We start from the raw sequence: 57,671 nt of genomic DNA on the forward strand, positions 1-57,671 counted from the left end.
CCTCAAATATCAGGTCCTCCGGCACTTCCAGCAGCGTATCGTCCTCCGATTCAGCAGAACCGTCTACAAATTCTATATCATCAAACGAGATTAAGCTATCTTGCTGTGCAAATGACGAATGACATAGGGAAAACGCTAAAAGTTGTAGGACTATAAAATGCTTAAATAATGAACGCATAGCTTATTAGATAAGTCGCTAAAATAAAAAAAAGGCAGTAAACTTACCGCCTTATCATTCCTTGTTCCAAGAATACTACTTAATTGTGACGGTAAAGGCATGCTCATCCGGAGGTAAACATCTTTCTGAATCACAAACCATAAATTCCACTACGCCTTTTACGACGGGTTGGCCATTCTTTAACTTCACTTTCTGTTGGAAAACAACTTCTTTGGTGTAATATGGGACGTCCATACCGAAGTCTTTTTCGAATTTTGATTTTGGCGCCGGAGCCGCAACTTTGCCGTTCAAGCTGTAGTTATTCGAAGGCGAAAATGTAAACGCTGTTGAAATGGGTCCACCATCAGGAACCTGCAGACCATATATATGCCAACCGTTGTCGATATTTGCCTTGATAAACACAACAGCTTCTTTGTCATTGAGTTTTTTCGAAGCAACGCTCCACTTCACTGGGTTCAATATCTGAGCGTCAACGTTAGCCATGATAAACAACATGGCGACAATTAATAAACTTAATTTTTTCATTCTAATAAGTTACTTTTTAGTGCTAATTATAAGACTCCTTCCATCCTGTAAGGTTTAATTTTACCCGATGCGAACGAAAATATGCCCAAATATAGGCAGCGTATAAGCGATATACAAGTAAATTATATGTTATAATTAGGTGTTATTGCTTGAAGCTAACTTCTTTAAGATCAAACAGTCGCTCCTGACCATCGAACAATATGCGTAATTTACCGTTGCTGTCGACACCTTGGAGGATGCCTAAAAGGGTGTCTCCGGCAATTTCATAATATGCGGGAACTCCCTTTCTAAATAGACAGCTGTTGTAAGCAGTCAATAACTGCTGTGTATCATTTAGATCGGTATTTTCATATAAGGTCATTATTGCCAAAAGAAGAGATAATGCATAATCTTCAAGCGATTGTAGCGGCACCTCCGGTTTCTCGATGTACAACGAGGTCGCTTTATGTTGGATCGCTATGGGGAAAGCATGTTGTTTTATGTTTACACCGATGCCGATTACGCTCGAATGAATACGCGGACCAGATAACTGGTTTTCGATTAATACACCGCATAGCTTTTTGCCGCCGACATAAATATCATTGGGCCATTTAATTTGTGCATTGGGAAGCAATGTTGATAGCCAACGTTGGATGCCCAGACAAACAAGCATATTTAAATTAAACGATTGATGTATAAAGAAGTCTTTTGGATGTAAGGAAAAACTCAAGTTTAATGTCTCCGCAGGTTTACTAAACCAGGAATTCCCCCGTTGGCCTTTTCCTGCTACCTGATGGATTGCCATAATGGCAGTTGCTTCGGGAAGTGGCTTAATATTTGACAAAAGTTCCTTTAAATAATCGTTGGTAGACGTTACCTCTTCTAATACAATTAAATTTTGTCTAAGGTAAAGTCGGGAAAATGTATTATTTTGCAAGGGAAAAATATTTAAACACATAAATATCGTTCAAAACTAGTGTTTTTTAATGAATAAAGATAAAAAAAAGGATTTGTCAGGAAAACTTGCCGAAGTGGTTATACACGGGATGCAAGAGAAAAAAGGCAATGATATTGTGCGGATGGATATGAGAAACGTAAATGCCACCCTATCCGATTATTTCGTTATCTGCCACGCGGATTCCGCAACACAAATCAATGCGATAGCAAACAGCGTAGAAGAGGAGGTTTACAAGACCTTCGGGCAAGAACCTTGGCGAAAGGAAGGTCATAATAACGGTGAATGGATTTTGTTGGATTTTGTAGATGTCGTCGTCCATGTTTTTAAAACGGAAAAAAGAAGCCATTATGGCATAGAGGATTTATGGGGGGATGCTCAGGTAGAATCCTATCAAAGTGCGTAAAGATTTAGAAATAAAGAGAAATAGATATAATAGATTGTAATGAAGAAAATTCCAAGTAAAAAAGTAACTCCTGTTCCACCCAAATTTAACATGATGTGGTTATGGATATTGATTATCCTCGGATTCTTTGGGTTGCAGTACTTTTTTAGTAGCGATAGTACCGAAGAAATTACCTATTCAAAGTTTGAAAAAGAGATATTGTTAGCTGGCGATGTCGAAAAGCTGGTTGCCGTTAAGAGCAATGATTTGGTGGAGGTTGAAGTATATATTAAAAAAGATAAACTTAAAGAGGATAAGTATAAAGACGTAGCTCCTAGTCCCAATGCGCTGTTGTTGTCGCCAGAAGTAGGACCTCAATATACGTTTACGGAGCCGTCTGATGTGATTCTGAATGAGAAGTTGAAAAATTCACAGGCAGGATTACCAGAAGATCAAGCTCGTATCGAGCCTCATTACGAAAATAGATCTAATCCGTGGGCGGGTTGGTTCGTCTCGTTTATGCTTCCGTTATTAATTATTGTTGCGATATGGATGTTGTTGATGCGTCGTATGGGAGGTGGTGCTGGTGCCGGCGGTGGTGCAATTTTCAATATTGGAAAATCTAAAGCCCAACTTTTTGATAAAGAATCCCAAATAAACATCACGTTCAACGATGTTGCCGGGCTTGAAGAGGCAAAGACGGAGGTCATGGAAATTGTGGATTTCCTTAAGAATCCAAAAAAATATACAGATTTAGGAGGTAAGATCCCAAAGGGAGCTTTACTTGTAGGCCCTCCTGGTACGGGTAAAACGTTGTTAGCAAAAGCTGTGGCTGGAGAGGCTCAAGTACCGTTCTTCTCCTTGTCGGGATCGGACTTTGTGGAAATGTTCGTAGGTGTAGGGGCGTCTCGTGTACGGGATTTATTCAAACAGGCTAAAGAGAAAGCACCTTGTATTATATTTATCGACGAAATTGACGCAATAGGGCGCGCCCGTGGCAAAAATTCGGTTATGGGTGGGAATGACGAGCGAGAAAACACATTAAACCAATTGTTGGTAGAAATGGACGGTTTCGGTACGAATTTAGGGGTTATTTTATTAGCTGCTACGAACCGGTTAGATGTATTGGATCAGGCGTTGTTGCGCCCGGGACGGTTTGACCGCCAGATTTCTATCGACAAACCGGATTTGATTGGTCGTGAACATATATTTAACGTACACTTAAAACCCTTGAAGCTTTCGGAGGAAGTGGACGCTAAAAAACTTTCAGCGCAAACACCTGGTTTTGCGGGAGCAGAGATTGCGAACGTATGTAATGAAGCAGCATTGATTGCTGCGCGAAAAAATAAAGCCTCTATTTCGATGCAGGATTTCCAAGATGCAATTGATAGGGTTATCGGAGGACTTGAAAAGAAAAACAAGATTATATCTCCTGAAGAGAAGAAAATCGTAGCTTACCACGAAGCAGGGCATGCGATTACTGGCTGGTTCTTGGAGTTTGCTGATCCCTTGGTTAAGGTTTCAATCGTTCCGCGTGGTGTGGCTGCGTTAGGATACGCACAATACCTGCCTAAAGAGCAATTTTTATATACTACAGAGCAGTTGCTAGATAGCATGTGTATGACAATGGGGGGACGAGTAGCAGAAGATATTACTTTCGGTCGAATCAGCACCGGTGCACAAAATGATTTGGAAAGGATCACAAAACTTGCTTATGCGATGGTGTCCGTGTATGGTATGAACAACAAAGTGGGCAATGTGTCTTTTCGCGATAGTTCTGGTGAAGCACAGTTCCAGAAGCCATATTCTGATCAAACGGCAGAGTTAATTGATCAGGAGGTAAGGAATTTAATCGCTGCGGTATACGAGCGGACTAAACAGCTTTTATTAGAGAAGCAAGAGGGTCTTGTTAAAATCGCAGAGAAGCTGTTGGAGAAAGAAATTCTGTTTCAGAGTGATTTGGAACAAATTTTGGGAAAACGTCCGTTTGAAAACCGTACTACTTATGACGAATTTGTAAATGGTGGAGCTGACGGAGGTGGCGTTCCCCAAACTGATTTACCGTTGGAACTGCCGCAGGACAGCAATAACAACGACACAAAGTCAGAAGGGTAAGGGCGCATCGCTTGTCCCAGTAATGAGTGAAGCCTGAAAATCTTAAGCTTCACTCGTAAGGGTTATATACATGAACATTCGAAATACCACAGCTAAAGAGCGAATGCTAAAAAAGATTCGTCAGGCTTTGCTGCAGAAACGAGAGAATCCACATATTGACTTTGAGGACTCCCCGCTTTATAAAGATGAGGAGGAGTCCTTGGATGTCACATTTGCACGGGAATTTACACAAGTTGCCGGTAATTTTGTGTATTGTGATGGCGAAATTTCGCTTATTGAAAACTTGATACTCTTAGCCGAAAAGCTACAGATCAAAAAGATTTTGGCTTGGGAACTTGAGATACAAGAGTTGTTAGGGCAGTATGGCTTCCCAATTTATACTTCCGATCAACAACTTGATGTCGCGGATGCAGGAATTACTACTTGCGAAGCCCTTATTGCCCGTAATGGAAGCATCATGGTATCCAACGGAAATGAAGCTGGCCGCCGCCTGAGCATCTATCCCCCCATTCACATTGTGATAGCAAAAACCTCTCAATTGGTGATGGATATTAAACATGGATTAAGACGCATGAGCGAGAAATATGGAGATAAGCTTCCTTCCATGATTTCAACGATTACCGGGCCTAGCCGAACAGCCGATATCGAGAAAATGTTGGTGCTGGGTGCACACGGCCCCAAAGAATTATACGTCTTTTTGATAGAAGACAGATTTTAACCCACAAATTTTTATGCTATATTACCTTTATGCAACTCCTGTTGCTTCCGTAATTTTCGTTTTGACGATAGGATTGAGTTTATATGTTTTTTCTAATCCCCAATGGTATACGAAATTGATGCTCCATCCGTATACATTGCATAGAGATAAGTCAAAATGGTACATGGTTTTTACGAGCGGCTTGATTCACAAAGATTGGATGCATCTTATTTTTAATATGATGACGTTCTATTATTTTGGGTTTGGTCTCGAGAATATGTTTGTCCAGTTCAGTGGCGTACTTGGTCACGTGCTTTTCGCGGCCCTGTATGTTGTTAGTTTAATTCTTAGCGATATACCGACCTTGATTCGACAGAAAAATAATCCGAGTTATTATAGTTTGGGTGCATCGGGCGCTATTTGCGCCGTCCTTTTTAGTTTTATCATGTTTCAACCCAAAGCGATGCTTGGACTCTTCATGGTGATTCCCATACCGGCGTACTTGTTTGCTTTTCTTTTTCTGGGGTATTGTATCTGGGCGTCAAAAAAAGCATACGATAATATCAATCACGATGCTCATTTATTTGGAGCGCTTGCAGGGCTAGGGCTGACGATTTTGCTTTACCCTTGGTCTATTAGTCATCTTCTCAGCCAATTTTTGTAGATCGCTCTAGCCCGTCCAGTTTTCTCGATCCAAACTTCTAAAATGAATAGCCTCCGCTAAATGGTGGTTTTCAATTTGTTTGGAACCCTCCATATCCGCTATAGTGCGCGATACCTTTAATATGCGGTCATACGCTCGAGCAGAGAGTCCAAGACGGTCCATAGCCGCCTGTAAAAGCTGTTTACCCGAGCTACTGATCAGGCAGACTTGGCGTACGACACGGGTATTCATCTGCGCATTGTTGTGGATATCAGGAAAATCTGCAAAGCGTTTCGTTTGGACATCACGTGCCTGTATAACCCGCCCCCGTATGACTTCACTTTTCTCGGTGTTTTTCGCAGCGGAAAGTTTGTTAAATTCAACGGGTGTAACCTCCACATGTAGATCTATACGATCCAGTAGCGGGCCGGAAATTTTGCTAAGGTAACGATGTACGGTAGGGCTTCCGCAAATACATTCCTTTTCTGGATGGTTATAATAACCACAAGGGCACGGATTCATAGCCGCTATCAACATAAAACTCGCGGGGTAATCAACGGAAAACTTCGCTCGCGAAATCGTGATATTGCGAGACTCTAACGGTTGCCGCATTACTTCTAGCACAGACCTTTTAAATTCTGGAAGCTCGTCCAAAAACAATACCCCGTTGTGGGCAAGGGAAACTTCTCCAGGCTGTGGCGACGAGCCACCCCCAACGAGAGCGACGTCGGAAGTTGTATGGTGAGGAGCTCGGAAAGGACGAACCGTCATAAGTGAAGAAAGCGCACGGAGTTGACCGGCCACGGAGTGGATTTTGGTAGTTTCAAGCGATTCATCTAAATGAAGTGGAGGAAGAATGGTCGGAAGGCGTTTGGCAAGCATCGTTTTGCCGGCTCCCGGGGGACCGATCAAGATGACGTTGTGTCCCCCTGCGGCAGCAATTTCTAGCGCCCTTTTTATATTCTCCTGTCCTTTTACATCCGCAAAATCTACGTCATAGTTATTTATATGATGCATAAATTCATGTCCGATATCCATTCGGATGCGTTCTAGTGTTTGCTGTTTGTTAAAGAAGTAAATAAGGTCCTGCAAGTTATTCGCGGCCAAGACCTCCATATCTTGAACTGCGGCGGCCTCCAGAGCATTGGCTGATGGCAGTATAATGCCTCTGAATCCATCTTGTTTAGCCTGTAGGGTAACGGGCAAGGCTCCCTTGATGGGCTGGACCTTACCATCCAGCGACAGCTCTCCCAACATGATATAATCCTTTAAGGAGGATGCCTGTATTTGATCTGACGCTGCCAGGATACCTAATGCAATAGATAAGTCATAGCCGGAGCCTTCTTTACGTATAGCTGCCGGTGCCAAATTGACGACTATTTTTTGACGAGGCATACGGTATCCCGAAGCTGTAATTGCGCTTTCGATACGGTGGAGACTTTCTTTAATCGCACTATCCGGCAACCCTACAATATGATAATGCATGCCAGGACAAACAAGTGTTTCTACAGTTACAGTGGTTGCGTTTATGCCGTATACGGCACTACTAAAGGTTTTGACGAGCATAGCTAATGTTAAAATGGTTACCCTAAAATACGAAAAAAATCGATAAATAATATAAAATAGTCGGAGATATGTTACTTTTTAGCAAGATTTACGTTTTCTTTTTTGAAAGGCAGCCGAAGCCCAAAATACTTTTGTATTTTTAAAACGATTAGAAAGATTATTTGTTAATTGTATAACTTAATTAAATCTTCAACCCGATAAATGGAGAATTATTTAAAAGGCAAAAATATGAATGAGAATAGTAAAGTAGTAGCTGCATTATTAGCAGGGTTAGCAGCGGGAGCAGTCGTAGGATTATTATTTGCTCCTGATAAAGGATCAGAGACAAGAGATAAGATTAATGAGTCATTATCTGATTTGGGTGACGCCATCAAAGAGCGTGCGGAGGAACAATTTGACCAGCTTAGCGAGCTTAAAGATAAAGTACTAGGTTTGGTAAAATCCAAAGTTTCTGAAGCTGAAGCCATGGTGGATGACGAAATAATAGAACACGCCTAATATGGTGCAGTGGAGACACAATATCCTAAAGTCTCTGCTGCGTACTTAAAAAAATACACATTCGATGGAAGAGGAAAAATTTTCGCTAAGTGGTACCTTTCAAAAAGGGAAAGAATATGTAGATACGCAAATTAAGCTATTGCAACTGAAAGGTTTAGCTAAAGGGTCGCGGATAGCCGGCTCCTTGGCGCTAGATGTCGTAAAGATTGTATTTAGTTTGTTCATCGTTTTTTTCTGCTCCTTGGCGTTAGGTTTTTATCTTGGCGAAGTATTGGATAGCAATGCACTCGGGTTTTTGTTAACGGGCGTTATCTTTTTTGTGCTGGTATTGCTCATTCGTGCGTTTGAACCGGGGTTGGAAAGAATATTTATGAATTTTACTATTCGTAAGGTGGCAGACAAATGGCAAGGAGAAGAGGATGAAGACACCATTGAAGAGAAAATCAAATCAAACGTAAATGAAGAATTCACAGAAAATAAATAATTTACATGATTTACGAGCAGAAATTACTCGGCTTAACTTAAGACGGCGGGAACAAGAGGCGTACTTGACGGATCAATATGCGCTGTTAAAGGTAAAAGTGGGTACCCCTTTTCGGTTTTTTAGACAGATAACTTCTCAGATTCCGGGCGTAGGCATGTTAAAAGATTTTACTTCAGGGGTGGGTAAAGCTGTGCAACGTAAAGATGCCGATTGGTTGACAAGGACCTTGCAATTGGCCGCACCGATTGTGCTAAATTCGACTTTTCTTCGAAAAGCTGGCTGGTTTAAAAAGGCTTTGGTCTTGCTGGCTTCGGAAACAGCTGCGGGGCAGGTTAATCAGGATAAGATAAGTGGATTGATTAATAAGGTTACCTCCTTTATAAAGCCCAAAAAGAAGAAAAAGAAAGAAAAGTTAGAAGAAGATACAATAGAAAAAATAGCCGTTATGGAACAGCAAGTTGCTATTCTAGAAGACGAACGTTTTACGGATAAAATTTAATAATTAAAATTTCTTTTTTTGAAAATCTTCATAAGCCAAGACTATTCCCTCGCGCAAGGATGTCTTGTGTCGCCATCCTAATGTGTGTAATTTACTGACATCCATTAATTTGCGAGGAGTGCCATCGGGTTTGCTTGTATCGAATCGGAGTTCGCCATTGTATCCTACAATTTCGCGTATGAGATAAGCAAGATCGTGGATGCTGATATCCTCACCTACGCCGACATTGATAAATTGTTCCTCGTCATAGTTTTGCATTAAAAAAACACAGGCCTCGCCTAAGTCGTCTGCGTATAGAAATTCCCGAAGTGGCGAGCCAGTCCCCCAGATACGCACTTCGCTCAGTCCTGCTATCTTCGCTTCGTGGAAACGGCGGATTAGCGCGGGTAATACATGAGAGTTTTGCGGATGGTAGTTGTCATTAACGCCATATAGATTAGTAGGCATTGCCGAGATGAAATTACATCCATATTGTGAACGGTACGCTTCACACATTTTAATTCCAGCGATCTTTGCAATGGCATAAGGCTCGTTGGTAGGTTCCAATGTACCCGTCAGTAAATAATCCTCTTGGAGAGGCTGTGGAGCAAGTTTCGGATAAATACAGCTAGAGCCTAGGAACAACAGTTTTTTGACCTTCTGAATATAAGCTTGATGAATCACATTTGTTTGGATCATGAGATTCTCGTAAAGAAAATCGGCGCGATAGGTGTTGTTTGCTACAATGCCGCCGACTTTTGCAGCCGCCAGGAATACGTATTCCGGTTGTTCTTCGGCGAAAAAATCCGCGACCTCCGATTGATTACGCAAATCAAGTTCTTTTGAGGTGCGTTTGACAAGGTGCCGGTACCCTTCTTTTTCTAATGCCCTGACAATCGCCGAGCCCACCATTCCACGATGACCTGCAACAAATATTTTAGCTTCTTTTTCCATTGATTCCTACAAATATAAGATTATTTTTGCGGACAAATTTTTCAGAATGGGTAAAGATAAGTTACGGAAATTTGCCGAAGTGGCTACCTTTAAAAACGTTGTGCAGTTAGATGCCGGAAAGGACTATAAGGGAGAATGGGCGGCTAAGTTCTTTGGGAATAATAATCCTGTTGTATTGGAGCTCGCCTGTGGTAAGGGAGAATATACTGTCAACCTGGCGAAAATGTTTCCTCATATCAATTTTATCGGCGTCGACTACAAAGGAAACCGAATATGGCGAGGAGCAAAAACAGCTTTGGAAGAAGGGATTGACAACGTTGGGTTTTTGCGGATTCAGATTGAAACTGTATTGGAGCATTTTGCAGAAAATGAAGTGACGGAGATTTGGATTACTTTTCCTGATCCTCAGCCGCAAGAGAGTCGGGAGAAGAAACGGCTGACTAACCCCAAGTTTCTAGAAAAATATAAAACGATTCTGAACGACAATGGCGTCATGCATCTAAAGACAGATAACGACGGCTTTTATGCCTATACATTGGAACAGATTGCACTGTTGAAGCTTCCGAAAATAAAAGAAACCACGGATTTGTACCACTCTAATTTAGTTGACGATGTACTTTCCATCAAAACGTATTATGAGCGGAAGTACCTTGCAGACAATAAAAATATCAATTATGTACAGTGGCGGTTTTAAGTGTTATCGGTCCCTAAACGTATAATAATAGTCCTTAATGACAACCTCAATAAACTCTTCAGGACGCATTTGAGGTTTCACGTCTAGCAGCTCTACTAGTTTATTGCTTAACGCCAAAATGATATTGTAATCTTTACGTTCGTATCCCTTTTTGTATATATCTTTAATGGTATTGGCATCTTTGTCTGATAACCGCATTACCTGAGGGAAGGTCACCGTATATTCTTGTGTAATCTCGGCAAATAAAGTTTGTTGCAGTACCATGTTTTGTTTCGTGCTGATGACGCTCGTGTCGGCTGCGATATCACCGATCCGTTGCGCATGTTTGGTGGCGATGATGCTGCTAATCCCAAGGGCCCCTGCGCATAAAAAGATATCCACGATAGAACATACCCAGCGGATAAAATATTGGTATACCGATGCGCGTGTGCCGTCTATTTTCACGACTTTAATACGCATAATCATTTTTCCGATGGTTTGTCCGTTAAAGAATGTCTCCATAAGAAAAGGGTAAAAAAATGCAGGTAGCAAAATAAGCATATAGACACCGGCAGTCAACCAAGGATCGTTTGTGCTAAAAAGACCGAAGCGAGATACGGTGTAATAGACCATTATAGCATAACACATAATTATGAAATAGTCGATCGCAAAGGCAATGATACGGGAACCGAGCGAAGCTAAATTATATTCGAATTTGACATTTTGAGGCGTATTTATAAATAGTTTATGCATATTTCCTATATTAGCTTCGAGTAGACGCTACGTTTTAGTTTCTCCTCATTACTTTGTTTATTTTACTTAAAGATAGAGAATTAGAAAGACATAATGAGAGAAGCATCCTTTATTGAACGAAATAAAGAAAAATGGATCTTAATTGAAAATAATTTGAGAAATAAAATCAATGTAGATCCCGATGTCCTGGCTTCCGATTATATCGAATTGACGAACGACTTGGCGTATGCACAGACATTTTATCCGCGGTCAAAGACAAAAGATTATTTGAATGAACTGGCCATATTGGCCCATCAGCAGTTGTATCGTGATCAAAAATCATCAGAAAACCAGTTCAAGCGTTTTGTACAACAGGAGATTCCAGAGGCAATATGGCAACTGCGCCGTCCAATGCTTTATTCCTTACTCATTTTCTGCCTAGCGATAGCCATTGGATTTATTTCAGCTCATTACGATTTGGATTTCGTACGTTTAATCTTAGGCGATTATTACGTAGACATGAGCATAGCTAACATCGAGGAGGGAAACCCAGCTGGTGTTTATCAGGGAGGAAGTGAGATCGGTTCCGCCTTGGCCATTACGATTAACAATGTCAGGGTCGCTTTCCTGGCATTTGTACTAGGCGTATTTTACAGCATAGGGACAGGCTATATCTTATTCAGCAACGGTATCATGGTAGCCGCTTTTCACCATCTGTTTTTTCGGTATGGCGTCATGGAGGAAGCCATGTCCGCTATTTGGATTCATGGAGCTATTGAATTATCAGTAATTGTCATTGCCGGGGGCTGTGGACTCGCTATTGGAAATAGTCTACTGTTCCCAAAATCCTATACAAGACTCGAATCGTTCAAACGGGCGATGAAAACTGCCTCCAAGGTGTTAATAAGCACTATTCCGTTCTTTATTGTAGCGGGTTTTCTGGAGGGGTTTGTGACAAGACATTATCAAATTTCAATTTGGTTGTGTATTAGTATTATTCTAGCCTCATTTATGGCTATTATCTATTTCTATATAATCAGACCTTATCAACTGGCAAGAATTAACGGATGGAAATAGATTTTGAATTTCGGAAAGAACGCAAACTAGGTGAAATTGTCCAAGATTTCATCAACCTCTTGCGGCTGGTGCTCGGGCATTTCTTTCAAACGATTTTGAAACTTGCTATTATTCCGTTATGCATCATGTTGATTCTCATCTATTACGGGACGACTAAAATAAATTTAACAGCAAGCCAAAGTTGGACAGAATCACTGGATCTTATATTCGTAGCATTTGCTACGTTATTTTCGCTGCTGGTCGTGAGTATGGTATTCTTTGGGCTAGCCATTGAATATTTTGTCTTGCTAAAGAACAAGAGGGGAACTGATTTTGATTCCAATGATGTTTGGCAGGCTTTTGTAGCGAATCTAGGCAAATATTTTAAATTTTTGATAGTAAGTATCTTGGCTTTCGTTATTTTATTTATTCCTGTTATGTTCGCTATGATTGTTCTGATGTTTATTCCGCTGGTAGGAAGTTTTGCGGTCGGAATTTTGGGAGCGTTTATAGGTGTTTGGTTCTTCTGTGCGTTCTTGTTCTATCGGGAGGGATATATGCCAGCCAGTAATGCCATGCAACAAAGCTTTTCCATCTTAAAGAAAAAAATCATCGATTATAGTGTCTCCGCGTATGTGGTCAGCTTGGTGTTCCAGACACTTCTGGTTATGCTCACCTTAATACCGTCTCTTATTATCGGTATTATCGCTTATAATACCATTGGTTTTGACACTACATTTTTTGATAGTATTGCCGGACGCCTGTTTACATCTATCGGTGCTACTTTATTGGTTTTACTCTATATCGTGTATTATATGTTTACGGTTTTGGTGTCTGGGATTATTTATGAGACAGCGAAAGAAGTAACCTATGGTGAAGACGTGTACGAAAAGATACAGCATCTGGGAAAGGAGGAAGATGGGTTGTAGATTATTTCTTGTTATGTTCGTACTAGGGTTCTTATCTGTTTCATACGCGCAAGTTGAGGACACGATAGAATCCTTATCTCCTCCCTTGACCGAAGACAGTATATCCATGAAAGCACCGGAACATGCGCCGCAGGATTGGATAGATTATATGCAGGATGGTTATTACGACACTGTTCCACGTATGAATCAAATTCCGCAGGTGGATACAGCGACATATACTAAATTGATCGAGCGTTATCAGGATGAGGAATTTGATTATGATAAGAATAGTCCAAACCGTATTGGTCTATTCAAGAAAATACTGGATAGGCTAGGACGGATGTTGAACAATCTTTTTCCGTCGAGGGAGTATTTCCAGTTTGCTGATGTAGTGTATAAATTACTAGCTGTTGCAGCTTTGGTCCTTTTTGTATGGATTATCTATCGGGTATTATTTTCAAGTAAGCGTTTATTGATAAAAGATAAGGATGATGACGATGCATCCGACGAGGTAAAATTTGTAGAGAAAAATCTCTTGGAGATCGATCTCGCAGACTATATTGATAAAGCCCAAAAAGAGCATGATTTTGCTTTGGCTATTCGTTATCTCAACCTGCTGAATATACAATTATTGGCGAAGCGGGAACTGATTCATTGGAAATATACCAAAACACATGTAGAGCTTATAGAAGAGATAGAGCACGAAGAATTGAAACGTGATTTTACGCGAAATGTAAATATATATAATCGCGTGTGGTATGGGAACATGCCTGTAGATCAAGCTAAATACGAGGAATTTGCCTCTTATTTCTTAACTTTTCAATCAAAATGGCGATGAAGAACTCGGGTAAATTTGGTCTTATGTTGCTCGGTATCACGGTATTGATTATTGCGTTTATTGATTTAGCAAGCGATAAGCAGATCGATTGGTCAAAAACTTATGACCAACGGGACAAAATTCCTTATGGTTTATATGTAACCCGGGAAGAATTGCCCGAAATTATGGAAAATCAGGTACAGGTAGAAGACTTCACCTCTACAAACTATGATTTTCTGAAGGCATTTTTATCGGAGAAAGAACAAAGTAGTTTGGTTTATATCGTAAACGGATTCTACGAAGGAAAGGAGGTAACGGGCGAGCTACTGAAATTTGTAGAAAGGGGAGGAGAAGTTTTTATTTCTGCTAATGGCTTTCCACTTTATTTACTTGATACGCTGGGGATAAAGCAACAATATCATTATCCCCACAATTTTAATGAGGTCATTAATGTGGAGGATCGTCCCTACTCATTGGCGGATGGTAAGACAGCCCATTATAAGGATTTGGACTATCCCGGGTTGTTCTGCGATTTGGATACGGTTAATACGCGTATAATCGGTCATTATGCGGTAGAAGATAGGGAGATACCTAATTTTATCGAGTTAAGAAGAGGAAAAGGCCGCTTTTTATTGCATCTGGAACCGCTGATGTTTACCAATTACTACATGTTAAAGGAGGAGAACTTTATATACGGAGCGGCTGTGTTGAAATTACTTTCCAATAAGGAGATATACTGGTTCGATAGTACATTTAAAGGAACACAGGAGGCAAAGACACCCCTGCGTGTATTGTTGCAAAATGATGGATTGCGCCAGGCCTGGTATATTTTACTTTTTGGGCTTATCCTATTTTTATTGTTTAAAAGTAAGCGGGAACAACGGGCGGTTCATGTCGTGGACCCAGAACCAAATCTATCTAAGGAATTTGCGCGTACGATAGCCACTTTATATTATGAGAGCGGAAATCCGGGCAACCTTATACAAAAGAAAGTAGAATACTTTTTGTATGAGATCCGAACGCATTTTCAATTGGATATTCTGCAATTGGAAGATGAGCTTTTTGCGAGACAATTGTCGCTGAAAACCGGTGTTCCGTTGGACGAGTGTAAAAACTTGGTCGAGCTCCTTCTAAGATATCGAAAAGTGCGTACGGCTACCGATGCCGAATTGGTAGCGCTAAATAAAAGAATAGAAGATTTTAAACATAAAGCACACATGCTATGAGCGAACTAGGAAATAAATATGAACCCACTTTTGAGAACAGAATAGACCTAACCGAGCTGAAAGATAAGATGGGGGCGGTGAAGCAGGAGGTTAAAAAGGTCATTATAGGTCAAGACGAAGTCGTTCATAAACTGTTGATTGCTATACTGGCCACAGGCCATTCGTTGATAGAAGGGATGCCAGGTGTGGCGAAAACATTGACAGCAAAGTTGCTAGCCAAAGCGGTCAAAGGTCAATTTAAACGCATACAGTTTACACCTGATTTGATGCCTTCGGATGTAACAGGATCGTCGGTGCTAGACCTGAAGACCAATGAGTTTGAATTTAAGAAGGGACCGATTTTCGGTCATATTGTCTTGATAGACGAAATAAACCGCGCCCCGGCAAAAACGCAATCATCGTTGTTCGAGTGTATGTCTGAAAGGCAGGTGACGGTGGACGGCATCACCTATCCCGTGCCAACGCCGTTTGTGGTTTTTGCTACGCAGAATCCGATAGAGCACGAAGGAACCTATCGTTTGCCCGAAGCGCAATTGGACCGTTTCCTGTTCAAAATTAATATTGATTATCCGACGATAGAGCAAGAGTTGGATATCTTGCGTGAGCATCACGCGCAAAAAGCGAACAATAAGGAAGATTTGGTACAGCCCGTGTTAGCTATCGACGAATTGATCGGTTTTCAACAGTTGATAAAATCTGTATATGTACACGAAGATGTCTTGACTTACATTGCACAGGTGGTCTATCATACGCGTTCTAATCCAAATCTCACACTCGGAGCCTCGCCACGCGCTTCGATCGCGCTGTTGGAGGCCTCAAAAGCTGGTGCAGCGCTCCAAGGAAGGGACTTTATTACGCCGGACGATGTCAAGTATGTAGCACCCGCTATACTAGGACATCGCGTGCTACTGACTCCAGAAAAGGAGATGGAAGGGTTTACAAGTGATTATATCATCAAACAGATTGTAGACAGTATCGAAATCCCGAGGTAATGCGTTTTATCCGTAGTCTGTATGTACGCAACAAGTTCTTCTATGCGCTACTTCTATTAGCGACATGCTTTGTTTTGTCTTTTTTTATCAAATTGTTTTTTCCTTTCGTAATTGCACTCCTTTGGTTATTTGTGGCGGCGTGTATATGGGATATCATGTTTCTCTACTATGGAAAGAATAAGGTCATTATACAGCGAAATTATCCAGAGAAACTATCAAACGGGGATGAGAATGACATGGAGATTCAGTTGACCAGTAATTATCCGGCCAAGGTTTATATTCGTCTATTGGAAGAATTTCCAACACAGCTGCAACTACGAAACGTGGAATTGACGTCAGCGATTTTGCCGCGGGAAATCAAATCGATCCACTATCAGATCCGTCCGACTTCTCGGGGTATTCATGCGTTCGGAAGATGCCATGCCTTAGTGCACAGGCTCGGTTTATTTACAAGAAAGTTTACATTGACTGAGCCCCTCGAACTAGCCTGCTACCCCTCGTTTATCCAGATGCGGAAATATCAATTATTAGCAACTACAGATAGATTAGTGGACTTGGGAATTAAGCGTATCCGAAAAATTGGTGCTACGTTGGAATTTGACCATATACGGGAATATGTTAGAGGTGATGAATATCGTCATCTCAACTGGAAAGCAACAGCCAAGCATAAAAAATTATTGGTTAATCAATATCAAGAAGAGAAATCACAACCCATCTATGCGCTCATTGACACTGGTCGGGTCATGCGCATGCCTTTCAACGGGTTGACGCTCCTCGATTATGCCATTAACTCGACCTTGGTGTTGACGAATGCAGCTATCCTGAAACAAGACCGCGCTGGCATGCTAACCTTTTCCAAAACGGTGTTCAACCACATTCCTGCGGAGAAACGCAATAATCAAATGCAACTGATCTCCGAGAAACTCTACAATATCACAACCGCTTTCGAAGAATCCGAGTTTGGTAATCTGTATGCTTTCTGTAACAAACACATCAATAAACGGTCGTTCCTGATGTTGTATACTAATTTTGAAACGATAGACGCTTTGTCACGACAAATGGCTTATTTACGTATGTTATCCAGGACGCATATTGTAGTCGTAGTCGTGTTCAAGAATACGGAGTTGATCGATATGGCAAAAGAAGAAGGAAAAAAAACGATTGATGTGTATAACCAAATCATTGCACAGAAATTTGTACACGAAAAACAGCTTGTTATTCAGGAATTACATAGACAGGGAATCCAAACCATCTATACGTCTCCCGAGAACTTAACCATCAACGCCATCAACAAATATCTGGAAATTAAAGCGCGAGGGCTGTTGTAAGCTATAAGCTATATGTCGCAGAGCATTTAGCTGTTTCTTCTATTTTGCAGGAAACCAACCGAACGGGATAATCTTTTAATTGTTGCGGGCCGATATGTTCTACCAAATATTTTGCGATGTTTTCGGCTGTGGGATTGAAAGGAACAATCACAAGGCTTTCGCCGGAAACTTCCTGCAATTGAGGCAATAACTCATCTTTCTCCCAGACTAAAAATTTATGATCAAAATGGTCTTCCAACCACTGGCAAAGAGCCGTTTTGATAACAGAGAAATCAACAACCCGACCTATTTCATCTAATTGATCGGCCGTCACTGTAAAATGTATACGATAGTTGTGACCGTGTAACAGCCGGCATTTTCCTTCATGTCCAACGACACGGTGTCCACAGGATATGTCATGGTATCTTTCTACAAGCATCATCATACAAAGATAATATTTACAACAACTCCATTTGGAATAAATCAGCAATATGGACTTTGAGCTTGCTTTTCACTTCTTCCATATCCAGTTTGCGGCCGAGCTCGCGTTCCAATGAAGTTACGTCTTTATCGTCTATGCCACAAGGAATTATATTTGCGAAATAGCTGAGGTCTGCGTTCACGTTGAAAGCAAATCCATGCATGGTTACCCACCGGGAGGCGCGGACACCCATCGCACAGATTTTACGCGCTTTGTCATTGTCGGCATCTATCCATACACCGGTAAATCCTTCATAGCGACCGGCCTCAATACCGTATTCCGCACAGGTTCGGATAATGGCTTCTTCCAATGTACGCAGATATAAATGTATATCGGTGAAAAAGTTATCTAAATCCAGAATAGGGTAGCCGACAATTTGTCCAGGACCATGGTAAGTGATATCTCCGCCGCGATTAATTTTATAAAAAGTTGCGTTTTTCTCTTTCAGTCCGGCTTCATCCAGCAGTAAATATTCCTCGTGACCGCTCTTGCCCAAAGTATATACATGGGGGTGCTCCGTGAAGATGAGGTGGTTGGGCGTGGAGCCGGTGGTACCATTTATGCGGTTCTCGTTCTTGACAGCTACCGTTCTGGTAAATATCTCTTCTTGGCGATCCCATGCGTCCTGATAATCGACCAGCCCCCAATCCAAAAATTGAACCTGTTTGTTCATGGTTAATACAGCAAATTATTATACGGGTAGCGTGCCGTATGCATTTTGGATATGATTTCGTATAACTTCTGTTTGAATTCCTCGACATTGGTTTTCTCCGTAGCAGACAGAAAAATCGCTGGATCGGAGTTTTTTGCCATCCAAGAGTTTCGGAAATCTTCAAGCGTTACCTTAATTTCTTCGCCGTCCTCGTCGACCTCTACGGGCGCTTTATAAGCATCGATCTTATTGAAGACCGTAATAACGGGTTTGTCCAGGGCGTCGATATCCTTTAGCGTTTCATTTACTGCGGCGATATGGTCTTCAAAGTTAGGGTGCGAAATATCCACTACATGGATAAGTACATCCGCTTCGCGAACCTCGTCCAACGTAGATTTAAAAGATTCTACTAAGTGGTGTGGCAGTTTGCGTATAAATCCTACCGTATCCGAAAGCAGGAAAGGCAGGTTGTCAATTACCACTTTCCGTACCGTTGTGTCCAGTGTTGCAAAAAGCTTATTTTCCATCAATACGTCTGATTTGGAAATCATATTCAGTATGGTGGATTTTCCGACATTGGTATAGCCCACAAGCGCTACACGTATGAGCTCACCCCGATTCTTACGTTGAGTTTCATTTTGTTTATCGATTACCTTTAGCCGCTCTTTTAGTAGCGATATTTTGTTGAGGATAATCCGTCTATCTGTTTCAATCTGGGACTCACCCGGACCACGCATTCCAATACCCCCGCGCTGACGCTCTAAGTGGGTCCACATACGGGTTAGCCGTGGCAACAAATATTGCAGTTGCGCCAATTCTACCTGTGTTTTTGCCTGTGCGGTTTGCGCATGCTTGGCGAAGATATCCAGGATGAGGTTAGAGCGGTCCAAGATTTTACGTTTGAGCTCGCGTTCTATGTTGCGGAGTTGTGAAGGCGACAGTTCATCGTCAAACACAATCATATCAATCTCTTCTGCATCTGCATACTGTCGGATTTCTTCCAGCTTACCTGATCCTACAAATGTGGCATGTTCCGGATTTGTTAATTTTTGCGTGAATACACCTTGTACCTCGCCCCCAGCTGTTTGTACGAGAAACTCCAATTCTTGAAGGTAATCCTTTGCGTTTTGTTCCGAAATGTCAGGTGTTATCACCGAAACGAGTAAAGCTCTTTCTGGCTTAAGTGCGGTATCGTATATTTTTGTTTTTCCCATGTATTATCAATTCTCTATTAGCTTGTGTATAAAGAACAAGCTTACAAAGATAATGGTTTTTGTTCTAACGTAAGGGGCTACCCTTCGATACGGATGAGCTCTTCGTAATTATCATGGAGTTTATGGATCAACCGGCGGTACAGGATTCGATAATAATGTTTCATCAAATAAGTAGTTATTAAAATAATAGGAGTGGAAACAATAATAACCAGTAAGGTCACCAGAATGCCTTCTCCTATCGATTTGTGGGCAAAGGCTCTAATAATATGTTGCAATCCTGACCATAGGGTATAACCGATAACAAAGTAGATGTTGAATTTGATATAATAATCTACCGCTTGACGGGTTTTCAAGATTGTTTCCAAAAGTGTTCTAGTGTTCGTGTTATTTCTTATCTTTCTATAATGCTTGAAGAAAATGTAGATAAAGAAAAAGATAGTAGCCCTAAAAATAATACCCAGTAGCAGCGAGGTGTATTGTTCGAAAGAAGACGTCTGCTTTTCCTCTATAGGCAATAAAAAAGCCAGTCCTACGCCAACGGACAGCTCAAGAATGCTGATGACAAAAATCCATTTGATAATGGAAGAAGATCGTCGGTGAATCATCTGCTGTAATTCCATTTTGTTAAGTTTTGGGAAACTGTCGTTCCTGTTCCAATGCTGTTTTAATAAATCCAATCCGTCCATTATAACCCTCCTTGTCTATTTAGTATGTTTTTTAGTTTTGTTTTTATCCGGTTCATTTTTACCCGCGCATTTCCTTCGCTGATGCCGAGGGTGATCGCGATTTCCTCATAATCCTTGTTCTCCAGGTACATATATACAAGCGCCTTTTCAATATCATTGAGCTGTCGGACAGAAGTGTAGAGTACCTTGAGGCGCTCTTCATGTTCTGGATTGTACTCTTCCTGACGTAGCTGATACAGGGAGGTGTCCCATTCTACAGTGACTATGTTTTTCTTGTTGTGTCGGTATAAGGAGATAGCGGTATTCAAACAGACCCGATAGGCCCAGGTCGAAAATTTAGAATCGCCTTTGAACTTCGGAAAAGATTGCCATAACTGGATGGTCATTTCTTGGAAAAGATCCTTATGTGTTTCATTGTCCTCCGTGTAGAGGGAGCATATTTTATGGAGTATATTCTGGTGTTCCTCCAAGAGACTGACAAAACAGTGTTCCAATTTTTCGGTCATGATATCTTATATGTCGAAAATGCGAGGAATATGTTACAGAAATACGACGATTTTTTGAGAACATCATATCGCTTGACTGCTTTCACAATGGCGAAAGCGACCGTGACCAGCGGGGAAGGTATGCAATAGGTATCTTTCGTTACTTATTTTTTAGCGTCTGGAGCTCACTTTCCAAAATAGTCAGTTGCTTTTCAAGCGAAGATATCGTTTTTTCCTGTGATGATATGACGAGTTTAAGCGCATCGATCAGCGTATATTCAATTTCGTTCACGATCACCGGTTCATTATATATTTCTTCCGCGTCGCGAAGTAAGGAGCCATCATTGCGATACATGGTACCTTCTCCGACAATTAGCCAAGTTGGATTGATGTCTGGATATTTAGATAAAATAGTAACCACGGTATCCGAATTTAACCCCGTGTTCTTTTGTGCGCCTTTGAAATTGGCATAAGAAAGCCCTAAATTCTTGAAAAAGTCTGTTTTTCTGATCTTTTTGCTCTCTGCTATCTGCAATACCCGCTCTTTAATATTAGACATTTTTTTGGCTAAGATTTTTAAAAAGACAATTTATTGTCTTATATTTGATTCGTTAAGTATATAAAAGTATCTGAAACACCTTTTGTAAACTGATTTATGATGAAAAATACGCAAAAGAAACTAAAAGCCAAACATTTTCGCTACTTAAGCGAGGAGTACGTAAAGAACCCCGACCGTTTTCTGAGAGAAATTGTCCATCAATGGGGATTGAATTGGTCTGGTAATTTCAATTATCTGATCAATAGTTCCCTTTATCCACCCATGCGAACAAGTACCACTTTTGAATATGGATTTATGTTTAATCACCTTGCACAGATGATTGAAGTTGGGTTTGTTATTTTGAGAAAATATATGCTAAAACCTATGGCGAAAGCGGATGTATTTCAATACAATTGTCAAGAAGTATTTGACGCTGAAATAGAAGACAGTAGCGCTTTTCCTGCAAAGTCTCTGTGTGCGTTTTATGGGTTTAAATCATGCAAAGAATGGTTTGCTGTGCTAGACGATCTTCTTCAACGTCGGGATTCTACCGAAGATAATATGAAAGAACTCCCTTTAGATTACGATTACATCGCCATTCGGGAGTTTCTTGTCAAGTTACCCTTAGTATTAGGTGAGATATACAAGAGAGGAGGGTTGTAATTTTGTTCAATCGATACTAAAGTCCGGCAGGAGTACCGCGCCAGATTTCAAATTTCAGTACCCTGCGGACTTTAGTACTCTGTTTTCAAAATTGTAGTGTCAACCTGGTGCGTTATTGGTTCTTCATGACGTCCTCGATGCGGTTCTCAAGAACAGCTCTATGCCATTCATCCATTATCTGTCTCGCGACCTGGTCTTTGTTCTCCATATCATTCAATACAGCTTCCGTAATTCGGTCGAAAAAAGACGAATATCGCTCCAATAATTCTTCGCTTTCCAGTCGAGGCAGAATACACTCCACCATAAAGGTATTCGCCCAACGGTCGGGATTCATCGGGTTGGCAATGAAATACGGAATACATACATTATCTATAAATTTTTGCAGTACGTCGTGCGGCTCCAGGTCAAATATTTCACAGGCTTGTAGGAAATCGGGTTTGAAATCCAATTTACTTGTCTTATTCTCCATCATAGTATTGGTTTATTTTTTCTTCAAAAATTTCTTCTAATCTTGTGCGGTAAACAGCTCTCCTTCGATCTAAATCTTGGATAAAAAAATAGCGGACATCAAACTCCTGCAAGTCTAAGATAAAATCTTTGAAACCTAATGTATTGATATGGTCTCTATCTATTAACTTACCGTAACCGTGCTGTACCCGTATATAAAATCCGAGTGCAGCGTTATATACTATTTTATCCAGGTGTTGGCGAGCATATAGGTCCGCCAGCGAAATGCACCGCATTAAAGCATTAACATAGACCGTAGGTGAAAATTGATGGAGCATGCATACCAATAAGAAGTCTTTCGTGAGCGTCAGCTTTGTCTCTTCATCTAGATACAAGTGAGGCTTGTACTTGATGTGGGGAGAACAGACTCGATAGAGTTTATCTGTTATTTTTCTGCCCTTGTCGCGTTTCATCGATTTGCTGTAGCTTCTGTTCATCGAGAGTTTTACCAAGCTCTGAATGTGGGGGACGGCAGCATTCGCGTGTTGTCCCAACTTTTGTTTACCTTTTAAATCCGGTTGCGCTTTTGCTATTTTATTGTCTGACTGCACAAACGCTTTCGTGGCGAGATCATATTCGCTCTCATCATGCATAAACAGATGTGCAAACGTAACGTGGCGCATAATAAGCTGTAAGAAGTCTGCAACCCGAATGCCAAAAGCTTCACATGCAATCCGGAAATCCATAGGTACATCCAGAAATTCGGTTTCAATTTTATTCATAGCGTATTAAATTGTTGTTTGGTAAAGGTGATTGCATCCGCTATAGATACACCGGGATGCAGTACATATTTATATCCATAGCTTCTTCTTTTCGTCCTTTTAATTGGCGCCTTTCCTTTTCTTCCCCAAAGCTTATCGAGTTCTGCTTGGAGATAACGCGGTTTTATACGCATCTGTAAGATGGATTCTACATGATTGTGCAGATCGCTTGGCAGGATTGGTTTGTTAAATATTCCTTCTTTTATCAGCAAGCGTAGCACTTCCCGGCAGCCTTCTATCTCCATATTAACCGAATTGGTAAATTGATCGGCGTAGCCAGAATGCTCTTCTACCAGTTGAAAAACCGTCACGGTTTCTCGTTCATTGACATATCGCTCCATACGGTGGTATATCGCCGTTTCGTCCTGCCAGGTACACATCTCATGTTCAATCTCTTCGCGAACCTGCCCTTCATGTAGCAGAAAGTTCGGGTGTCGAAACACTTGACGTAAACTTCCGTAGAGATCCATACTGAAATCTATGGATGTAAGGGATTCTATATTCGAAATAAAATGATCATCTTGCCCTATAAGAAATGTGAGCTCGTCGCTGGTATAGCCGCGGCTGATACGGTTCAGCATCATACAGTAGATGAATCCGCAGTATAGTGGAGAGCAAGTTATACGCGTCTTTCGAACACCATTCGCATCATGTAATTCTTCCATTTTTTTAGGATTTTAAAAAGCATACCTGCCTAGGCACCTTGGGCTTCGAAGGATCTGCCCAGCAGGTAGCTTTCTGTTTGTTCAGTTTTTTAATAAAGTCCAACAGGAATACCGTACCAGGTACCGCGAGAATATAGCCTCCTGTGGACTTTTTTTGAATAGCTTTTTAACTATTCTCCTGTGCAACTTCTATCGCCGAAGGTGACACCGAATCCCTCTCGGTTACGCTGATGGCTTGCTTTTTAATTTTTTCAATAGCACCACAGCAGAGCCGATCAAACAGATCAGCCAATTTCTCCGCCTGCAGGCGACAAAGGTCTGGTGTTACTTCTTCCAAAGAATCCAGTATATCTGGATTCCACCAAAGTGTTTTAGGATGAAGTATGAGGTGCAACATTTGGCCTTGAATCTCACTTTTATCCAACAAATAATCCGATAGCTGTCCGCCAACTACACGTGTCCAATCCAGCAGCTCGATAAGGCTCTGCGTTTTGGGTATATGCCCGACGGCTATCCGTAAAAAGCTATGTGCGCCGATTTCCAAGAGATTGCGTAACATCAAAAGGCCCGTGTCAGCAAAGAGCGGATGTGCATTCTTTGTCGTGCAGACCAAGTTATCTATCACTAATTTCCCCTGTTTCCAAGTTTTCTCCGCGCGTTCCCATTCCTGTTGCCAATCGATATTCCCTAATGCAAAAGTAGGATCAAAAGTCGATTTCCTCCGCAGGACGTGCCCCTTTGTCCATGCCGCGTGCATAAATCTGTTTCCTTCAGCCAAGCCTTTTTCCACATACTTGAGATCCAGGAAGACCAGCATCGCGCTCGCTACGCCCACTTGCATGGTTTTAAAGGTAAAAGGCCCCGTATTCTTCATCAGCACGACCATATAAAGCTCCACCTTCACGCCCGCTCGCTCCTCGCCGCCTTCCAAGCGGAATGGGCTACTCCAAGAAAAACCACCGGTATGGTAATTCAATAGACTGATCTGTTCGGGGTTGTGGTTGCTACGAATCTTATCCAACAGCGCATGGACGTCGTCCTTGTATTGTTGTAACCAGGGGAAGCCCGAAAAATCCTCGCATCTTATGTGTGTCGTACCACCGGCATCTGCCATTACAGGTTTTACGTTCTTCTTTTCCGCGGCTAATTGCCCCTGCTGTTCTACCTGTTCCAAACGAGTTTGCTGTTCGGCCTTCAACGCATCCAAGAAGAACTGATAGAGCATCTCTATTGCTTTCGAGATTTCACAGCACTTGTCATATAGATAAGAAGCATCGAAAGCGGTTATCTCCAAATCTCTATTTTGCTTCACGGCGTGATAGCCCTTATCAAGCAGCCGAAAGGTTTCCATCTCGATAAAAGCTTCGCTCAACAAGACCTCTTTGAATGCAGGTATATGAGGACTCAGTGTTCTCATTCTATTCTCCAGGTTGTGCTGATTATTAGCATTGCCCTGTATCATAGCCTGTGGTAAACGCAGAAAAGATTCTAAGCTCTGATGCACCATAAAGGTAGCTTTCAAATAATTGCCATGCTCAGCAAACTTCAATGCTCCATCCCGAAATTCCTCCCCTTCCTTTTTCATCTTCATCTGCCACTGACCAGCCAATTCAATAACGCCACCAATCTCATGAACAGTAAGCGATTTTGTGGCCTTACGAGGTGAACGGTAAATTTCATGCTGTGGCAGCGAAGCGTAAGCATAGTAAAGTCCTCCATGGCGAACTTTGTTACGCCATTCACCAAACGGAATCAGTTCAAAAGATAATCCCTCCATATCGATAAGGCAAAGCTCAATGACGGGTTTCATCACCTTCGGAGAAACACCATCCTCCGGTTTCATGACTAAAATCAGGTGCTGTTGTTCTTTGCCCAAAAAGGAGTAAGAGAAAAGAAAAATTCGATCCAGATCTATCCGTTGGATCAGCCGTTCTACTAAAAGCTGTTTATCTATTGCCATAATTTGATTTATAAAAATTACTAATTGTATAGTTTGTCTATACAAATGTATGAATTAACTTTCAATAATAAAATTATTTGTACATTTTTTCTATACGTTCAGTAGTTTTAGGCAAACCATTTGATAGATATCATGACAGCGTTAGGAGAATTTTTAGCAAAGCGATCCGTAAATAAATCGATGGTAGCCAGGCGGACAGGGCTGAGTAAAGCCCGTATAAATGAACTTTCATTAAATACCTCGTCACATTTAAGGGCAGAAGAATTATATCTTATTGCAAAAGCAATTGACGCGGAACCTTGTGAGGTTCTCAATAAGTTATATGGTCACCTACAACTTGTCAGCGAAGAAGAATAATGTATCAAGAAATCTTATCCCACGAAATGCCGGGCGATCGCTGATTAATATAATGTGTCAGTAGCATGTTTTTTTCAGCGGACAGAGAGGGATCTTCCTTGAAGATCTCGATAACACTATTACGCGCCTCCATGAGAATAGCCTGATCGGATGCAAGATTCGCAATTTTCATTTCAAGCACTCCGGACTGCTGCGTGCCGGAGATATCACCGGGTCCACGGAGCTGTAAGTCGACCTCTGCTATTTCAAAACCGTCTGAAGTGCGTACCATCGTCTCTAACCTCGTCTTCCCTTCTTTGCTCAGCTTATGCGTTGTCAACAAGATACAGAACGATTGCTCGGCACCCCGACCTACACGTCCGCGAAGCTGATGCAGCTGCGATAATCCGAAACGTTCTGCGTTTTCAATGATCATCACGGAGGCATTAGGCACGTTGACACCGACCTCAATAACAGTCGTAGCAACCATAATTTGTGTTTCACCTTTTACAAAACGCTGCATTTCAAAATCCTTGTCCTTGACGGGCATCTTACCATGCACAATGCTGATTTTGTACTGTGGCAAGGGAAACTCGCGCTGCAGGTTCTCCAAACCTGCTTCGAGATATAGCAGATCCATCTTTTCACTTTCCTTGATTAACGGATACACCACATAAATCTGTCGGCCTTTGGCAATTTCGTCGCGCATAAAGCCGAAGACCCGTAAGCGTTGATTCTCGTAAAAATGTACGGTTTTTATAGGTTTACGACCCGCGGGAAGCTCGTCGATAACAGAGATATCAAGATCGCCATACATGGTCATGGCCAGCGTTCGGGGGATAGGCGTTGCGGTCATAACCAACATGTGCGGCGGTATAACATTCTTACGCCATAACTTTGCCCGTTGTTCTACGCCGAAGCGGTGTTGTTCGTCGATGACCACAAAACCGATGTTCTTAAACTTCACCTTATCTTCAATGAGCGCGTGTGTTCCGATGAGGATGTCCAACGTTCCGTCTTCCAATTGTTGATGTATCAATCGTCTCTCCCGGATTGGCGTTGAGCCCGTTAACAGCTTAACCGTACAAAGCTCGTCACCGAGCAATGCATGGATTCCAGCGAAATGCTGTTGTGCGAGAATCTCGGTCGGTGCCATCATACAAGCCTGATAGCCGTTGTCGATGGCTATTAGCATGGACATTAATGCCACCACCGTTTTACCTGACCCTACATCTCCCTGTACAAGCCGGTTCATTTGTGCGCCCGTGTTTGTGTCTTGCCGAATTTCCTTAATGACCCGTTTTTGGGCACTGGTTAGCGGAAAAGGGAGCCGTTCATTAAAAAAAATATTGAACTTATCGCCCACCTTGTCAAACCGATGGCCTTTATATTTCTGCGTATTTAACTGCTTGTTGCGTAATAACCGGAGTTGAATAAAAAACAATTCTTCAAATTTCAGTCGTCGGATGGCAGCGTTTAAATCTGGTGTGTTTTGCGGAAAATGAATGGATAGCATCGCCTTGGCATAATCCACTAATTGATGCTTTTCCAGCAAATAAGAAGGAAGCGGTTCTTGCAATGTGCTGAAAACCGTCTCTAAAGCTGCTTGTTGCAATCGCTGTATGCCTCTGGTATCAAGATTAAATTTTTTGAGTTTTTCGGTGGACGAATATACCGGCTGCATGGTTAGGTTACCAATTTTCTTTTCCTGTGCATTAAACAATTCCATCTCCGGATGTGTGATGGAAATCTGCCCGTTAAATTCGGAGGGTTTGCCATAAATGATGTAGGCCGATCCTACTTTCAAGCTTTTTTTAAGCCAAGTGATGCTTTGAAACCACACGAGTTCGATGCTTCCGGTCTCGTCTCGGAACTGGCCGACCAGCCTTCTCGCTCTTTTTTCTCCAACCTCCTGCATCGAGATAAGACGTCCCAAAACCTGTGCACCGATCATATCGGGGTGCAATTGGCGGATCTTGTGAAATTGCGTGCGGTCGATATACCGAAAGGGGTAATAGGATAGTAAATCACCAATAGTAAAAATCTGTAGCTCTTTTTTGAGCACATCCGCCTTTTGCGGACCTACACCTTTTAGGTATTCTATCGGGGTTATTGCAGATAAATTAGCCATTCCTAAGAACGGCTAATTTACGAAATATTATTTATTCAGTTACCACTGATGGGGTCGTCTCCATATGGAAAAACTCGGGCTTACCGTCTACACAGCGGACGCCTGTGGGAGATGTCACATACATACAGTCGGAAATAGCACTATATTTCTTATTGTATTCAGCTTCCAGTTGCGTATATTCTTTAATTAGATCAAGCAGTTCGCCTGATTCGTCAGCGGCCTCCGGATAAGGGACATATTCCTGTGGTCCGCCACAAGCTTTGCTCCCCAGTGCCTGTGGACGCCAATCTTCCGCATTTTCACAAGGTACCGCATTTATCAGGTCTAATATTTCCTGTCGCATTTCGGCCAGTCTTTCTCGGTCAGCGTCCTGATTGCTGGTTTCAGACTTTTCGCAAGCTATTACAATCCCGAGCGTCATCAATATCATTAAAAATCTTTTCATAGCATGAAACATATTTAGTTTATCACATTATAAAAAAGAACGTACATTTTATAGAATATGCTACGTTCTTGTTCTCTTGATTAAAAGATAAAAACAATTTTTATACCATAGCGGATTGTTGTAGTAGCAGTTTTACCGCACTTTCGTTATAAACTTATTTAATGTACCCCAATTAAAAAGAACAATGGCAAATAGAATGAAGATATAGGCTAGGTATTTATGTGGTGCGACTGTCTCTTGGAAATAGGTAACTGCTAAAGTGAATGCAATTAATGGATTCACATAGAGGAGAACCCCTGTAGTAGAGGACGATATGCGTGTTAGCGCATACATGCTGAAAAATAATGGGATAATAGTGAAAACAACGGCTATTGTCAGTATGCTGAACCAAAAAAAAGGATCTTTAGGAAAAGTATGTTGATTCATAAAAAGCTTCGGAATAACGAATATAGAACAGAGGGTTAGTTGAACGGCTAACATATTCAGCTTGTCGAACCCCTGCGACGCGCGTTGAACAATTAAATACAGGGCGTATAACGAAGCAATACTCATCGACCAAAGTACATCGATAAACGAACCGGTCGCTAGCGTAACTGCACTAATCAACGCTATACCAAGAGCGATCCTTTTTAACGAGCTTAGCTGTTCTTTTAGGATAAAGAAAGCAGCAATGGCGGTAATAAGCGGGCAGACGAGATAGGCAAATGCCGCAGATTGTACACTGATATGGTTGACGGCATATATGTACGTGAACCAGTTGCCAAAAATCAATGCCGAAGCCAATATACTGAGTCCAATCGTTTGGTTCTGCCGCCGGCGCGGCAATTTTTTAAAGACTACCGTGTCTCGTCTTAAAAACTTCCTTCGGAAGAGAAAGATAAATAACCATAATATGATGAGCGCAACCAGAATACGATAATATAAAATATCTTCCGCGGAATATTCCTTTACCCATCGTACCGAAATGGCCATGAACCCCCATATTAAAGGAGCGAAAAAAGCCGCAAGAAAATATTTCTTACGACTTTCCGTCTTCTCTGATTGTTGTTCCACGTGCTAAGCTTTCCAGGCAATAACGGATATTTCTACGTTAACGTTTTTAGGAAGTGTCTTAACTGCTACAGTTTCCCGTGCAGGCTGACTTTCCGTAAAATATTGTGCATATACCTCGTTGATGGTAGCGAAATCATCCATACTAGAAATGAAGATGCTAGCTTTTACGACATCGTTTAGTGTATACCCAGCATGCGTCAAGATCGCTTGCACGTTTTTCAGCACCTGATGGGTCTCATCGGCTACACCACTATCGATTAATTCCATCGTTTCGGGAATCAGCGGGATTTGTCCGGAAACGTATAATGTATTGCCGGCTTGAATCGCTTGGTTGTAAGGGCCGATTGCTGCAGGAGCATTCTCCGTATTAAGTATCTGTTTTTGTGACATGGTACGTTATTTTGAAAAAAATATTTTATAGATAATGGCCAAGATAAAAACCGAAATAGCAATGATATTCATGATGCGCATAGCTTTCCTGTTAAATCGGGAGGATTTAGAAAGCTGCGGTTTTGTTTCTTTTAGCTGCATAACAGGGCTAATTTACAATGGAAAATCTAGAAAATCAAAAGTGGGCGTATTAATCCATTTTAAACTTTGTGTAAGTTTACATCTTCGATACCTTAGCATCAAAGATATTCAAATGGAAAAAAAAGAAATTGCATTGGTGAACGGGCATATTTTCAACGGAGAGCATGATTTTTCGAATCATGCCCTGGTTATGCGAGGAGCTGAAATCGTCGGAATATGTCCGATATCCACCGTGCCAGTAGAAGCAGAGCGAATCGACGTACAAGGCGCAAACATCTGTCCAGGTCTTGTTGACTTACAGATATATGGTGCCGGGGATGATCTTTTTTCAGCCGAATTGACAACAGAAAGTATCGCTCGGATTGAACGCCGACTCCTTGCGCAGGGATGTACTTCTTTTGTGTTGGCATTAGCGACGAATACCATGGAGGTATTTAAAGACGCGATACGCGTATTTAATAGTTATCAACCTCTATCTGCTTTAGGGTTGCATCTGGAAGGCCCATTTCTCAGTCCGCTAAAAAGAGGCGCGCATCCTGCGGAACTCATCGTATCGCCATCTGTCGAGATGATAGCGGATTTGCTGGAGGCTGATGGAGGAGCGGTCATCATGATGACGATTGCCCCGGAGCAATTTGATGCAGAAAGTATAGACTTGCTTCTTCAACGGTCGATACTGCTGAGTGCGGGACATAGTGCCGCCAGTTTTGAGCAGGGCATAAAAGGCTTTGATAACGGTATAAAAGCGGCAACCCATCTTTGGAATGCGATGTCGCCCTTCCATCATCGCGACATCGGTCTCCCCGGAGCTGTCTTTCGACGTCCCGAAGTTTTGGCGTCGATTATCGTAGATGGTGTACACGTGGATTTTCAAGCTGTTAAAATCGCGAAAGAATTGATGGGTAAACGCTTGTTTTTGATTACAGATGCGGTAGCCGCCTGTAACAAGGGGATTTATCAGCACGTCCTCGACGGTAATCATTATACCTTGCCGGACGGGACACTTAGCGGGTCTGCCCTTTCCCTACTCGGTGCCATACGTAATTGTGTACAGCATGTCGGCATACCATTGGAAGAGGCCATTCGTATGGCAACCTGTTATCCGGCAAATTTAATTGGACGATCCGATATAGGTAATCTTGATGCGGGATCATTAGCAAACGTTTTGGTGTTTGATACTGATTTTGATATTCATTCCGTGTATTGCAAAGGTGAAAAGGTTGTGGTTTAACATTTACATATATATAAAAACATTAGTTTTGTACCGTATGAAATGGAGACCTATAAAAAATACAGCAATAGTCACGTTGATTTTGTCCACCGTACTGTTTTCTTGTGCTTCCCGCAAGAACAAGGGCGCCACGAAGGAATTGAAGTCACCCGCGGTAGAAATCGTTGTCGCAGAGAGCGACGAGGCGAAGTCTGCGAAAAAAGAGGAAGCAGCTGCTGTCTTAGCAGAAGCAAAACCTGTTCCAGCACAAAAGCCTGTCATTGAAGAAAAAAAGCCTGTAGTAGAAGTTCCTTTGCGTGTCGATCTGCCAAACGTCGATCGGGAATTTAGAGGAGCTTGGATTGCGACAGTCGCCAATATAAATTGGCCAACAAAAGGAAATTACTCGACCGAAGCACAAAAACGCGAAGCCATACAGCTGTTGGATTTGTTAAAAGAGAACAATTTTAATGCGGTGATTTTTCAAGTGCGACCCTCTGCAGACGCACTGTATGACAGCCGACATGAACCATGGTCTTACTTTCTGACAGGGGAGATTGGCAAACGTCCGAATCCCTATTATGATCCTCTAACTTTTTGGGTAGAGGAAGCACACAAACGTGGACTGGAACTTCACGTATGGCTAAACCCCTATCGTGCACATCACTCAACGGGTGGAACGGTAACTGGCGAATCGATGGTGCGCAAAGCGTCCGACATAGTCGTTCGTCTAAAAAATGGTATGTATTGGTTTGATCCGGCAAATCCGAAAACGCAAGACCATGCTGCCAACGTCGTGTTGGACATCGTAAAACGCTATGATATCGACGGCGTACATTTTGATGATTATTTTTATCCGTATGCGAGCTATAATGGAGGAGCAGATTTCCCTGATGACACTTCGTGGAACACCTATCGCAGGTCGGGAGGAACATTGTCGCGGGCGGATTGGCGCAGGGATAATGTGAATCGGTTTATAGAGCGTGTATACAAAGAAATAAAAGCTGAAAAGAATTTCGTGAAGTTTGGCTTAAGTCCTTTCGGAATATGGAAGCCTGGCTATCCTGCGGGTGTAACAGGATCTTCCCAGTATGACGAACTGTATGCAGATGCCAAGCTGTGGTTGAATAAAGGATGGATCGATTATTTTGCACCACAATTATATTGGCCTATTGATCCTCCTCGACAGAGTTTTACGGCGCTTTTACGATGGTGGGAGTCGGAAAATACGCATAAGCGGCATCTTTGGCCGGGGTTGAATACTGTTGCCGTGAGGGCACCAAACCGAACACAAGAAATTGTTAAACAGATCGAAGAGACTCGGAAGCTGATCCCCAACAGCGTGGGCGCTATACATTGGAGTATTGCCGGATTGACGAATTCTCCTAGCATGGTGCAGGCGGTGAAATCCGGTCCATATAACAAACAAGCTCTAATTCCGCGATCGCCATGGCTCAGTGCCAATCCGTTGTTGACGCCAAGTTTATTGCTGACAGAAGAAGCTAGCAGTATATTTGCTAAGTGGCTTCACAAACAGCCTAATGAAGTTTTCCAGTGGGTTGTCTATGCGCAATATGGAGATGTATGGGAATACGAGATATTGGACGGACAGCAAACGGAGAAAAGTTTTCCGAAGACTAAAAATGGAAAACTGTTGAAAACTGTGGCTGTAAAAGCTATTGATCGCTTGAGTAATGAAAGCGATTATATAGCTAAAAACGTCATATAAAAAAGAAGGTTTTTCTTATTCAATTTTTCGTCTTCTTTTTCCCCGTGAAAAAGAAGCAAAACCGGAACGAAGTGGAGCTCACCGAAGGTAAACCTCGTCGCTTCAGATGTTTGAGATAGTGGATAGTACTAATGATGAATTTCTACATGTCTCAAACATCTGCGATGCGACAATGAAAGTTAAGGAGGGGACAATAGATCTGCATAGCCCCTCCTTAACCTAATAATCCCACATATAAAATTTTGAACTTGTAGAAGTTTTATAGATGCACAATCTCTCCATTCAAAATTTTAAAGTGGGGAGTTTTTTTGTTTCTTTTTTTGCGGAAAAAAAAGAAAGGCCAGTCGCGGCCTGAGCGACATGAAAAATGTATAATTTAAATGTTCTTTTAATTGTCACATTTCTTGTTTATGTTTGTTATGAAAACAAAAACGCATAAATATGAAAAGATACGGTTATTTATTACTGTTTATGTCAGTAACCTTTGCCGCATGCGGAGGAAACACGCAAAACAGCAAAGAAAATACAGAGACCGACACGTTGTCAGAAAAAAGTCGGGTCATCCCTGCAGCAGATCAACTCGAAGCCTATTTGCCTTTGTTAGAAGGAAAGAAGGTCGGCTTGATGGGCAACCAGACTTCAATAGTAGGAGAAGATAAAGAACACTTGGTAGACGTATTGCTTCGGGAAAATGTCGACCTAAAATTTGCATTCGCGCCTGAGCATGGATTTCGCGGTGATATTGAACGCGGAGAAAAAGTGGATAATACAGTTGACAAAAAGACGGGACTTACCCTGCACACGTTGTATGGAGAAAATGCGAAAGCAGACTCTATCGTGGGATCAGTGGATGTCATGATTTTCGATTTGCAGGATGTTGGGGCCCGATTTTATACTTATGTAGCATCCATGCATCGGGTGATGCAGCTTTGCGCAGACCAAGGCAAAAAAGTAATCGTGCTAGATAGACCAAATCCAAATGGAGATCAAGTGGACGGTCCAGTACGAAAAGACGATAAGTTTAAGGCGAACATCAGCTACCATAAAATAGCCATGATTCATGGACTGACTGTAGGTGAGTTGGCGAAGATGATCAATGGAGAAGGATGGCTGGATGGTGGGGCGCAGTGTGATTTGGAAGTGATTCCCGTCAAGAACTGGGATCATATTACGCCGTATGAGTTGCCTGTGGTTCCATCGCCTAGTTTACCAAACTATACATCGGTTAGACTGTACATGTCGCTCTGCCTTTTCGAAGGAACCGATATCAGTATAGGTCGGGGCACAGATTGGCCCTTCCAAGTAATTGGTTATCCAGATCCGGTATTTGGCGAATTTACCTTTACGCCGGGCACGCGGCCGGGAATGGCAGCACATGTGGAACAACAGGGGAACTTGTGCTACGGAATTGATCTCCGCGATGTGGATGCTGCTAAGGAAACGTTTACTTTGAAGTACCTGTTGGATTTTTATAATAAAATGCCCGATAAAAGCAAATTTTTCGCTCGTCCGGAGTTTTTTGACAAACTCGCCGGAACAGACGAGCTACGGAAACAAATTATCGCTGGGAAAACAGAAAACGAAATACGCAACAGTTGGGCAGAAGAGTTGAAAGCTTATAAGGAAATGCGAAAAAAATACTTGCTCTACCCCGACTTCGAATAATCTTTACAATCTAAAACACGCCTTGTGCGTGTTTTTTTGTTTTTAAATAAAAACACTGTAGAATACGCGAAAATAATTTGCTTTTTTGAGATTCTTACCTAACTTAGTGCAGGTTTTAGCGTTTTTTATTCTTCGACAAAGGGTAAACGTGCACTGAGTCCTAATATGTATAAACAAATCATTATGAAAACAAACTGGCTAGCTATGAGAAAATCTTTACTATTTTCTGTTTCATTAGCAGCATTCTTACTCACCGGGATGTCCGTCGTGTTTGGCGGTTCGATAAAGGGGAAGGGCCTATATGTGTCTTTGCCGGAAAACGAGGTGATGACAGGCGTGTCTGCAAAACAAAATACAGTGCGGGGTGTGGTCAGCGATGCTGACGGACCTTTGGTGGGCGTGACTGTGGCTGTGGTCGGGGGGCAAACAGCTACGAGCACAGACGAGAAAGGTTCTTACTCGATCAATGCACCTGTAGGAGCGTCCTTACGCTTTACTTTCTTGGGGTATCTTGCGAAAGACGTCGTGGTCTCGAGTAACACATTGGACGTGACGCTCGATGCGGACGACACGGCTTTAGATGAAGTGGTTGTGGTCGGGTATGGTTCCCAAAAACGTTCCAATATCACGGGCGCGGTATCGACTGTTGATGTCGAGAAGACTTTTGAAACGCGTCCAATTACAGATGTGGGCAGGGCTTTGCAGGGTGCAGTTTCGGGTTTGTCGGTTTCTACGCCGAGTGGAGATCTTGGAGGAGATCCCACTATTCGATTGCGTGGCGTAAGCGGATCGTTAGAAACACAAGGGGGCGCGTCGCCATTGATATTGGTCGATGGCGTAGAAGTGCCAAGTTTATCCATGATTAATCCAACAGATATTGAAACCATGTCGGTAATCAAAGATGCATCTGCAGCTATTTATGGTTCTAGGGCCGCATGGGGTGTTATTTTGATCAAAACGAAATCTGGGCAGCGTAATACGAAAACATCCATCAACTATTCCAATAACATTGCGCTTCAAAAGCCGACGACGACGCCGGTTATCGCTGGAGGTGCGGAGGGTGCAAGAGCGGGGCTGCTCGCGCAACAGCGGACGAACCCGTCGTTAACTGGGTACAACAATTTAGGTACCCGTTACGATGACTATGCCATTGAGAAGATGGAAGAATGGGAGCGGCTATATGGGGGGCAAAATCTAGGTTTGGAAATGGTGGAAGGACGAGATTATGAGGTTAAAGATGGATTTCTTTATTTCCACCGGCCATGGGATGCAGAAAGTATGTTTATGCGCGACTTTACACCGCAACAAAACCATAATCTGAGCATTACCGGCGGATCGGACAAAGTAAACTACAATGCCGGATTTGGATTGGTCTCCCAATCGGGTATATTGAAAGAAAACCCGGATAAATACAATCGCTATAATTTTAATCTCGGAATAAATGCGGACATCAATGACTGGCTGACAGGTTTTGCAAAAGTATTATATTCGGCTTCGGATGTAACAAAACCTTATTCTTTCAACGGTGATGTTTACGAACCGATCTTCTATATGTATCGTTGGCCACGAAATTTCCCTTACGGAACGATTGACGGACTGCCCATGCGAAATGCGATTACCGATGTGCAACAGGCAAATATGAATGTCAGAACGCTGAACATGACCCGTATTTCATTTGGGGGACAAGCAACCATCATGGAGGGTTTAACCTTGGATGCCGACTATACCTATTCACAGTACCTCAACCGGTTTGATATCAATGGTGGTAGCGTAACGGGTTGGGACTTTTGGAACAAAACAGCTTTTGATTATGTAACCTATACCGGTGCGACGCACGACCGGGCCAGGAAAGAACGTAGCATGAGTACCCGGCATGTCGCGAATATGTATGCGACCTACGACAAAAGTTTTGACGATGTACACAACTTTAAGTTTATGGCAGGGGCGAATGCCGAGCTAGCGGAATCGGACAACATTTGGGGGCAGCGGCTCGGGCTTCTTGACCAAAGTTACCCGCAGTTGGGTTTGGCCACGGGCGACCAGACGACAAGTTCGGGCGCATCGCATTGGTCCACGCTCGGCTTTTTCGGACGTATCAATTACGATTACCAAAATAAATATCTTTTCGAAGTACTGGCTCGGTATGATGGTTCCTCTCGATTCAATAAAGAAAACGTTTGGGGCTTTTTCCCTGCTATGTCTGCCGGCTACGTGCTTTCTCAGGAAGAGTTTATGGATTGGTCAAAACCCTATCTGGATTTCTTAAAAGTACGAGCTTCCTGGGGCAGTGTCGGGAATCAGACCGTGCCGCCGGGATTATACCTTTCCACATTAAGCCAAGCACGAACCGATTGGGTGATAGATGGGGTTAATGAGAATACGATGGCGACACCTACTATTGTATCCCAAAATTTAACATGGGAGACTGTGACCACACAAGAGATCGGGATCGATGCGGCATTTTTCCAAAATAAGTTTAATGTAACGTTCAATCGCTTCAGAAGAACCGTGTCTGATCTGATTACCGGAGGCGTGGTTCTACCATCGAGCTTTGGAGCACTTTCTCCTTTACGTAATTTTGGCGAAATGCAGACCAACGGTTGGGAATTGGAGTTGGCCTATAACCACAGCTTCAGCAACGGTTTGAATATGCGACTGGCAGGTCAGCTGTCTGATTTCAAAGAGACGATTACCAAGTTCGATGGACAAGCTCAAATAAATGCCAATGGTACATCCTCTAACTACGCCGGAAAAATGATCGGTGAGATCTGGGGTTACGAAACAGATCGACTTTTCCAAATCGACGACTTCATTGCAAATCCAGATGGAACATATACGTTAAAGGATGGGATTCCTTCACAATCTTTTTACGAGACGACTACGTTTCAATTTGGTCCGGGAGATATCAAATATAGAGACTTGAATGGAGATGGCGTGATCGGTGTGGGTGATGGTACGGTGGAAAATCCAGGCGACCGGAGAATCATCGGTAATTCCAACCCGAGGTACCAGTATGGTTTCCGCGCAGACTTCGATTATAAAGGATTTGATTTAGGCTTCTTCTTGCAAGGAGTCGGCTCACGCGACATTTGGGCAGGAGGAGATTTTGTTGTGCCTGGTTGGCGACCTGCCGAAGCTTGGTATACCCACCAAATGGACTATTGGACACCGGAAAATACGGGCGCGTTCTATTATCGGCCCACTGACCAGAGGCAGAGTAATACAACGTTGAACCATATGCCGCAAACCAGATATCTATTGGATATGTCGTATCTGCGGTTGAAAAATCTAACATTTGGGTATACGTTACCGTCATCGGTGATGGATAAGGCGAAAATTTCGAAATTAAGGGTATTCTTCTCCGGCGAGAACCTGTTGGAATTTGATAATTTAGACGTTCCGGTTGACCCGGAAATAGATTATACCGTAGAAGGAAGAGATGATTCCAATGCTTTTGGTCGATCAGGCAATGATCTAAATACATTCGGTCGCTCCTACCCGTACCGCAGAACATTTTCATTAGGGCTTCAATTAACTTTTTAGAGATGAAACTACTTAAATATATAGCCATAGCAGGTATTTTATCGACGACATCCTGCTCTAAAGATTTTTTGGGCGATGATTTTTTAACGAAAGATCCGCTAGATCAATTGACGGATCCAGCGTTCTGGTCGTCCGAAAACAACATCCGGACCTATACCTTTGGTTTTTATAACTCCTATTTCAAAGGATATGGTAGTGGTTTTGGTAGGGGAACCTTGTATGACGGGCAGTTTATCAACGATGATTTTATATCGATAAGCCCGAATGAGATTGTTGTGGACGAGTTTGTAATCAATGTGCCGACTTCGGGCGGGGGCTGGTCGCCAGTTCTACCTGCAAACCAAATCCCCACGGGCGTAAGTTCTTATTATTCGCGTATACGTAAGGCCAATCACTTTATCAATAGTGTGCCGATTGCGGAGCTCGCTGAAGAAGTCCAGAACCATTGGCTGGGTGTAGGGCGATTCTTCCGTGGTTTAGAATATGCGAATTTTGTCAATGCTTTCGGTGATGTGCCATATATTGATCGGGTTTTGACCGAAGATGATCCTGACTTGTATCGGCCGCGGGACTCCAGGGTTTATGTCATGGACAGGGTGCTGGAAGATTTTAGATTTGCCGCCGAACATGTACGCGCCAGCGACGGACCGACGCAGCAGGCAGTGAACAAATATGTGGTGTTGGCTTTTATGTCACGGGTATTTCTATTTGAAGGAACCTGGTTGAAATACCACGCTATCGATGAAGCGAAAGCAACAGAGTACTTAGAGGTTGCAAAATGGGCTGCGGATGAGATCATCAACAGTGGTGCTTTCTCGGTTTCCAACGACTATCGTGGCTTGTTTGCTTCGGAGTCACTTAAAGGAAATAGGGAGGTTATACTGTTCAAAGAATATGCGGAAGGAATTTTGTCGCACAGCGCGATGTCGTATAATAACCTAGAACCACAGGCGGGGATGTCCAAAAATGCAATAGATAGCTATCTATTGTCAGACGGACTGCCTATCGGCTTGTCGCCGCTTTACGAAAACGACCGGACGGTAGCTAATGCGCTGCGTGATCGTGACGGGCGTTTACAACAGACTATAGCACCGCAACTGCGCATGATGAATGTGGTGAGCAACTTTGCCCTCTCGGGATACGCCGTACAGAAATTTCTGAACGAAAGCCTCAGGAATCAAACCGTGGGAACAGGTTCCTTGAATATTACCGACGCGCCTATTATCCGTTACGGCGAGGTACTTATGAATTACGCTGAGGCTGCAGCTGAGTTGGGAACGCTGACGCAGAGCGACCTCGATAGAACGGTCAACGTCCTTCGGAATAGAAACGGAGTGGATTTGCCACGCCTAGAGGTGAATGGTGGTCGTCCCGCTGTAAACGGAACACCGTATGATGACCCTGCGCGCGACCCGAGTGTTCCGAGTCTTCTCTGGGAAATTAGAAGGGAGCGCAGGTCCGAATTGATATTCGAAGGCCTTCGGCTGAACGATTTACGCCGATGGAGAAAGCTCGAATACGCCGACACAGAGAAAAACCCGACAAACAATAGAGGAGCTTATATCGTAAAAGCAAATTACACATCTGAACAGTTGAACGGCATTACGATAGACGGCGCTAATGAAGGGTATATCATACCGTCTGCCTCTATTCAAAGAACAGTAGATGTTAAATTGTATCTTGACCCGATTCCGCTGGATCAGATTTCGCTGTATGAAAGTAATGGGGTTGAGTTAAAGCAAAATCCCGGATGGAACGCGGATAAGTAAAACTTGAGTTTCAGGTCGAGTAAGAGTGCTCTCCAGATAGTATTGATGAAGACACGCCTTTGTGCGTGTTTTTTTTATTTTTAGCACAATCACTGAAAAAAATGCAGAAAAGTTTGTTTTTTTAATGTTGTTATTTATATCAGTGCTGGTTTTAGCGTTTCTTGTTTGTATTATGATAAAATATGCAAGAAGAAAACCTTTATGAAGTAATCTATTATTAAATAAACTAACTAACTAGCTATGAGAAAATCTTTACTATTTTCTGTTGCTTTTGGGTTGATTGCGGCGACGGGATCCATTGCAAGGGAAGGGTTCTCGACTGTGAGAGTGACTCCTTTATTGCTGGACAACGTGGTTCAAAACATCATTAAGGGAAAGGTCACAGGTGCTGATGGAGCAATTAGTGGAGCTACCGTAAGTATAGTAGGTGGAACAACCTCTGTGTCTACGGATGACAACGGAAATTTTTCAATCAACGCTCCAATGGGCACAACGCTGCGTTTCAGCTATGTAGGGTATCAGCCCAAGGACATTGTGGTTTCCAGCAATTCCATTAATGTGACCCTGCAAGTGGAGGATAACCCACTGGAAGAAGTCGTGGTTGTGGGATATGGTGCGCAGAAGCGCGAACATTTGACAGGCGCTGTCAGTAATGTGAGTATGGATAGGGTAGTAGGTGACAGGCCTATTCCCGATCTGGCTCGGGGATTACAAGGAACGATCCCTGGGTTAAATATCCAGGTGCCAAGTGGAGAAGTAGGATCTGATGCTATTATGAAAATTAGGGGACAGGTCGGATCTCCTAATGGAGGTAGTAATCCGCTGATTTTAGTGGATAATGTCGAGATACCGAGTATCCAATATGTTAACCCACACGATATTGAATCGATTACGGTGTTGAAAGATGCGGCATCCAGTGCTATATATGGGGCGAAAGCTGCTTTTGGTGTGATTTTGATCACAACAAAAAAAGGGGGAACAACAGATAAGACAAACTTTACGTATTCTAATAACCTAATTGTACAGTCTCCTTTTAAGAAAATCGATGTTGCGGGTATTGATGGGTTAGAATATACACTGGACGCACATGAGAACATGAAACAGGCAGGACCTGCTGGAGGTTTTTGGCGAATTGACAGAAACAGTTTTGAGAAAATAAAAGAATGGCAGGAGAAATGGGGAGATGTAGTCAATTATGACGACCCTGTAGTTTACGGCCGTGATTGGTCGTGGGATGGAACGCAGAAATTTGGTTACCGGATCTACGATCCTGTGGAGACAATGGTTAAAGATAATGCGTTTTCGAATATTCATAATTTAGGGATGAATGGCCGATCAGGGAAGACTAATTATAATCTAAGTGTAGGTTATATGGGGCAGGAAGGAATGATGAAACCTGCACCACATGATGATTTCCGACGTCTTACCGGAACATTAACTTTGTCACATGAAGTCAATGATTTTTTGACTTTACGAGGAGGAGCGCGATATTCCGATAGCAGAAAGCGTAATCCATTTTCATTGAATTCAGGAGGGTTTGGGGCGGATCCTTGGTTGTACCTATATCGTTGGAGTCGCTTATTCCCAGTAGGTGTGCAGGAGAATGGGGAAGACATAATTGACCCAGCCTTTTCTGCCAGAAATTCGCATGATCAGATTCATGCCAAACGGTTTTTGAATCTCAATTTTGGAACGACGATAAATGTCATGAAAAATTGGGATATTGTTGCAGACTATGCATATAACACAGAAAGTACAAACCTCAGTCAATCTCTGCCATATGTACAGGCAAAAACGACGTGGTATGGCGTGCAAGAATTACGTGATGAGAATGGCAATCGTATACACGTGGACGAAAATGGTGTTCCTGTAGAGAGTGGCGGTATGCCAGCCTGGCAATTCCCCTTGACCGACCACACAACTAAGGAGCAAACATATGTTTATCGGGATTCGTACTTATATAAACGTCATACGGTAAATGCACTGACTAATTATAATCTAGATAAGGGTGATCACGCGTTGAAATTCATGTTGGGAACGAATATTGTTGCCTATGCATGGGAAGGCCATTGGTCGCAACGATCAAATCTAATCAATAACGAAAACCCGCAGCTGAATTGGGGTGTAGGTACCGAGACTTCTGGAGGTGGAGCAAACTGGGATTCGCAGGTCGGTTTCTTCGGACGCGTAAATTATGCCTATAAAAATAAATATTTGGTTGAAGCCAATCTGAGATACGACGGCTCTTCAAAATTTCCGAAGCACCTTCGGTGGCGTTGGTTTCCAGGTGTTTCAGCCGGATGGGTTGTTTCGGAGGAAAGCTTTATGGAGCCACTCAAACCGGTATTGAGTTTTGCGAAATTAAGAGCATCGTATGGCGTCATTGGAGACCAGTCTGTTCCCAACTCTATTTATGTCCCAACGATGGGGATTGCGAAAAACTCGTGGTTGAACGCTGGAGGTGAGCAGTTTTTCCAGTTGGGAACACCGGGCGCGGTTTCAAGAGATATTACTTGGCAAGATATTGAACACCTGAATGTAGGGTTAGATTTTCGATTTTTTAATAATAAGTTAGGTTTGACGGCAGAATGGTTTCAGCGCTATACGAAGAACATGATTGTGGGAGGCGACTTCTTGCCGGCCACATTTGGAACTGGTGTCCCTGCGGGAAATTATGGAAACCTGCGTACACGGGGTTGGGAAATTGCAGCTGATTTTAACCATCGATTTGATAATGGACTGGGACTTACATTCCATGCCAACGTCGCGGATGCCGTTACCTTTATTACAAAAGGTGCAGACTGGCAATTGCCATGGGAAGATCGCAGTTTAGGTACAACGTACTCTACCGGTCGTCGATATGGTGATGTATTTGGGTTTGTAACAGACAGACTTTTTCAGGCGGAGGATTTTGTGTACGATGACAATGGGAATTTTGTACAGACAGATATCGTCTGGCAAGGGACCAGTAAACGGACGAATATGCTAGCAGGCGATAACCCAGTCTACCAAACATACTTTGAAGATGGCAATCAGATTTTATTGATCAGTCCTGGCGATGTAAAGTTTGTGGATATCAATGGGGATGGTTATATCGATGCTGGAAACTCGACGAATGGAAATTCAGGTGATCGTGTTGTTATAGGTAACATTACACCGCGTTATGACTTTGGGTTTCGCGTAGGTGCCGATTGGAAAGGGTTTGATCTATCTGTTTTTCTACAAGGAGTTGGCAAGCGTAGTATCTGGGGGGATGGTCAGTTGGCGATTCCGGGTTATTTTTCCAAAGAGGGTGCAATGCCACAGGCTATCGCAGGTGACTATTGGAAATCAGATCGGACGGATGCTTTTTATCCAAGAGCGTGGAACATGAATGGATCCAACTCTAATTACGTTATGCGTCCACAGTCTAAATATATGTTGGACATGTCCTACTTGAAAATCAAAAACATCACGGTAGGTTACAATCTACCTACATCGATGTTGAACAAGGCTAATATAGCTAGTGCTCGTATTTATGTGTCTTTAGAGAATTTTATCACATTTGATAATTTAAGAGGACTTCCGATTGATCCGGAAGCTATTTCAGGGCATTCGATGTTAAGAGAAGGTGGGAATTATAACTTGGGTCGGACAGGTACGTCGAATCCACCGTTTAAATCTGCTTCCATGGGAGTATCTATAGGTTTTTAATCTTAAAAGGGAAAAGAAATGAAAATTGTAACTAAAATATTATTAGTCATCGGGGTTCTGGCGTTTTCCGCGTGTGATAAATTCTTAGATAGACCGCCGCTGACTTCAGAAAACGATGATACAGCTTGGGATTCTGAAGAAAAACTACGCTTATATGCCAATAAATACTATACCAGTTTTTTTACTGGGTATAATACCGGAACGAGTACAGGTGGTGCTCCGCTAGTAGGCTATACGAATAGTGACGACATGGTTATACAGGGCAACCAGCCAAATTTTACACGGGCGGTTCCAAACAGCGGGATATGGAGCTACACGACTATTCGTTCGTTAAATCTCATGTTAGACCGTATTGAAACCCGTATGGGAGATGTGCTGGAAGAGGAAGATAAAGCACATTGGATAGGGATAGGTCGATTCTTCCGTGGCTTTGAATACGCTGACCTTGTCAGATCTTATGGAGATGTGCCTTACTACGGTCATGTCGTATCTGATACAGACCCGGATGATCTGTATAAACCTAGGACCCCGCGAAACGAAGTTATGAATGCTGTTTACGATGATTGGCGCTATGCATTAGACAACGTTAGATTAACGGATGGTGATAGAGCGCTCACAGTTGATCGTTATGTGGTGGCTGGTTTTGTATCCAGATTGGCTTTGTATGAAGGTACATGGCAAAAGTATTATTATAATAATAATGAGCAGGCTAAGAAGTTTCTAGAGTTGGCTGTGGAAGCAGCACAAATGGTCATGTCCAGTGGACGGTACAATATCGTGACCGACTATAAATCTCTCTTTGCCTCGGATGAGCTTCGAGGTAACCAAGACATGGTGTTATATCGTAATTACGACGCCGCAGTGGGTATCACGCATTCTATTGCTTCTTACGGAAATTTAGCAGAATCGACGAATAATGGACCCTCTACGGATCTGATTAAAGCCTATTTATGTGCGGATGGTAGACCTTGGCAGGAATCAGGTTTGAATGGTGCGGATGAATTTCATTTAGATAATTTGATTAAAACACGTGACTCCCGATTTGAAGCCACTTTTTATTCTAAGCCTGAACCCTTAAATAGAGGGAGCTTATATTACATTACGAAGTTTTTGCCAAGAGAGGTAGAAAAGCTAGTGAAAGAAGATGGGGGGGCTATGCCGGCCGAATTTACAGGCAGTAGAAACGAAACGGACGCGCCCGTATTACGTTATGCCGAAATGTTGTTAAATTGGATTGAAGCAAAAGCGGAATTGGCTGAGATTGGTGGTGCGCCCGTCACACAAGATGAAATCGATCGGTCAATAAATAAAATCCGCGATAGACCATTAGCTCCCGAAGCGGAAGCCAAAGGTGTGCAGAAAACGGCTCATTTGCAGCTTGCTGCTATTTCATCTGATCCAGATCGGGATCAGGATGTTTCTCCATTGTTGTGGGAAATCAGAAGGGAGCGTCGAATGGAATTTGCTTTTGAGACATCAAGATTATTGGATTTGAGAAGATGGGGTAAAGTTGAGTATATGGATAACGACTTGAATAGCGATTTGCTTTCTGGAGGATGGGTGAATTTTCCCCAACAACTTCCTACTCAGCTAAGTGGAGGTAATATCGATCTGTTGGCCGTGGTGGATTTAGATGGTAATGAAATAATTTATAATGGTGCTAATGGGGATGAAATGATCGGGTTTTATAGAAGAACAAGCAATGGTCCGCGTTTACCATTTCTGAATCAGCCAAATATCAATCCGTATTTAACTCCTATTGGGCGACAGCAGATTGATGAATACGCCATACGCGGTTATGTGTTAGAGCAGACAGAGGGATGGCCGGAGAACTAATATGTTTTTATATGCAAAAATGAATTTATCATGAAAAGAACAGATATATGGTGTAAAGGGGGCTTATTAATACTTTTCGTATGCCTACTTGGAATGACAGCTTGCGAAGATGATTTGCCGGGAGCAATAGACTCGTCTGCCAACTATACCGTTTTAGAATCGGTCCGGATAATAAATACGGGTGAAAATGGAGATGTAGTGGTAGAGGGAATGGTAGATGAAGAAACAAAGCGGGTTTCGTTTCCGAGAATTGATACTTTAACCAACTTTGGAAACTTAACATTTGAAGTTGAGGTGTCCGATGGTGCGAGATTAGAAAAAGAAATATTTGACGTGAAGTTTGAAGAAGGAGAGTCGGAAACCACTATCGTCTTGAAAGTGGTGCATGAGCCTCGTTTCCGAGAATATTTAGCAACGTTAAGATTGAAAGTTCCAGTTTATGGAGCTGATTTTACCAAACCAGCGGTGTATGATTACTCCGCAAATGAAATGGGGAATCCCACGTATGAGGCGTTTACGGGAATGGTGACACGAGGTACAGGTTTTGATGGAGAACATGTTTTGATTGTCAGTCGGGGAGGTACAGGTGTGCACTTATTGGATGTAGACGACCTTAAAAACAATACGATTAACCGGATACCTGTTAATACCGCCGGTATGAATGCGGGAACTTTTCTTTGGAATATGGGGGCGCAGGTCAATGGTCATACGTATGTAGTTAACCTTTCGACGAGCGCGGCTCAACCAGTTAGATTATATCATTGGACAAATCCATCTCAGGAACCGGAAGTGATTGCAAATATTCTCCCGTCCAACCTGTCTGGGGCGGGTGCACGACATGGTGATAATTTCTCGATTAGTTTGGATGATCAGGGCAATGGCTACGCTTACTGGATTAGTATGGGAACGGAGGTTATTCGTATACAGATTCAAAATTATACAGATGTTGTCGATCAACGAGTAATCAATACAGCTGTGGCGTATGGGCAATGGTCGTCGTATTTACAAGCAGCAAATAGCGAGTTTAGTCTCGTAACGGGGCTAGACAAGCCAATTGCAGTTGTTAGTTCTTCAGGATCAGTTTCTTACACCATGCCGGCAGCGGCGCTACCTACAAATGCTACTGATGCTCGAGTTATTGATTTCAACGGGGAGCGTTACTTGTTAGTCGTAACTGTGCCGCGCACGGGCGACCAAGTGGGCATGTTGCAAGTATATAATATTACGGTCGGTCGGGATATTGTTGCTGCGTTGACTAGTTTTTCCCAACGTACCAATAAAGAGCCGGTATATCAATACTTAATCAATGGTGTAACGAATATTGCTCCGGCATCGCAAACCGGTTTTCACATTGTGAAAGATGGAGAAGGAAACGATGAGAAGCTCATGCTTTATGGAGCGGTGACAGATGGGGGCTTTGCCATCATTGAGTTCCCGGTAAATATAGAAGAAGATTAAGCTGATCCATCCGGGAGTTAGAGTGACTCCTGGATGGATTATTAGAAAAATAAATTTAAAAGATTGGTCGAATGATAAAGCATATCACAAAATTAATGTTGGGTTTATCCTTGATATTCTCTATCTACAGCTGTTCCAAAGACTCACCCGGAGATACGCCGGAACCCGAACCACCGGGGCCGGACCCAAATGGACTGGTTTATCCCGCTAAAGAAATGCGCGCCGTGTGGCTGACGACAGCTTGGGGATTAGATTGGCCGTTGGGTGATTATACCGTTGCTGGTCAGCGACAAAAGTATCTCGCTTACTTGGATAAATTTAAGGAAATGAATGTCAATACGATATTCTTTCAGGTAAGGGCAATGGGTGATGCCTATTATGCTTCAGATTACGAGCCTTGGGCAACCTCTATTACAGGTACAAGAGGAAAAGACCCCGGTTACGATATTCTAACGTTTCTAATTGAAGAAGCACATGCCCGGGACATTGAATTTCATGCTTGGATGAACCCTTATCGGATTGCCACACGAGCGAATAACGGTACAGCTTATCCACCTTTGCATAGTTCAATAAATGCAAGTTGGGTGGTGAGTCACGAAAAAATCCAGATATACAATCCCGCTAGGGAGGAGGTAAGAAAACGTATAGCGGATATTGTGAAGGAGCTGATCAGTAAATACGATGTAGATGGAGTGCATTTAGATGATTATTTTTATCCAGACCCGTCCTCCGCCGGTGTCATGGTTTCCGATCAAGCTGATTACGAAACTTACGGATCGGGTTTCAGCACGATCCAGGCGTGGCGCCGTGCAAATGTAGACAAGGCGATAGAAGGTATTCATAATGCCATTGTAGCCACAAAACCAGGGGTCGTGTTTTCCATATCTCCCGCGGCGGGCAAAGATTATAATTACAACACCCTTTATGCCGATGTTGCAAAATGGTGCCAACAAGGATGGTTGGATCTGTTGATACCACAACTTTATCAAGAGATAGGAAATAACTACAATGATTTCCAGACCAACTTAGGTATATGGACACAATTTGCTTATGACGTCCCTGTCGTTATCGGCCATGGGTTTTATAAATTTGGCGATTCTGCACAACCTGCGGCCTTCCAGTCAACAACCGAATTGGAAAAGCAGATAGACATGGCAAAAAAGAACAAAAAGATAGTGGGAAGCGCGATGTACAGTGCAAAATATGTATTAGATAATAAAATCGGTATTACCGATAAATTAAGCTCGCTGTACGAAAAACCTGGTGTGATGCCGTTTCTTGGTCGCTCGAACGATGCGGCACCCACTTCAGCAGCTAACGTACGTATAGAAGGAAATCGGTTAAAATGGAGTACGTCTGGGAATGTAAAGTCTGTTGTTTATTATTTTCCGGTAGTTGCTTCAGGTGCCGATAGAAAGGGGGAAGTGCTAGCCATTACCGAAGAGCATACAATAGCAGTCGATAAAAAGGGTGGTTATTCGGTTGCAACATTAGGTGTTGACCACCAAGAATCGAAACCGTCTGATCTAGTCGAAAAGAATTAAGAGAAGAATACCTATATTGGTAGGTATAAACGCACGACAATTTGAAAAAGTTCCTATTTTGTTTAATCAGCATATTGTGCCTTGTTGCCCTTGTTTACGGCCAACAACCCTTCAAGTTCGCACAGGTAACCGACACCCATGTGGGAGGATCAACTGGTGCCGAGGATTTAAGGCGCACCGTTCGGGACCTTAACCAGCAAAGTGATATTGATTTTGTTATCCTGTCGGGAGACGTAACCGAATTCGGTTCGGACGAAGAGCTCGCCTTGGCAAAGCAGATTTTGGATAGCCTGTCTTTACCCCTATACGTATTACCTGGCAACCACGACAGCAACTGGTCAGAAAGCGGTGCCAATTCATTTAGAAAAGTATTTGGCGATGAAACTTTTTTCTTTCGCCATAAAGGCTATCTGTTTATGGGGACAACATCGGGGCCTAATATGCGCATGAGCCCGGGGCAGATACCCCGGGAGAACTTGGTGTGGATGGACTCGGTATTCAGAGCAAATCCGGACAAAGAGACCCCATTGATCTTTATTAACCATTATCCGTTGGACTCATCTTTGAATAACTGGTACGAAGCGGTTGACCGTCTGAAACAAAGAAATGTGCAATTGGCCATGTGCGGACATGGGCATAACAACAGCGTGTACAATTGGGAAGGGATTCCCGGCGTCATGGGGCGCTCCAATTTGCGGGCAAAAGATTCCGTAGGCGGTTACAACATTATCTCCGTTGAAAATGGGGCGGCCACCTATACCGTGCGCAGGCCATTATGGAAAACCGAGGCAAGTTGGACGAACATACCACTAAAAAATCACCAATTTAATCAAGCTACCGCCGTCTATAAACGGCCTGATTTTTCCGTAAACGGTACGTATGCTAGCCAGGTACAAGAAGTCTGGCGATTTCAAGATGATGCAGATTTGGGAGCAGGTATGGCAAGTTATCGGAATTTGCTCATAACAGGTAATACCGCCGGACAAGTTTTTGCACTCGATGTAAACACAGGAAAGAAAGTGTGGACGTACCAAACAGGAGGCAAAGTTTATGCTACACCTGCAGTCTGGAAGAATACCGTAATTGTCGGTTCTTCAGATGGAACGATATATGGTCTGCATGCGGACACCGGTCAATTGCAATGGCAGATAAAAACAGACAAAGCGGTATTGGGCAGTGCGGTAATCGAGAAAGGGATAGCTTTTGTGGGTGGTTCTGACCGGATATTCCGAGCAATAGATGTAAAAAGAGGAAAAATCAAATGGACCTTCGATCGGCTTCAAGGATACGTCTCCGGGAAACCGACACTGTATAAGGATAAAGTGATATTTGGTGATTGGGGAAATGGATTTTATGCGCTGTCCAAGAAGACCGGCCAGTTACAATGGTCGTGGGACAATGGACATAAAAACCGCATGCTCTCAGCGGCTGCGTGCTATCCCGTAGCGACGAACAACCGTATTTTTATTGTTACCCCGGATCGCTATATGACCTGTCTGGATGCTGTAACAGGAGAAGTCATCTGGCGCGAAAAAAAAGATACCATTCGTGTTCGCGAGTCAATGGGGCTTTCGGACGATGGGTGTTATGTGTACGTGAAAACAATGGATGGCAATCTGCTTGGCATATCCACGACGGCGGATAGCATGGATATCGCTTGGCGATCAACATTACAGTTGCCATACGAGCTGGCCCCCTCTGCCATAGCGACCAACGGCAAGCAAGTATTTGTACCAAGCCATTCTGGTCTTCTCTCGGGCGTTGATGTCAAGAATGGAGAAGTTTTGTGGCAGTATAAACTTTCAAATGCTATGATAAATCCTATATTTGTTTTGAGGTCTAACCATGTAATTATCTCCACAATGGATGGTGTAATGATGAAGCTTTACCTCGACAAAGAATAAAACGCAGGTGAGGGGGATATTTTTTTAAAGTATCCGTGCGTGTTTGTGCGTGTTTTAGTTTAGAATTTGCACCTTTGTAGTGAAGAAGATTAATGATTAAAATGGTAAGAGTTACGGAAAAGGAGTCGAACTATCAAGACTTAGATAAAATGTCGGTCAACGAGTTATTGACCAGCATGAATAAAGAAGACAAAACAGTGCCATTGGCCGTAGAACAAGCAATTCCACAATTGGAGGCACTGGTGAAAATCACGGTCGAGAAAATGAAAAAGGGGGGAAGGTTGTTTTATATCGGAGCAGGAACCAGTGGCCGTCTAGGAATTTTGGACGCTTCGGAATGCCCGCCGACTTTTGGCGTTCCGTTTGACTGGGTAATCGGATTGATAGCTGGCGGAGACACTGCTATCCGTAAAGCTGTGGAGTTTGCGGAAGATGATATGGAACAGGCTTGGAAAGATATGGAAGAATATGATGTCGATGAAAATGATGTCATTATTGGCATCGCAGCCTCTGGGACGACACCTTATGTCATTGGTGGGTTGAGGCGCGCAAACGCCGAAGGGTTGGTGACGGGTTGTGTTGTTTGTAACAGCAGCTCGCCTATTGCGGAGGAAGCGCAATATCCGGTAGAAGTGATCGTAGGTCCTGAATTTGTTACTGGATCCACACGGTTGAAATCAGGCACCGCACAAAAACTGGTGCTCAATATGTTGAGTACTTCCGTCATGATTCAACTCGGACGGGTAAAAGGGAACAAAATGGTCGATATGCAATTGTCTAATATTAAATTGGTGGCCCGGGGAGTACGGATGGTCATGGAAGAGACAGGTCTGGACCAAGAGGCTGCTTCGGCATTGTTGGAGCGGTACGGCAATGTGCGCAAAGCGATTGAAAGTTACCAATCTTTAAAATCTTAAAAACCACCCATGTCGCCAATCACACTCTTGATATTTTTGTTTGTGTACTTCGGTATATTGCTGGGCGTATCTTATTTTACATCCCGCAAAACTTCCGATAATGCTACGTTCTTCGTGGCGAACAAAAACTCTAAATGGTATATGGTCGCTTTTGGGATGATAGGGACCGCCTTATCAGGCGTGACATTTATCTCCGTGCCAGGAGCCGTGGGTATTTCAAACTTTAGTTATTTTCAGTTTGTGTTGGGGAATGCACTAGGTTTTTTGGTAATTGCCTATGTGTTATTACCGCTTTACTATCGGATGAATCTTACTTCTATTTATACTTATTTGGAGGACAGATTAGGACATAAAAGCTACAAGACGGGAGCAATGATCTTTTTGATATCCCGAACTATCGGTTCAGCCTTCCGATTATATCTGGTAGCCATCATTCTACAAAAATTTATTTTTGATGCGTGGAACGTACCGTTTGGGGTAACTGTAGCAGGCTGTCTGATACTGATATGGTTATACACGAACAAAGGCGGGCTTAAAACCATAATTATCACCGATATGCTCCAAACATTCTGTTTGTTATTGGCGGTAATTCTTTCTATTTATTTTATGGCCGACGGCCTAGGGATTTCTTTGCTGGAAGCTTTCGAGCGGGTAAAAGTGAGTTCTTATTCCCAGATTGTGGTGTGGGAAGATTTATTGGGAGACCGAAATCATTTTTGGAAGCACATCATTGGTGGTGCATTTGTAACAATTGCCATGACGGGGCTTGACCAAGATCTTATGCAGAAGAACTTAAGCATGAAGACGATTGGTGAAGCGCAGAAAAATATGCTTACGTTTACGGGAATATTTGTTGTGATCAATTTATTTTTCCTGGCCGTCGGTGCGTTGCTTTATATTTATGTGGCAGAAAAAGGGATTGATATTAGCATGTTCCGCACACCCGATTACCTCTATCCGGAGATAGCGCTAAACCATCTGTCTTTAGCAGCAGGGGTCATTTTTATGATGGGACTAACTGCTGCAACCTTCGCAACGACCGATTCTGCGCTGACGGCATTGACAACATCATATTGCGTGGATTTTCTAGGATTTAATAAAACTACAGATCCGAACGCAAAAGCACTAGTGCGTAAACGGAACATCGTGCACCTGGCGTTTAGTATCGTGATGTTACTGGTAATCTTAATATTCCGTTTATTAAACGATGATTCCGTAGTCACAGCTATTTTTACAGCGGCAAGTTATACGTATGGTCCCCTGTTAGGTTTATTTGCCTTTGGTATCCTCACCCGAAATAAGGTAAAGGATAGCTTGGTGCCTTACTTCTGTATCCTATCGCCGATTTTATGGTATTTGTTAAATACGTACTACGTTATTCCGCATACGAGCTACCGTATAGGCTTTGAATTGATTGTTTATAACGGATTGACGATATTCCTCATGTTGTGGGCTACTTCGCCTGGTAAAGTGAAATAAATTTTAATTTTGATTCCAAATCAACTATCTTTGAGCCATTCAAACAACTTCGCTCAGGGAAATTAGCTCAGCTGGTTTAGAGCACTACCTCGACAAGGTAGGGGTCACTGGTTCGAACCCAGTATTTCCCACAAAAAAGAGAGACTTTAAAGTCTCTCTTTTTTGTTTTTCACTTTTTGTTTTTTACTTTATACCTTTAGACCTATATGTATCATTTAATAGAAGAAACCGTAACCACCATTCGTCGAAAAATAGGGGATTTCTCCCCAGAGTTTGGTATTATTTTAGGGACAGGCCTCGGTAAGTTGGTCGAAGAAATAGACGTACAATTCCAGATGATGTATTCCAATATCCCTAATTTCCCTATTTCGACCGTCGAATTTCATAGCGGAAAGTTGATTTTTGGCATGCTGAATGGACGTCGGATAGTCGCCATGCAAGGGCGGTTTCATTATTACGAAGGGTATGACATGCAGACGATAACATTTCCTGTGCGGGTTATGAAAGCTTTAGGTATCCAAAAGCTATTTGTATCTAATGCATCGGGATCACTTAGTTCGGATATTCTGAAAGGCGACATCGGTGTTATAGAAGACCATATCAATTTACTTCCTGACAACCCACTTCGTGGGCTTAATGATGATGATTTAGGGCCTCGTTTTCCGGATATGAGTGAACCATATAACAAGGACATGATACAGCAAGCATTGGAGATTGCAGACCGTTTAAAGTACAGAGCGCATAAAGTTATCTACGTATCAACCCCCGGTCCTAATTTGGAAACAAAAGCCGAGTACCGCTATATGCGTATTATCGGGGGCGATATTGTGGGCATGAGTACTGTGCCGGAAGTTATTGTAGCAAATCACATGAGCTTACCAGTTTTTGCTATTTCGGTTGTGACGGACGAAGGATTTCATGCCGAACTACAACCTGTTTCCTTCGCAGAAATAGTACGCGTGGCAGCCGAAGCAGAGCCAAAAATGACAATGATTCTAAAAGAATTGATAGCATTGCAATAAATGCAGCCGTATAGGCATAAATAATTACACAGATGAAACCTGCATGAATTGCCCATTCAAAAAAGGATATCAATAATTCATGCAAGCTTCATTGCCAAAAAAATAAATTATTCCAATGAAAATTTTAGCTTATTTTTGCGATTAAACTTAGAACAAACTGGTATTGATGGACAGGTACTTGAAGCAGGTTTTCGTTTTAATTTCTTTTATCCTCCTAGCGACGACGTATGTTTCCGCACAGGTGGAGGAGGAGTTTAGCAGTGCGTTGGATTCGGCTCGTGCCAAGGAGGACAATAAGAAGGACTCTGTTGTGTTTACGGCAAAATATGTACGCTATGCTACGCTCGATATGCTAAAGCAGAGTACGCGTACTGTACAGATTGATACCACGCACGTTAATTTTCAGTATTATAACAAACAGAACGTTCCATGGAATCCTACGATTAATCTGGGGTCTTATGGTTTGGCTTCCCGCGACCTGTTGTTCAACCCGAACAAAACGATAGGTTTCCAGCCGGGGTTCCATGCATTGGAAAGATATTTGATAAAATCTGATTCTATTCAATATTTTCGTGCACGAGCACGCTATTCTGAATTGTATGCTGTAGGTTTCTTTTTCAACGATCAGGTTTTTCGCGCCCGAATAGCACAAAACATTAATCCGCAATGGAACGTCGGTGCGGAATATTACGCCACCAATACGGATGGTTACTATGTGAATCAAGATTATAATGACCGGAAGGCGTCGGTGTTTACTTGGTATGAGTCGAAAAGTCTGCGTTACAACTTGTTGATGAATGCCACATTCAATAACTTAAGCTCGCCAGAAAATGGATCGGTTGTAGACCGGAATGTGTACATGCAGGATGTGTTTAAAGATACTTCCAGTATGTCCAACATGGGCTATCCGGTGAGGCTGAGTGGACGGCAGGCGAATCGTCCTCATCATAAATGGAAAGACAACGGTGTCTTTCTGCGGCAATCTTACTATTTAGGCAGATTAGACACCCTAAACCGGGGAACTCCGGAGATGGAGGTGCGTCCTACGAATACTGTTGCACATAACTCATCTTTTCGCCAAAGGAGATTCACGTTCTTCAAAAATGAAGAAGACTTGGAAGGAGCATTCCCTTATGGGGACTTCGCGCGAGTAGAAGACACCACAACGATTACGAATATAACCAACGAATTTACCTACAGCTTTTATTTGCGGGGAAAGGGTGTGTTTAAAAATGAAGCGAAGCTCGATCTAGGTTTTCAAAACGACCTAATCTGGTATAAAGATAGTTTGACAAGCGAATTCTTTCAAAACAGTATGCTAAAGGGTGCCTTGAGCTATCAGTTTAGTGATCGGATCCAGTTACAGGCTAATGTGAACCAAATCGCTGTCGGACGTAATGCAGGGGACTTTCTTTATGAAGCTAATGCAGATATTTTGTTGAGCGAAAATGTGGGTAGGGTGCGTATCGGAGCCTATTCACAAAATAAATCGCCCGAAATGGTGTTTAACTTAATGAACTATACCTATCATCAATGGGACCATAGCTGGGACAAAACCACGACACAAAACCTATCCTTTGCCTATATGAACAACAAGCTCGGTTTTCACGGCAAGGCAGAATATTTTCTAATGGATAAGTACCTCTACTTTCGGGAAGTTGATAATCCGGATAATGATGAGCTGTTCCTGAGACAAATAACACCCGGGCAATCGGGCAATATGAACCTGTTGAAAGTCTCCGTCGGTCAGAAGTTTCGTTTGGGCCGCTTTCATTTTGACAATCTTGCCGTGTATCAGAAAACAGATGCACAAGATATACTGGCAATCCCTGAATTATACACCTGGCATAGTTTCTATTACGCAAACAAGCTGTATAACGTAATGGACTTTCGGTTAGGGACGGATGTACGGTTTAACACCCCTTTCCGCTCGCCATCATACGCTATTAATGTGGGGCAATTCTACAATGATAACGTAGGGATAGAATATTCTACCTACCCCATCGTCGATTTTTGGTTTACCGGCAATATCGACCGCGTAAACTTGTTCATCTCCTATAACTTTGCTAACCAGTTTGTCTATCCTAAGGGGTATTACACGGTACGTCGTTACCCGATGCAGGATGCGAATTTACGATTTGGAGTATCCTGGAAGTTTTATGATTGATCGTTAGCTCTTTTCTCCTTCTAAGTATCCTTTGCTCCCGAACCATCCTCGGGGGATTCCCACATGACGATATTATGATAACGCGTTAGGGGTAAGTATATATTTATCACCGTCGTAGCCATTTTTTTCATCCGTAATTATATTTTTTAAAAAATTTTTGTTTTCTAAAAAAAAGCGATATGTTTGTTTTGTATTAACATAGTGCGTTAAGTTGTGTGTACTCTTAATGCCTTGTGTGTATATGAATTATAAACTTTCGGTATTTTTAATTAAATAGCTTAAACATATTTGTATCCTGGATAGTGCGTAAACCTATTTAAACTATAAAATTGTTGTTATGAACAAAAAGTATTTAACCAAACTGCTGTTTGGATTTCTCCTGCTGATATACTGTCTTTCTGTTTTTAGTGCAAAAGCGCAAATCCGCACCGTTACGGGGAAGGCTTTGGACGCCGATATGTTAACTCCTTTGCAGGGTGTAACCATTAAAGTTGCGGGCGGTGGCCAGGCAGCGAGTACGAATAATTTGGGAGAATATTCGATAGAAGCAAAGACGGGCGATTTGTTACGGTTTAATTTCTTGGGTTACGACCCTGTTGAAATTGTTGTTGGAAAAGAAAGTGCTTACGATGTAAAGTTAATTAGATCTACCGAGAGTCTGGATTCTGTAGTTGTTGTGGGCTATGGTACACAGCGAAAAAGAGACATAACAGGCTCGGTAACTAGTTTATCTCCACAAGACCTACAACCGGGACCTGCGGCTAGTTTCGATCAAATGATGCAGGGAAAAGTAGCCGGAGCGCAAATTACCCAGACGACAGGGGCTCCGGGAGGGAATGTAAATATCGTTATTCGGGGGATTAATTCGATTACGGGTGGTAACCAGCCTTTATATGTAATTGACGGTTATGCCATTGGTGCCGGTGGAAGTGGGTCGGATGTGTCTAGTTTTAATGGAAATTCCTATTCATCAGAAGGAATGGCCAATAACACCGCCTCTAAAATTAATCCGTTGAGTAGTATCAATCCTTCTGATATTGCGTCCATTGAAATTTTAAAGGATGCGTCTGCGACTGCTATTTACGGATCGAGAGGAGCCAACGGTGTGATTATCGTTACCACGAAAAAGGGAAAAAGAGGAAGCCCTACCGTTCATTTAGAAGCGGCGGGAGGTTTTCAAAACGTGGCCAATAAGTTGAAAATGATGAATGCGCAGGAGTTTGCAGAATTTCATGCGGAGGGACGAGACAACGCGTGGGTTTATGCGGGAGGGAATGCGTCAGATCCGAATGATGTAAGAACGGGGGGGACGCGGGTACGCCCGGAGTTTCGTAATCCCGAATCATTAACGACGAATATAGATTGGCAGGATCAGATTTTTAGAACGGCCCCACTGCAGAATTATCAACTTTCGACGACGGGCGGAGGTGAGTCGGTAGATTATATGGTTTCTTTAGGC

Annotated in this window: 50 protein-coding genes and 1 tRNA gene (1 of these 51 running past the window's edge); 32 read left to right on the forward strand and 19 right to left on the reverse strand. The window is 42.7% G+C overall.

Annotated features, from left to right (window positions below):
* Positions 1-253 precede the first annotated feature (253 nt).
* Positions 254-703 carry a protein-disulfide reductase DsbD N-terminal domain-containing protein gene (locus tag C5745_RS17260; RefSeq protein ID WP_165793128.1) on the reverse strand — a complete coding sequence of 150 codons (450 nt, stop codon included), beginning with the start codon at positions 701-703 and terminating at the stop codon, positions 254-256.
* 142 nt (positions 704-845) lie between these two features.
* On the reverse strand, positions 846-1,619 hold the full coding sequence (locus C5745_RS17265; protein WP_165793129.1) for a biotin--[acetyl-CoA-carboxylase] ligase: 774 nt from the start codon (positions 1,617-1,619) through the stop codon (positions 846-848).
* Between the two features lie 49 nt (positions 1,620-1,668).
* Here C5745_RS17265 and rsfS point away from each other — a divergent pair, with 49 nt between their 5' ends.
* The 4 genes from rsfS to C5745_RS17285 all read left to right on the forward strand — a co-directional run bounded on the left by rsfS (position 1,669) and on the right by C5745_RS17285 (position 5,498).
* Positions 1,669-2,043 carry a ribosome silencing factor gene (gene rsfS / locus C5745_RS17270; protein ID WP_105718266.1) on the forward strand — a complete coding sequence of 125 codons (375 nt, stop codon included), beginning with the start codon at positions 1,669-1,671 and terminating at the stop codon, positions 2,041-2,043.
* Positions 2,044-2,082: 39 nt separating this feature from the next.
* Positions 2,083-4,137, forward strand: coding sequence for an ATP-dependent zinc metalloprotease FtsH (ftsH, locus tag C5745_RS17275; protein WP_105718267.1), 2,055 nt, complete (start codon positions 2,083-2,085; stop codon positions 4,135-4,137).
* 70 nt (positions 4,138-4,207) lie between these two features.
* Entirely contained in the window at positions 4,208-4,855 is a 648-nt protein-coding gene (locus C5745_RS17280; RefSeq protein ID WP_105718268.1) for a LutC/YkgG family protein, read from the forward strand.
* A 13-nt stretch (positions 4,856-4,868) separates the two neighbouring features.
* Positions 4,869-5,498, forward strand: a complete 630-nt coding sequence (locus tag C5745_RS17285) for a rhomboid family intramembrane serine protease (RefSeq protein WP_105718269.1) — start codon at positions 4,869-4,871, stop codon at positions 5,496-5,498.
* Between the two features lie 6 nt (positions 5,499-5,504).
* Here C5745_RS17285 and C5745_RS17290 read toward each other — a convergent pair whose 3' ends face one another.
* Positions 5,505-7,043 (reverse strand): YifB family Mg chelatase-like AAA ATPase, encoded by a 1,539-nt coding sequence (locus C5745_RS17290; protein WP_105718270.1) that lies wholly within the window; start codon positions 7,041-7,043, stop codon positions 5,505-5,507.
* 228 nt (positions 7,044-7,271) lie between these two features.
* Here C5745_RS17290 and C5745_RS17295 point away from each other — a divergent pair, with 228 nt between their 5' ends.
* From C5745_RS17295 to C5745_RS17305, 3 genes are all read left to right on the forward strand, one after another.
* Positions 7,272-7,541, forward strand: coding sequence for a YtxH domain-containing protein (locus C5745_RS17295; protein ID WP_105718324.1), 270 nt, complete (start codon positions 7,272-7,274; stop codon positions 7,539-7,541).
* A gap of 64 nt (positions 7,542-7,605) precedes the next feature.
* Entirely contained in the window at positions 7,606-8,025 is a 420-nt protein-coding gene (locus C5745_RS17300) for a hypothetical protein (RefSeq protein ID WP_105718271.1), read from the forward strand.
* On the forward strand, positions 8,000-8,524 hold the full coding sequence (locus C5745_RS17305) for a hypothetical protein (protein ID WP_207795837.1): 525 nt from the start codon (positions 8,000-8,002) through the stop codon (positions 8,522-8,524). Before C5745_RS17300 ends, C5745_RS17305 begins: the two co-directional genes overlap by 26 nt.
* Before the next feature lie 3 nt (positions 8,525-8,527).
* Here C5745_RS17305 and fcl read toward each other — a convergent pair whose 3' ends face one another.
* Positions 8,528-9,457, reverse strand: coding sequence for a GDP-L-fucose synthase (fcl, locus tag C5745_RS17310; RefSeq protein WP_105718272.1), 930 nt, complete (start codon positions 9,455-9,457; stop codon positions 8,528-8,530).
* Between the two features lie 46 nt (positions 9,458-9,503).
* Here fcl and trmB point away from each other — a divergent pair, with 46 nt between their 5' ends.
* A complete protein-coding gene (gene trmB / locus C5745_RS17315) occupies positions 9,504-10,151 on the forward strand; it encodes a tRNA (guanosine(46)-N7)-methyltransferase TrmB (RefSeq protein WP_105718273.1) in 648 nt (215 codons plus the stop codon).
* 3 nt (positions 10,152-10,154) lie between these two features.
* Here the strand turns inward: trmB and C5745_RS17320 are convergent, their stop codons facing one another.
* Positions 10,155-10,883 (reverse strand): RDD family protein, encoded by a 729-nt coding sequence (locus tag C5745_RS17320; protein ID WP_105718274.1) that lies wholly within the window; start codon positions 10,881-10,883, stop codon positions 10,155-10,157.
* A gap of 93 nt (positions 10,884-10,976) precedes the next feature.
* Here C5745_RS17320 and C5745_RS17325 point away from each other — a divergent pair, with 93 nt between their 5' ends.
* The 6 genes from C5745_RS17325 to C5745_RS17350 are packed head-to-tail and all read left to right on the forward strand — an operon-like array spanning position 10,977 to position 17,189.
* The gene (locus tag C5745_RS17325) at positions 10,977-11,939 is read left to right on the forward strand and encodes a stage II sporulation protein M (RefSeq protein ID WP_105718275.1); all 963 of its coding nucleotides are present in this window, start codon (positions 10,977-10,979) and stop codon (positions 11,937-11,939) included.
* Positions 11,930-12,847: an ABC transporter permease gene (locus C5745_RS17330; RefSeq protein ID WP_105718276.1), complete on the forward strand. Its 918-nt coding sequence runs from the start codon at positions 11,930-11,932 to the stop codon at positions 12,845-12,847. The genes C5745_RS17325 and C5745_RS17330 overlap by 10 nt, the downstream gene beginning before the upstream one ends.
* A complete protein-coding gene (locus C5745_RS17335; RefSeq protein WP_165793130.1) occupies positions 12,837-13,664 on the forward strand; it encodes a DUF4129 domain-containing protein in 828 nt (275 codons plus the stop codon). Before C5745_RS17330 ends, C5745_RS17335 begins: the two co-directional genes overlap by 11 nt.
* Entirely contained in the window at positions 13,655-14,869 is a 1,215-nt protein-coding gene (locus tag C5745_RS17340) for a DUF4350 domain-containing protein (RefSeq protein ID WP_133166378.1), read from the forward strand. The genes C5745_RS17335 and C5745_RS17340 overlap by 10 nt, the downstream gene beginning before the upstream one ends.
* Positions 14,866-15,861 carry an AAA family ATPase gene (locus C5745_RS17345; protein WP_105718279.1) on the forward strand — a complete coding sequence of 332 codons (996 nt, stop codon included), beginning with the start codon at positions 14,866-14,868 and terminating at the stop codon, positions 15,859-15,861. The genes C5745_RS17340 and C5745_RS17345 overlap by 4 nt, the downstream gene beginning before the upstream one ends.
* Positions 15,861-17,189: a DUF58 domain-containing protein gene (locus C5745_RS17350; RefSeq protein ID WP_105718280.1), complete on the forward strand. Its 1,329-nt coding sequence runs from the start codon at positions 15,861-15,863 to the stop codon at positions 17,187-17,189. Before C5745_RS17345 ends, C5745_RS17350 begins: the two co-directional genes overlap by 1 nt.
* Position 17,190: 1 nt before the next feature.
* Here the strand turns inward: C5745_RS17350 and C5745_RS17355 are convergent, their stop codons facing one another.
* The 6 genes from C5745_RS17355 to C5745_RS17380 form a co-directional block, all read right to left on the reverse strand.
* Positions 17,191-17,613: a 6-pyruvoyl trahydropterin synthase family protein gene (locus C5745_RS17355; RefSeq protein WP_207795838.1), complete on the reverse strand. Its 423-nt coding sequence runs from the start codon at positions 17,611-17,613 to the stop codon at positions 17,191-17,193.
* A gap of 13 nt (positions 17,614-17,626) precedes the next feature.
* Positions 17,627-18,322: a lipoyl(octanoyl) transferase LipB gene (lipB, locus tag C5745_RS17360; RefSeq protein WP_105718282.1), complete on the reverse strand. Its 696-nt coding sequence runs from the start codon at positions 18,320-18,322 to the stop codon at positions 17,627-17,629.
* Positions 18,323-18,324: 2 nt separating this feature from the next.
* A complete protein-coding gene (gene hflX, locus C5745_RS17365) occupies positions 18,325-19,515 on the reverse strand; it encodes a GTPase HflX (RefSeq protein WP_105718283.1) in 1,191 nt (396 codons plus the stop codon).
* A 77-nt stretch (positions 19,516-19,592) separates the two neighbouring features.
* Positions 19,593-20,135: a hypothetical protein gene (locus tag C5745_RS17370; RefSeq protein WP_133166379.1), complete on the reverse strand. Its 543-nt coding sequence runs from the start codon at positions 20,133-20,135 to the stop codon at positions 19,593-19,595.
* A gap of 65 nt (positions 20,136-20,200) precedes the next feature.
* Positions 20,201-20,707 carry an RNA polymerase sigma factor gene (locus C5745_RS17375; protein WP_105718285.1) on the reverse strand — a complete coding sequence of 169 codons (507 nt, stop codon included), beginning with the start codon at positions 20,705-20,707 and terminating at the stop codon, positions 20,201-20,203.
* 139 nt (positions 20,708-20,846) lie between these two features.
* Positions 20,847-21,245: a hypothetical protein gene (locus tag C5745_RS17380; protein WP_105718286.1), complete on the reverse strand. Its 399-nt coding sequence runs from the start codon at positions 21,243-21,245 to the stop codon at positions 20,847-20,849.
* Between the two features lie 96 nt (positions 21,246-21,341).
* On the opposite strand from C5745_RS17380, the gene C5745_RS17385 reads away from it, so the two are divergent.
* Entirely contained in the window at positions 21,342-21,887 is a 546-nt protein-coding gene (locus C5745_RS17385; RefSeq protein ID WP_105718287.1) for a hypothetical protein, read from the forward strand.
* Positions 21,888-21,999: 112 nt separating this feature from the next.
* Here the strand turns inward: C5745_RS17385 and C5745_RS17390 are convergent, their stop codons facing one another.
* The 4 genes from C5745_RS17390 to C5745_RS17405 all read right to left on the reverse strand — a co-directional run bounded on the left by C5745_RS17390 (position 22,000) and on the right by C5745_RS17405 (position 25,780).
* On the reverse strand, positions 22,000-22,359 hold the full coding sequence (locus C5745_RS17390; protein WP_105718288.1) for a hypothetical protein: 360 nt from the start codon (positions 22,357-22,359) through the stop codon (positions 22,000-22,002).
* On the reverse strand, positions 22,346-23,116 hold the full coding sequence (locus C5745_RS17395) for a hypothetical protein (RefSeq protein ID WP_105718289.1): 771 nt from the start codon (positions 23,114-23,116) through the stop codon (positions 22,346-22,348). The genes C5745_RS17390 and C5745_RS17395 overlap by 14 nt, the downstream gene beginning before the upstream one ends.
* A complete protein-coding gene (locus tag C5745_RS17400; RefSeq protein ID WP_105718290.1) occupies positions 23,113-23,820 on the reverse strand; it encodes a hypothetical protein in 708 nt (235 codons plus the stop codon). The genes C5745_RS17395 and C5745_RS17400 overlap by 4 nt, the downstream gene beginning before the upstream one ends.
* Before the next feature lie 166 nt (positions 23,821-23,986).
* Entirely contained in the window at positions 23,987-25,780 is a 1,794-nt protein-coding gene (locus C5745_RS17405; protein ID WP_105718291.1) for a hypothetical protein, read from the reverse strand.
* Positions 25,781-25,912: 132 nt separating this feature from the next.
* Here C5745_RS17405 and C5745_RS17410 point away from each other — a divergent pair, with 132 nt between their 5' ends.
* On the forward strand, positions 25,913-26,137 hold the full coding sequence (locus C5745_RS17410) for a helix-turn-helix domain-containing protein (RefSeq protein WP_105718292.1): 225 nt from the start codon (positions 25,913-25,915) through the stop codon (positions 26,135-26,137).
* A 4-nt stretch (positions 26,138-26,141) separates the two neighbouring features.
* Here C5745_RS17410 and recG read toward each other — a convergent pair whose 3' ends face one another.
* From recG to C5745_RS17430, 4 genes are all read right to left on the reverse strand, one after another.
* Positions 26,142-28,247 carry an ATP-dependent DNA helicase RecG gene (gene recG / locus C5745_RS17415; RefSeq protein ID WP_105718293.1) on the reverse strand — a complete coding sequence of 702 codons (2,106 nt, stop codon included), beginning with the start codon at positions 28,245-28,247 and terminating at the stop codon, positions 26,142-26,144.
* A 31-nt stretch (positions 28,248-28,278) separates the two neighbouring features.
* Positions 28,279-28,692 (reverse strand): hypothetical protein, encoded by a 414-nt coding sequence (locus tag C5745_RS17420; RefSeq protein ID WP_133166380.1) that lies wholly within the window; start codon positions 28,690-28,692, stop codon positions 28,279-28,281.
* 132 nt (positions 28,693-28,824) lie between these two features.
* Positions 28,825-29,745: an EamA family transporter gene (locus C5745_RS17425; RefSeq protein WP_105718295.1), complete on the reverse strand. Its 921-nt coding sequence runs from the start codon at positions 29,743-29,745 to the stop codon at positions 28,825-28,827.
* A gap of 3 nt (positions 29,746-29,748) precedes the next feature.
* Positions 29,749-30,135, reverse strand: a complete 387-nt coding sequence (locus C5745_RS17430; protein WP_105718296.1) for a RidA family protein — start codon at positions 30,133-30,135, stop codon at positions 29,749-29,751.
* 253 nt (positions 30,136-30,388) lie between these two features.
* Here C5745_RS17430 and nagA point away from each other — a divergent pair, with 253 nt between their 5' ends.
* The 16 genes from nagA to C5745_RS17510 form a co-directional block, all read left to right on the forward strand.
* Complete coding sequence (gene nagA / locus C5745_RS17435; RefSeq protein ID WP_105718325.1) at positions 30,389-31,507, forward strand: N-acetylglucosamine-6-phosphate deacetylase; 1,119 nt, start codon at positions 30,389-30,391, stop codon at positions 31,505-31,507.
* Between the two features lie 37 nt (positions 31,508-31,544).
* Complete coding sequence (locus tag C5745_RS17440) at positions 31,545-33,215, forward strand: glycoside hydrolase family 10 protein (RefSeq protein ID WP_105718297.1); 1,671 nt, start codon at positions 31,545-31,547, stop codon at positions 33,213-33,215.
* 441 nt (positions 33,216-33,656) lie between these two features.
* The gene (locus tag C5745_RS17445) at positions 33,657-34,880 is read left to right on the forward strand and encodes an exo-beta-N-acetylmuramidase NamZ family protein (protein WP_105718298.1); all 1,224 of its coding nucleotides are present in this window, start codon (positions 33,657-33,659) and stop codon (positions 34,878-34,880) included.
* 204 nt (positions 34,881-35,084) lie between these two features.
* Entirely contained in the window at positions 35,085-38,423 is a 3,339-nt protein-coding gene (locus C5745_RS17450) for a SusC/RagA family TonB-linked outer membrane protein (protein ID WP_243403384.1), read from the forward strand.
* 2 nt (positions 38,424-38,425) lie between these two features.
* Positions 38,426-40,192, forward strand: a complete 1,767-nt coding sequence (locus tag C5745_RS17455) for a RagB/SusD family nutrient uptake outer membrane protein (protein ID WP_105718299.1) — start codon at positions 38,426-38,428, stop codon at positions 40,190-40,192.
* A gap of 240 nt (positions 40,193-40,432) precedes the next feature.
* Positions 40,433-43,885, forward strand: coding sequence for a SusC/RagA family TonB-linked outer membrane protein (locus C5745_RS17460; RefSeq protein WP_105718300.1), 3,453 nt, complete (start codon positions 40,433-40,435; stop codon positions 43,883-43,885).
* Between the two features lie 18 nt (positions 43,886-43,903).
* On the forward strand, positions 43,904-45,721 hold the full coding sequence (locus tag C5745_RS17465; RefSeq protein ID WP_105718301.1) for a RagB/SusD family nutrient uptake outer membrane protein: 1,818 nt from the start codon (positions 43,904-43,906) through the stop codon (positions 45,719-45,721).
* Positions 45,722-45,751: 30 nt separating this feature from the next.
* On the forward strand, positions 45,752-47,179 hold the full coding sequence (locus tag C5745_RS17470) for a DUF4623 domain-containing protein (protein ID WP_105718302.1): 1,428 nt from the start codon (positions 45,752-45,754) through the stop codon (positions 47,177-47,179).
* A 71-nt stretch (positions 47,180-47,250) separates the two neighbouring features.
* The gene (locus C5745_RS17475; RefSeq protein ID WP_243403385.1) at positions 47,251-48,723 is read left to right on the forward strand and encodes a glycoside hydrolase family 10 protein; all 1,473 of its coding nucleotides are present in this window, start codon (positions 47,251-47,253) and stop codon (positions 48,721-48,723) included.
* 41 nt (positions 48,724-48,764) lie between these two features.
* Positions 48,765-50,627, forward strand: coding sequence for an outer membrane protein assembly factor BamB family protein (locus C5745_RS17480; RefSeq protein ID WP_105718303.1), 1,863 nt, complete (start codon positions 48,765-48,767; stop codon positions 50,625-50,627).
* Positions 50,628-50,728: 101 nt separating this feature from the next.
* Positions 50,729-51,544, forward strand: a complete 816-nt coding sequence (murQ, locus tag C5745_RS17485; RefSeq protein ID WP_165793131.1) for an N-acetylmuramic acid 6-phosphate etherase — start codon at positions 50,729-50,731, stop codon at positions 51,542-51,544.
* A 9-nt stretch (positions 51,545-51,553) separates the two neighbouring features.
* Positions 51,554-53,023, forward strand: coding sequence for a sodium:solute symporter (locus C5745_RS17490; protein WP_105718305.1), 1,470 nt, complete (start codon positions 51,554-51,556; stop codon positions 53,021-53,023).
* Positions 53,024-53,079: 56 nt separating this feature from the next.
* Positions 53,080-53,154 (forward strand) — tRNA-Val (locus C5745_RS17495).
* A gap of 75 nt (positions 53,155-53,229) precedes the next feature.
* A complete protein-coding gene (locus tag C5745_RS17500; protein WP_105718306.1) occupies positions 53,230-54,045 on the forward strand; it encodes a purine-nucleoside phosphorylase in 816 nt (271 codons plus the stop codon).
* A 166-nt stretch (positions 54,046-54,211) separates the two neighbouring features.
* Positions 54,212-56,212: a putative porin gene (locus C5745_RS17505; protein WP_105718307.1), complete on the forward strand. Its 2,001-nt coding sequence runs from the start codon at positions 54,212-54,214 to the stop codon at positions 56,210-56,212.
* Positions 56,213-56,549: 337 nt separating this feature from the next.
* Positions 56,550-57,671, forward strand: partial view of a SusC/RagA family TonB-linked outer membrane protein gene (locus tag C5745_RS17510; protein WP_105718308.1) — the 5' end (the start) only. 2,049 nt of this gene lie beyond the right edge of the window; 1,122 of the gene's 3,171 nt are visible here — the first part of the coding sequence; it begins with the start codon at positions 56,550-56,552; its stop codon lies beyond the right edge, outside the window.

The organism is Sphingobacterium haloxyli (genome assembly GCF_002980525.1).
GTDB classification, from domain to species: Bacteria; Bacteroidota; Bacteroidia; order Sphingobacteriales; family Sphingobacteriaceae; genus Sphingobacterium; species Sphingobacterium haloxyli.

What these genes read in the sequence shown, in the direction of transcription:
- C5745_RS17260 (WP_165793128.1), bottom strand. Translation starts at nt 703, where the DNA reads ATGAAAAAATTAAGTTTATTAATTGTCGCCATGTTGTTTATCATGGCT.
- rsfS (WP_105718266.1), top strand. Translation starts at nt 1,669, where the DNA reads ATGAATAAAGATAAAAAAAAGGATTTGTCAGGAAAACTTGCCGAAGTG.
- ftsH (WP_105718267.1), top strand. Translation starts at nt 2,083, where the DNA reads ATGAAGAAAATTCCAAGTAAAAAAGTAACTCCTGTTCCACCCAAATTT.
- C5745_RS17280 (WP_105718268.1), top strand. Translation starts at nt 4,208, where the DNA reads ATGAACATTCGAAATACCACAGCTAAAGAGCGAATGCTAAAAAAGATT.
- C5745_RS17285 (WP_105718269.1), top strand. Translation starts at nt 4,869, where the DNA reads ATGCTATATTACCTTTATGCAACTCCTGTTGCTTCCGTAATTTTCGTT.
- C5745_RS17290 (WP_105718270.1), bottom strand. Translation starts at nt 7,043, where the DNA reads ATGCTCGTCAAAACCTTTAGTAGTGCCGTATACGGCATAAACGCAACC.
- C5745_RS17295 (WP_105718324.1), top strand. Translation starts at nt 7,272, where the DNA reads ATGAATGAGAATAGTAAAGTAGTAGCTGCATTATTAGCAGGGTTAGCA.
- C5745_RS17300 (WP_105718271.1), top strand. Translation starts at nt 7,606, where the DNA reads ATGGAAGAGGAAAAATTTTCGCTAAGTGGTACCTTTCAAAAAGGGAAA.
- C5745_RS17305 (WP_207795837.1), top strand. Translation starts at nt 8,000, where the DNA reads ATGAAGAATTCACAGAAAATAAATAATTTACATGATTTACGAGCAGAA.
- fcl (WP_105718272.1), bottom strand. Translation starts at nt 9,457, where the DNA reads ATGGAAAAAGAAGCTAAAATATTTGTTGCAGGTCATCGTGGAATGGTG.
- trmB (WP_105718273.1), top strand. Translation starts at nt 9,504, where the DNA reads ATGGGTAAAGATAAGTTACGGAAATTTGCCGAAGTGGCTACCTTTAAA.
- C5745_RS17320 (WP_105718274.1), bottom strand. Translation starts at nt 10,883, where the DNA reads ATGCATAAACTATTTATAAATACGCCTCAAAATGTCAAATTCGAATAT.
- C5745_RS17325 (WP_105718275.1), top strand. Translation starts at nt 10,977, where the DNA reads ATGAGAGAAGCATCCTTTATTGAACGAAATAAAGAAAAATGGATCTTA.
- C5745_RS17330 (WP_105718276.1), top strand. Translation starts at nt 11,930, where the DNA reads ATGGAAATAGATTTTGAATTTCGGAAAGAACGCAAACTAGGTGAAATT.
- C5745_RS17335 (WP_165793130.1), top strand. Translation starts at nt 12,837, where the DNA reads ATGGGTTGTAGATTATTTCTTGTTATGTTCGTACTAGGGTTCTTATCT.
- C5745_RS17340 (WP_133166378.1), top strand. Translation starts at nt 13,655, where the DNA reads ATGGCGATGAAGAACTCGGGTAAATTTGGTCTTATGTTGCTCGGTATC.
- C5745_RS17345 (WP_105718279.1), top strand. Translation starts at nt 14,866, where the DNA reads ATGAGCGAACTAGGAAATAAATATGAACCCACTTTTGAGAACAGAATA.
- C5745_RS17350 (WP_105718280.1), top strand. Translation starts at nt 15,861, where the DNA reads ATGCGTTTTATCCGTAGTCTGTATGTACGCAACAAGTTCTTCTATGCG.
- C5745_RS17355 (WP_207795838.1), bottom strand. Translation starts at nt 17,613, where the DNA reads ATGATGATGCTTGTAGAAAGATACCATGACATATCCTGTGGACACCGT.
- lipB (WP_105718282.1), bottom strand. Translation starts at nt 18,322, where the DNA reads ATGAACAAACAGGTTCAATTTTTGGATTGGGGGCTGGTCGATTATCAG.
- hflX (WP_105718283.1), bottom strand. Translation starts at nt 19,515, where the DNA reads ATGGGAAAAACAAAAATATACGATACCGCACTTAAGCCAGAAAGAGCT.
- C5745_RS17370 (WP_133166379.1), bottom strand. Translation starts at nt 20,135, where the DNA reads ATGGAATTACAGCAGATGATTCACCGACGATCTTCTTCCATTATCAAA.
- C5745_RS17375 (WP_105718285.1), bottom strand. Translation starts at nt 20,707, where the DNA reads ATGACCGAAAAATTGGAACACTGTTTTGTCAGTCTCTTGGAGGAACAC.
- C5745_RS17380 (WP_105718286.1), bottom strand. Translation starts at nt 21,245, where the DNA reads ATGTCTAATATTAAAGAGCGGGTATTGCAGATAGCAGAGAGCAAAAAG.
- C5745_RS17385 (WP_105718287.1), top strand. Translation starts at nt 21,342, where the DNA reads ATGATGAAAAATACGCAAAAGAAACTAAAAGCCAAACATTTTCGCTAC.
- C5745_RS17390 (WP_105718288.1), bottom strand. Translation starts at nt 22,359, where the DNA reads ATGATGGAGAATAAGACAAGTAAATTGGATTTCAAACCCGATTTCCTA.
- C5745_RS17395 (WP_105718289.1), bottom strand. Translation starts at nt 23,116, where the DNA reads ATGAATAAAATTGAAACCGAATTTCTGGATGTACCTATGGATTTCCGG.
- C5745_RS17400 (WP_105718290.1), bottom strand. Translation starts at nt 23,820, where the DNA reads ATGGAAGAATTACATGATGCGAATGGTGTTCGAAAGACGCGTATAACT.
- C5745_RS17405 (WP_105718291.1), bottom strand. Translation starts at nt 25,780, where the DNA reads ATGGCAATAGATAAACAGCTTTTAGTAGAACGGCTGATCCAACGGATA.
- C5745_RS17410 (WP_105718292.1), top strand. Translation starts at nt 25,913, where the DNA reads ATGACAGCGTTAGGAGAATTTTTAGCAAAGCGATCCGTAAATAAATCG.
- recG (WP_105718293.1), bottom strand. Translation starts at nt 28,247, where the DNA reads ATGGCTAATTTATCTGCAATAACCCCGATAGAATACCTAAAAGGTGTA.
- C5745_RS17420 (WP_133166380.1), bottom strand. Translation starts at nt 28,692, where the DNA reads ATGAAAAGATTTTTAATGATATTGATGACGCTCGGGATTGTAATAGCT.
- C5745_RS17430 (WP_105718296.1), bottom strand. Translation starts at nt 30,135, where the DNA reads ATGTCACAAAAACAGATACTTAATACGGAGAATGCTCCTGCAGCAATC.
- nagA (WP_105718325.1), top strand. Translation starts at nt 30,389, where the DNA reads ATGGAAAAAAAAGAAATTGCATTGGTGAACGGGCATATTTTCAACGGA.
- C5745_RS17440 (WP_105718297.1), top strand. Translation starts at nt 31,545, where the DNA reads ATGAAATGGAGACCTATAAAAAATACAGCAATAGTCACGTTGATTTTG.
- C5745_RS17445 (WP_105718298.1), top strand. Translation starts at nt 33,657, where the DNA reads ATGAAAAGATACGGTTATTTATTACTGTTTATGTCAGTAACCTTTGCC.
- C5745_RS17450 (WP_243403384.1), top strand. Translation starts at nt 35,085, where the DNA reads ATGAGAAAATCTTTACTATTTTCTGTTTCATTAGCAGCATTCTTACTC.
- C5745_RS17455 (WP_105718299.1), top strand. Translation starts at nt 38,426, where the DNA reads ATGAAACTACTTAAATATATAGCCATAGCAGGTATTTTATCGACGACA.
- C5745_RS17460 (WP_105718300.1), top strand. Translation starts at nt 40,433, where the DNA reads ATGAGAAAATCTTTACTATTTTCTGTTGCTTTTGGGTTGATTGCGGCG.
- C5745_RS17465 (WP_105718301.1), top strand. Translation starts at nt 43,904, where the DNA reads ATGAAAATTGTAACTAAAATATTATTAGTCATCGGGGTTCTGGCGTTT.
- C5745_RS17470 (WP_105718302.1), top strand. Translation starts at nt 45,752, where the DNA reads ATGAAAAGAACAGATATATGGTGTAAAGGGGGCTTATTAATACTTTTC.
- C5745_RS17475 (WP_243403385.1), top strand. Translation starts at nt 47,251, where the DNA reads ATGATAAAGCATATCACAAAATTAATGTTGGGTTTATCCTTGATATTC.
- murQ (WP_165793131.1), top strand. Translation starts at nt 50,729, where the DNA reads ATGGTAAGAGTTACGGAAAAGGAGTCGAACTATCAAGACTTAGATAAA.
- C5745_RS17490 (WP_105718305.1), top strand. Translation starts at nt 51,554, where the DNA reads ATGTCGCCAATCACACTCTTGATATTTTTGTTTGTGTACTTCGGTATA.
- C5745_RS17500 (WP_105718306.1), top strand. Translation starts at nt 53,230, where the DNA reads ATGTATCATTTAATAGAAGAAACCGTAACCACCATTCGTCGAAAAATA.
- C5745_RS17505 (WP_105718307.1), top strand. Translation starts at nt 54,212, where the DNA reads ATGGACAGGTACTTGAAGCAGGTTTTCGTTTTAATTTCTTTTATCCTC.